The 57,145-nt window shown below is 63.2% G+C and carries 55 protein-coding genes and 1 pseudogene (2 of these 56 only partly in view); 11 read left to right on the forward strand and 45 right to left on the reverse strand.

The annotated features are described in order from the left end of the window. The 9 genes and pseudogenes from FMM79_RS18465 to FMM79_RS18505 form a co-directional block, all read right to left on the reverse strand. A pseudogene (locus FMM79_RS18465) lies at positions 1-10 on the reverse strand (NAD-dependent epimerase/dehydratase family protein); its annotated part reaches 785 nt to the left of the window's first position; the annotation flags it as partial. 203 nt (positions 11-213) lie between these two features. After that, the gene (locus FMM79_RS18470; RefSeq protein ID WP_148628903.1) at positions 214-708 is read right to left on the reverse strand and encodes an NUDIX domain-containing protein; all 495 of its coding nucleotides are present in this window, start codon (positions 706-708) and stop codon (positions 214-216) included. Next, positions 696-1,313, reverse strand: coding sequence for a 6-phosphogluconolactonase (locus FMM79_RS18475; RefSeq protein ID WP_148628904.1), 618 nt, complete (start codon positions 1,311-1,313; stop codon positions 696-698). Before FMM79_RS18475 ends, FMM79_RS18470 begins: the two co-directional genes overlap by 13 nt. A gap of 153 nt (positions 1,314-1,466) precedes the next feature. Then, a complete protein-coding gene (locus FMM79_RS18480; RefSeq protein ID WP_148628905.1) occupies positions 1,467-1,925 on the reverse strand; it encodes a Dps family protein in 459 nt (152 codons plus the stop codon). Between the two features lie 98 nt (positions 1,926-2,023). Then, positions 2,024-2,581 carry a hypothetical protein gene (locus FMM79_RS18485; RefSeq protein WP_148628906.1) on the reverse strand — a complete coding sequence of 186 codons (558 nt, stop codon included), beginning with the start codon at positions 2,579-2,581 and terminating at the stop codon, positions 2,024-2,026. 47 nt (positions 2,582-2,628) lie between these two features. After that, the gene (locus tag FMM79_RS18490; RefSeq protein ID WP_148628907.1) at positions 2,629-3,381 is read right to left on the reverse strand and encodes an HAD-IIB family hydrolase; all 753 of its coding nucleotides are present in this window, start codon (positions 3,379-3,381) and stop codon (positions 2,629-2,631) included. A 76-nt stretch (positions 3,382-3,457) separates the two neighbouring features. Next, on the reverse strand, positions 3,458-4,267 hold the full coding sequence (locus FMM79_RS18495) for a class I mannose-6-phosphate isomerase (protein ID WP_148628908.1): 810 nt from the start codon (positions 4,265-4,267) through the stop codon (positions 3,458-3,460). Positions 4,268-4,276: 9 nt separating this feature from the next. Then, complete coding sequence (locus FMM79_RS18500; RefSeq protein ID WP_148628909.1) at positions 4,277-5,332, reverse strand: mannose-1-phosphate guanylyltransferase; 1,056 nt, start codon at positions 5,330-5,332, stop codon at positions 4,277-4,279. A 117-nt stretch (positions 5,333-5,449) separates the two neighbouring features. Further along, positions 5,450-6,760 carry a mechanosensitive ion channel family protein gene (locus FMM79_RS18505; RefSeq protein WP_148628910.1) on the reverse strand — a complete coding sequence of 437 codons (1,311 nt, stop codon included), beginning with the start codon at positions 6,758-6,760 and terminating at the stop codon, positions 5,450-5,452. A 215-nt stretch (positions 6,761-6,975) separates the two neighbouring features. Between FMM79_RS18505 and otsB the strand changes: the two genes are divergently transcribed. The 3 genes from otsB to otsA are packed head-to-tail and all read left to right on the forward strand — an operon-like array spanning position 6,976 to position 11,162. Next, positions 6,976-7,785 (forward strand): trehalose-phosphatase, encoded by an 810-nt coding sequence (gene otsB / locus FMM79_RS18510; protein WP_148628911.1) that lies wholly within the window; start codon positions 6,976-6,978, stop codon positions 7,783-7,785. Between the two features lie 7 nt (positions 7,786-7,792). Continuing rightward, positions 7,793-9,709, forward strand: coding sequence for a glycoside hydrolase family 15 protein (locus tag FMM79_RS18515; RefSeq protein ID WP_148628912.1), 1,917 nt, complete (start codon positions 7,793-7,795; stop codon positions 9,707-9,709). Between the two features lie 40 nt (positions 9,710-9,749). Further along, a complete protein-coding gene (gene otsA, locus FMM79_RS18520; protein WP_148628913.1) occupies positions 9,750-11,162 on the forward strand; it encodes an alpha,alpha-trehalose-phosphate synthase (UDP-forming) in 1,413 nt (470 codons plus the stop codon). A gap of 47 nt (positions 11,163-11,209) precedes the next feature. Here the strand turns inward: otsA and galE are convergent, their stop codons facing one another. Then, positions 11,210-12,220 carry a UDP-glucose 4-epimerase GalE gene (gene galE, locus FMM79_RS18525; protein WP_148628914.1) on the reverse strand — a complete coding sequence of 337 codons (1,011 nt, stop codon included), beginning with the start codon at positions 12,218-12,220 and terminating at the stop codon, positions 11,210-11,212. A gap of 427 nt (positions 12,221-12,647) precedes the next feature. Here galE and FMM79_RS18530 point away from each other — a divergent pair, with 427 nt between their 5' ends. Together FMM79_RS18530 and FMM79_RS18535 are read left to right on the forward strand one after the other, a co-directional pair. Next, positions 12,648-13,814, forward strand: a complete 1,167-nt coding sequence (locus FMM79_RS18530) for a nucleotide sugar dehydrogenase (RefSeq protein WP_148628915.1) — start codon at positions 12,648-12,650, stop codon at positions 13,812-13,814. 83 nt (positions 13,815-13,897) lie between these two features. Further along, positions 13,898-15,055, forward strand: a complete 1,158-nt coding sequence (locus FMM79_RS18535; protein WP_148628916.1) for an acyltransferase — start codon at positions 13,898-13,900, stop codon at positions 15,053-15,055. A 190-nt stretch (positions 15,056-15,245) separates the two neighbouring features. Here the strand turns inward: FMM79_RS18535 and FMM79_RS18540 are convergent, their stop codons facing one another. The 12 genes from FMM79_RS18540 to FMM79_RS18595 form a co-directional block, all read right to left on the reverse strand. Next, a complete protein-coding gene (locus tag FMM79_RS18540) occupies positions 15,246-16,265 on the reverse strand; it encodes an NAD-dependent epimerase/dehydratase family protein (RefSeq protein WP_148628917.1) in 1,020 nt (339 codons plus the stop codon). Positions 16,266-16,328: 63 nt separating this feature from the next. Further along, complete coding sequence (locus FMM79_RS18545; RefSeq protein ID WP_148628918.1) at positions 16,329-17,900, reverse strand: lipopolysaccharide biosynthesis protein; 1,572 nt, start codon at positions 17,898-17,900, stop codon at positions 16,329-16,331. A gap of 176 nt (positions 17,901-18,076) precedes the next feature. Further along, a complete protein-coding gene (locus FMM79_RS18550; RefSeq protein ID WP_162528548.1) occupies positions 18,077-19,171 on the reverse strand; it encodes a polysaccharide pyruvyl transferase family protein in 1,095 nt (364 codons plus the stop codon). A gap of 349 nt (positions 19,172-19,520) precedes the next feature. Beyond that, the gene (locus FMM79_RS18555) at positions 19,521-20,774 is read right to left on the reverse strand and encodes a glycosyltransferase family 4 protein (protein WP_148628920.1); all 1,254 of its coding nucleotides are present in this window, start codon (positions 20,772-20,774) and stop codon (positions 19,521-19,523) included. Positions 20,775-20,784: 10 nt separating this feature from the next. Beyond that, positions 20,785-22,050 carry a nucleotide sugar dehydrogenase gene (locus FMM79_RS18560; RefSeq protein ID WP_148628921.1) on the reverse strand — a complete coding sequence of 422 codons (1,266 nt, stop codon included), beginning with the start codon at positions 22,048-22,050 and terminating at the stop codon, positions 20,785-20,787. A gap of 518 nt (positions 22,051-22,568) precedes the next feature. Then, on the reverse strand, positions 22,569-23,687 hold the full coding sequence (locus tag FMM79_RS18565; protein ID WP_148628922.1) for a glycosyltransferase family 4 protein: 1,119 nt from the start codon (positions 23,685-23,687) through the stop codon (positions 22,569-22,571). 68 nt (positions 23,688-23,755) lie between these two features. Continuing rightward, entirely contained in the window at positions 23,756-24,715 is a 960-nt protein-coding gene (locus FMM79_RS18570) for a sulfotransferase (RefSeq protein ID WP_162528549.1), read from the reverse strand. Between the two features lie 84 nt (positions 24,716-24,799). Then, positions 24,800-26,203 carry an O-antigen ligase gene (locus tag FMM79_RS18575; RefSeq protein ID WP_148628924.1) on the reverse strand — a complete coding sequence of 468 codons (1,404 nt, stop codon included), beginning with the start codon at positions 26,201-26,203 and terminating at the stop codon, positions 24,800-24,802. 95 nt (positions 26,204-26,298) lie between these two features. Further along, complete coding sequence (locus tag FMM79_RS18580; protein WP_148628925.1) at positions 26,299-27,384, reverse strand: hypothetical protein; 1,086 nt, start codon at positions 27,382-27,384, stop codon at positions 26,299-26,301. Positions 27,385-27,527: 143 nt separating this feature from the next. After that, positions 27,528-29,699: a polysaccharide biosynthesis tyrosine autokinase gene (locus tag FMM79_RS18585; RefSeq protein WP_148628926.1), complete on the reverse strand. Its 2,172-nt coding sequence runs from the start codon at positions 29,697-29,699 to the stop codon at positions 27,528-27,530. Positions 29,700-29,825: 126 nt separating this feature from the next. Then, positions 29,826-31,169 carry an O-antigen ligase gene (locus tag FMM79_RS18590; RefSeq protein ID WP_148628927.1) on the reverse strand — a complete coding sequence of 448 codons (1,344 nt, stop codon included), beginning with the start codon at positions 31,167-31,169 and terminating at the stop codon, positions 29,826-29,828. Positions 31,170-31,288: 119 nt separating this feature from the next. Then, positions 31,289-31,561, reverse strand: coding sequence for a hypothetical protein (locus FMM79_RS18595; protein ID WP_148628928.1), 273 nt, complete (start codon positions 31,559-31,561; stop codon positions 31,289-31,291). Between the two features lie 120 nt (positions 31,562-31,681). Here FMM79_RS18595 and FMM79_RS18600 point away from each other — a divergent pair, with 120 nt between their 5' ends. From FMM79_RS18600 to FMM79_RS18615, 4 genes are all read left to right on the forward strand, one after another. Further along, positions 31,682-32,593 (forward strand): M48 family metallopeptidase, encoded by a 912-nt coding sequence (locus FMM79_RS18600; protein ID WP_162528550.1) that lies wholly within the window; start codon positions 31,682-31,684, stop codon positions 32,591-32,593. A 144-nt stretch (positions 32,594-32,737) separates the two neighbouring features. Beyond that, a complete protein-coding gene (locus FMM79_RS18605) occupies positions 32,738-33,394 on the forward strand; it encodes a polysaccharide biosynthesis/export family protein (protein ID WP_256376821.1) in 657 nt (218 codons plus the stop codon). Positions 33,395-33,659: 265 nt separating this feature from the next. Beyond that, the gene (locus tag FMM79_RS18610; RefSeq protein WP_162528552.1) at positions 33,660-34,409 is read left to right on the forward strand and encodes a heparin lyase I family protein; all 750 of its coding nucleotides are present in this window, start codon (positions 33,660-33,662) and stop codon (positions 34,407-34,409) included. Between the two features lie 323 nt (positions 34,410-34,732). Next, complete coding sequence (locus FMM79_RS18615; protein ID WP_148628932.1) at positions 34,733-35,386, forward strand: Crp/Fnr family transcriptional regulator; 654 nt, start codon at positions 34,733-34,735, stop codon at positions 35,384-35,386. A gap of 22 nt (positions 35,387-35,408) precedes the next feature. Here the strand turns inward: FMM79_RS18615 and FMM79_RS18620 are convergent, their stop codons facing one another. The 15 genes from FMM79_RS18620 to FMM79_RS18690 all read right to left on the reverse strand — a co-directional run bounded on the left by FMM79_RS18620 (position 35,409) and on the right by FMM79_RS18690 (position 51,542). After that, complete coding sequence (locus FMM79_RS18620; RefSeq protein ID WP_148628933.1) at positions 35,409-36,884, reverse strand: TRAFs-binding domain-containing protein; 1,476 nt, start codon at positions 36,882-36,884, stop codon at positions 35,409-35,411. 15 nt (positions 36,885-36,899) lie between these two features. Continuing rightward, the gene (locus FMM79_RS18625) at positions 36,900-37,382 is read right to left on the reverse strand and encodes a nucleotide synthetase (protein ID WP_148628934.1); all 483 of its coding nucleotides are present in this window, start codon (positions 37,380-37,382) and stop codon (positions 36,900-36,902) included. Positions 37,383-37,442: 60 nt separating this feature from the next. After that, positions 37,443-39,035 carry a toll/interleukin-1 receptor domain-containing protein gene (locus FMM79_RS18630; RefSeq protein WP_148628935.1) on the reverse strand — a complete coding sequence of 531 codons (1,593 nt, stop codon included), beginning with the start codon at positions 39,033-39,035 and terminating at the stop codon, positions 37,443-37,445. A gap of 200 nt (positions 39,036-39,235) precedes the next feature. Beyond that, a complete protein-coding gene (locus FMM79_RS18635) occupies positions 39,236-40,993 on the reverse strand; it encodes a diguanylate cyclase domain-containing protein (RefSeq protein WP_162528553.1) in 1,758 nt (585 codons plus the stop codon). 115 nt (positions 40,994-41,108) lie between these two features. After that, entirely contained in the window at positions 41,109-42,908 is a 1,800-nt protein-coding gene (gene nifA / locus FMM79_RS18640; RefSeq protein ID WP_148628937.1) for a nif-specific transcriptional activator NifA, read from the reverse strand. A 209-nt stretch (positions 42,909-43,117) separates the two neighbouring features. Then, positions 43,118-43,417 carry a ferredoxin family protein gene (locus FMM79_RS18645; protein ID WP_148628938.1) on the reverse strand — a complete coding sequence of 100 codons (300 nt, stop codon included), beginning with the start codon at positions 43,415-43,417 and terminating at the stop codon, positions 43,118-43,120. A 41-nt stretch (positions 43,418-43,458) separates the two neighbouring features. After that, positions 43,459-44,772: an FAD-dependent oxidoreductase gene (locus tag FMM79_RS18650; protein ID WP_148628939.1), complete on the reverse strand. Its 1,314-nt coding sequence runs from the start codon at positions 44,770-44,772 to the stop codon at positions 43,459-43,461. 14 nt (positions 44,773-44,786) lie between these two features. Further along, on the reverse strand, positions 44,787-45,884 hold the full coding sequence (locus FMM79_RS18655) for an electron transfer flavoprotein subunit alpha/FixB family protein (RefSeq protein ID WP_148628940.1): 1,098 nt from the start codon (positions 45,882-45,884) through the stop codon (positions 44,787-44,789). A gap of 17 nt (positions 45,885-45,901) precedes the next feature. Next, positions 45,902-46,759: an electron transfer flavoprotein subunit beta/FixA family protein gene (locus FMM79_RS18660; protein ID WP_148628941.1), complete on the reverse strand. Its 858-nt coding sequence runs from the start codon at positions 46,757-46,759 to the stop codon at positions 45,902-45,904. A 4-nt stretch (positions 46,760-46,763) separates the two neighbouring features. Further along, positions 46,764-47,105 carry a nitrogenase stabilizing/protective protein NifW gene (gene nifW / locus FMM79_RS18665; RefSeq protein WP_148628942.1) on the reverse strand — a complete coding sequence of 114 codons (342 nt, stop codon included), beginning with the start codon at positions 47,103-47,105 and terminating at the stop codon, positions 46,764-46,766. Beyond that, the gene (gene cysE, locus FMM79_RS18670; protein WP_148628943.1) at positions 47,092-47,865 is read right to left on the reverse strand and encodes a serine O-acetyltransferase; all 774 of its coding nucleotides are present in this window, start codon (positions 47,863-47,865) and stop codon (positions 47,092-47,094) included. The genes nifW and cysE overlap by 14 nt, the downstream gene beginning before the upstream one ends. Then, positions 47,865-49,019: a homocitrate synthase gene (gene nifV, locus FMM79_RS18675; protein WP_148628944.1), complete on the reverse strand. Its 1,155-nt coding sequence runs from the start codon at positions 49,017-49,019 to the stop codon at positions 47,865-47,867. Before nifV ends, cysE begins: the two co-directional genes overlap by 1 nt. A gap of 34 nt (positions 49,020-49,053) precedes the next feature. After that, positions 49,054-50,259, reverse strand: a complete 1,206-nt coding sequence (gene nifS / locus FMM79_RS18680; RefSeq protein ID WP_148628945.1) for a cysteine desulfurase NifS — start codon at positions 50,257-50,259, stop codon at positions 49,054-49,056. 28 nt (positions 50,260-50,287) lie between these two features. Continuing rightward, positions 50,288-51,208, reverse strand: a complete 921-nt coding sequence (gene nifU / locus FMM79_RS18685) for a Fe-S cluster assembly protein NifU (protein WP_148628946.1) — start codon at positions 51,206-51,208, stop codon at positions 50,288-50,290. Positions 51,209-51,221: 13 nt separating this feature from the next. Further along, positions 51,222-51,542 (reverse strand): iron-sulfur cluster assembly accessory protein, encoded by a 321-nt coding sequence (locus tag FMM79_RS18690; RefSeq protein ID WP_148628947.1) that lies wholly within the window; start codon positions 51,540-51,542, stop codon positions 51,222-51,224. A 254-nt stretch (positions 51,543-51,796) separates the two neighbouring features. Between FMM79_RS18690 and FMM79_RS18695 the strand changes: the two genes are divergently transcribed. Beyond that, positions 51,797-52,405: a hypothetical protein gene (locus tag FMM79_RS18695; RefSeq protein WP_148628948.1), complete on the forward strand. Its 609-nt coding sequence runs from the start codon at positions 51,797-51,799 to the stop codon at positions 52,403-52,405. A 109-nt stretch (positions 52,406-52,514) separates the two neighbouring features. Continuing rightward, entirely contained in the window at positions 52,515-53,579 is a 1,065-nt protein-coding gene (locus tag FMM79_RS18700) for a hypothetical protein (protein ID WP_148628949.1), read from the forward strand. Between the two features lie 16 nt (positions 53,580-53,595). Here FMM79_RS18700 and FMM79_RS18705 read toward each other — a convergent pair whose 3' ends face one another. The 8 genes from FMM79_RS18705 to nifN form a co-directional block, all read right to left on the reverse strand. Then, positions 53,596-54,003 carry a Rieske 2Fe-2S domain-containing protein gene (locus tag FMM79_RS18705; protein ID WP_148628950.1) on the reverse strand — a complete coding sequence of 136 codons (408 nt, stop codon included), beginning with the start codon at positions 54,001-54,003 and terminating at the stop codon, positions 53,596-53,598. 16 nt (positions 54,004-54,019) lie between these two features. Further along, positions 54,020-54,442, reverse strand: coding sequence for a group III truncated hemoglobin (locus tag FMM79_RS18710; protein ID WP_148628951.1), 423 nt, complete (start codon positions 54,440-54,442; stop codon positions 54,020-54,022). Continuing rightward, positions 54,439-55,062, reverse strand: a complete 624-nt coding sequence (locus FMM79_RS18715) for a nitrogen fixation protein NifQ (protein WP_148628952.1) — start codon at positions 55,060-55,062, stop codon at positions 54,439-54,441. Before FMM79_RS18715 ends, FMM79_RS18710 begins: the two co-directional genes overlap by 4 nt. An 85-nt stretch (positions 55,063-55,147) precedes the next feature. Beyond that, positions 55,148-55,441 carry a ferredoxin III, nif-specific gene (gene fdxB, locus FMM79_RS18720; RefSeq protein WP_148628953.1) on the reverse strand — a complete coding sequence of 98 codons (294 nt, stop codon included), beginning with the start codon at positions 55,439-55,441 and terminating at the stop codon, positions 55,148-55,150. Next, the gene (locus FMM79_RS18725; RefSeq protein WP_148628954.1) at positions 55,438-55,641 is read right to left on the reverse strand and encodes a CCE_0567 family metalloprotein; all 204 of its coding nucleotides are present in this window, start codon (positions 55,639-55,641) and stop codon (positions 55,438-55,440) included. Before FMM79_RS18725 ends, fdxB begins: the two co-directional genes overlap by 4 nt. 17 nt (positions 55,642-55,658) lie before the next feature. Further along, positions 55,659-56,117 (reverse strand): NifX-associated nitrogen fixation protein, encoded by a 459-nt coding sequence (locus tag FMM79_RS18730; protein ID WP_148628955.1) that lies wholly within the window; start codon positions 56,115-56,117, stop codon positions 55,659-55,661. Positions 56,118-56,120: 3 nt separating this feature from the next. Continuing rightward, the gene (gene nifX / locus FMM79_RS18735) at positions 56,121-56,537 is read right to left on the reverse strand and encodes a nitrogen fixation protein NifX (protein ID WP_148628956.1); all 417 of its coding nucleotides are present in this window, start codon (positions 56,535-56,537) and stop codon (positions 56,121-56,123) included. Then, on the reverse strand, positions 56,534-57,145 hold the 3' end of the coding sequence (gene nifN, locus FMM79_RS18740; protein ID WP_148628957.1) for a nitrogenase iron-molybdenum cofactor biosynthesis protein NifN. 774 nt of this gene lie beyond the right edge of the window; only the last 612 of its 1,386 coding nucleotides appear in the window; its start codon lies beyond the right edge, outside the window; it ends in the stop codon at positions 56,534-56,536. The genes nifX and nifN overlap by 4 nt, the downstream gene beginning before the upstream one ends.

Raw genomic sequence — 57,145 nt, forward strand, 5'->3', positions numbered from 1 at the left:
GATGAATGACGACCTCGGGCGCAGCCTAGGCAAAGACCGCCTCGACCGCGGCGAAGTCCTCCAGCCGCCGCTGCACCACATGGTATCCGATGAAACCTGCCGTACCGGTAATATTCACCCCCAGAGCCACGCGCATGTGGGGTCCCTTGCACGAAAGTATCCCTCCCCTTCCACATGGGGAGATTTCATCCAGAATACACGCTTACCACTTTTTTATCCGCACTCATCCTCCTGCGCCCAGGAACGTATCCGCGTGGCCAATCCCCGCGGCATGGCCTCGGGAAGGCGGTCCAAGGCAAAGAAGCGGGTCTCCACGATCTCGCGTGCGTCGGGCACTGGATGGTCGCTGGTCGTGCCCAGAACGATGTGTACGCGGTTGGTCGCGCCGTGCAGGTTCTCCTGCGTGACGACGTGGTGGCGCGCCGTCTCCAGGCGGCACGCTGTCTCTTCGCGCAGCTCGCGGCGGGCGGCTTCCAGCACGTCTTCCCCCGGTGTCACGCCCCCGCCCGGCGGCATCCACGCATCCGAGCCATAGCTGTGCCGGACCAGCAGGACCGCACCGGATGGATCGAACACGAGCACCCGTACACCCTCGACAACCGGACGTTGCACCTTCCAGATGAGGCGGCGAACCGCATGCGCCGCGCGCAGCCCCAAACGGTGGAGCGGGGCGGGCAGCGCCTGTACCAGCGATGTCAGCAGAAGCATGTCACCCGGCGCGGGAACGCCGAGAGGAAACGCGCCACGGGCAGGTCGTTTTCGCCCGCACGGGCGGCATCGAAGACAAGCCGCTTGTCCTCGCCGCGAATCACGAACATCACTTCGTCCGAAGCCACGAGCGAGGGAATCGTGAGGCTCACCCGGTCAAACGGCGCTTCGGGCGGCAATGGATCGGGGGTCAGGCGGCGCACCGGCGAAGGATCGTCGACCTGCGGGTCGGTGTTGGGAAAGAGCGAGGCGATGTGGCCGTCGCCGCCCATGCCCAGCCAGGCCAGCGCAAAATGCGGCGGACGCGCGGTCTCGGTCAGCGGCACGATCTTCGCGCCAACAGGCTCGAGCAGCGCCCGGATCTTGCCTACGTTGCTGGCCGCATGGTCCTCGGCCACGATGCGGTCATCGCCCGGCCAGACGCTGATGCGGGGCCAAGGCAGGTCCGACTGGGCCAGGATCTCGAAGATCGGGAACGGCGTTGACCCACCCGGTACCGTGATCGCGACCTCGGCCGAAACGGCCAGCGCGGCGTGGAGACGTTCCGCTACAAAGGCGGCAATCGCGCCGTTCTCGGCGCCAGCGATGATTTCGATCTGCGACATGCACGAGGGTCTATCATCTGCCCTTCGCACTGCAAGAGCTATGTGTGCGGCGCAGCACAGAACGCACAGGGCCCGGAAAGCACCACGTGCTTCCCGGGCCCTGTGATATCACCGCGAGGCGCCTTAGGCAGCCTGCGCGGTATTCCGACAGGTTCAGGCGAGGATCTCGCGCAGGAACCAGGCGCGTTCCTCGGCCTGATCGGTCCAGTCGTCGACGATGCCATCGGTGGCGTTGTCGCCCGCTTCGTTGGCCGCCGCCTTCACTTCGCGCAGACGCGCGACGTAGGAGAGGTTATCCTCCATAAGCTCCTTGACCATCGCCATGGCATCGATCGAGGTCGCGTCCTGCGGGGCGATCTTGGTCTTGGCAACGATCGAATCCGGGCTCGTCAGCGTGGTACCACCCTGCTTGCGCACGCGCTCGGCGATGTCGTCGATGAGAGCCTGTACCTGGCCTGCCTGCTCGTCGAACAGCAGGTGCAAGTCCCGGAACTGCGGGCCCTTGACGTGCCAGTGGAAGCTCTTGGTCTTGATGTAGAGCGCAAACGTGTCCGCGAGAAGCCCGTTCAGGCTGTCGATCAGCGCACCGTGTGCATTGTCGTTATTTGCCATTGAAAAACCCTCCTAACTGTCATGCTGCCATCATCCGGCAGCTTCGATATATGATAGGAAACTCAGATTATAAGGGTTCGTTCAATCGGAATTGGCGATTACAGAATACGCATTTGCACAATAAGCAGATAGAGCGCGACAAGCAGCAGGGCCCCGCCCGCGCCTCGCCGTAAAAGGCGCAAGCGCGGCCGCGATGCCTCCTGCGGGAAGGCCCAGGCAAAACCGAGCAGGACCGCTCCGCCAACAAAGCCAGCCAGCCCCGAAGCCAGTGGCGCGGCCATGCCCACGCCAAGCCCCAAGATCACGAAACGCGCCGCATCGCCGATCTGGTGGGCCAGCAACACCAACCCCAGCGCGCCCAGCGAATGGGTCGGCTCCTTCCAGGCCCGCACAGGTCCGAGCAGAAGCGACTCCGCGCCTGCAAGGCCCAGCGCAATCCCTGCGAAGATCATCCGCGCGGGCGGGGGAAGGCTCTGCAGCAGGGTGTGCGCGGCAAAGGCCGCGACGGCAGCGCACACCAGCGATGTCCCGAGTGCCGTGACCAGGATCGCCGGACGCCGTTGCTGCCGCAACGACAGCGTGGCGACCACGCCCTGATCACGCGCGCCGATGCCCGACAGCAGGACGGCCAGCAGGGTCAGGTAGAAGGCAGGCACGTCATTCGCCTCCCGCGCGCCTGCTCACCTGCCCTGCGCACGCACGTTCAGGCCGACTTCTGGCAGGCGATGACCGCGGTCACGACATTGATGGTGTCGGCCGGATCACGCACGCACACGGTGTCGAGGCCCATGGCCTTGGCCGGGTAGTCATTGCCGCCCGGAAAGATCGCATCACCGATGAAGAGCATCTTGTCCTCGGCCACGCCCGAATGCTCGGCGAGGCGCTTGAGGCCCCAGGCCTTGTCGACACCGGGCTGGGTAATGTCGACCGAGGTCGCCCCGCCCAGATTCACCGACACCCCGGGCAGACGCTTCACCAGATCCGCCTGAATCACCTTGCGCTTGGCGAAGTCGGGGTCCCAGACTTCCTTGGCCTCGAGCGGGGCCTGCTGGCCAAGCGCCGAGAAGGTGATCTGGCTTCCCCGGTCCTCGATCCGCTCGCCCCAGGTCTGCTCAGGCACGAAACCGGTGGCTTCAAGCGCGGCGTCGAAGGCCTCCAGGATCTCGGCCTTCTGCGCCTCGGTGAACAGTTCGGCATAGACCGGGGTCCAGTCGCCATCGCGATGGACGAAGAGCTTCGCGCCGCTGGTCGGCATCATCCACAGGCGCGAGAGGTCCGCATGGGCGGGCATGCGCGAGGCGACCTGCTTTTCGAACTGCGGCCAGTCCCCACCCGAGATCACCGCCACTTGCGCGACCTCCAGGAGGCCAGCGAGAAGTTCGGCCATCTCGTCGGTCAGGGGCTGCTTGCTCAGTGCCAGCGTACCATCGAGATCGAACGCAACAATTTCCTTCATTCCCAGCCTCTAGCCTTCCGTTTCCATGTTCATGTGGCCGCTGCGCGAAAAGCGCATCCAAAGCGGCAAAGTGCCCTCAACCGGCGCGCGCAAGCAGGCAGACGCCCGCCGGATCAAACTCAATATCCTGCAGGCTCGGCGCCAGGGCGCAGCCTCCGGGTGCCACGCGCTCGCCGTTCACACCGACGTCTCCTGCGCGCGGGATCACCAGGAGCGCCCCGGGATAGTGCGCCACCATCTCCTCAGCCGGCAATCCCGCGATCTGATCAAGGCGGAAGAGCGGCCCCTCGACCAGGGTCTGCGACGCCCCCGGAGGCACCTTGCAGGCCCAGCGCGCCAGATCGTAGATACCGCCTTCGGCCACGGCCATACCGTCCTCGAGATGAAGTTCGCGCGGGCGGCCGTAATCGTAGAGGCGATAGGTGATGTCGCTGTTCTGCTGCACCTCGATCAGGCTCACGCCCGCGCCGATGGCGTGGACGGTATTAGCCGGGATGTAGAAGAAATCACCCGGCGCCACCTCGTGCCAGGTCATCCTGTGCTCGATCGACCCGTCGCGCGCGGCAGCTCGCATCGCGTCGGCATCGAGCGGCTCGTCAAAGCCGATGCCCAGACACGCCCCCGGCTCCGCATCGACGATCAGCCAGCATTCCTCCTTGCCCTGCCGCCCAATACCCTTGGTGAGCGTCTGGGCATCGCTGGGATGGACCTGGACCGAGAGGTTCTCGCTGGCGAAGATGTACTTGACCAGAAGATCGGGCAGCGCCGCGGGGGGCTCGAACCAGATCTCGCCGATGCGCGCGCCCTCGGGCGCGGCAAACGGCGCGGGCAGGACGTCCCGGCCCCACGGCTTCTCGACCTGACGCAAGGGAAGTGAAGCGCGCATACGAGCCCTTTACTGGTTCTTGGCGCCGAAGAGTTTGCCCACTTTCTGGGCCCCCTCCAGAGTGGTCACCATCACGTCGCCGCCGTCGACCACGACCACGACATTCTCAAGCCCGATTACCGAGACGCGCGGCCCGTCGCTGTCGACCAGGACGTTCTTACAATCCACGAGCTCGACATCGCCCGCGGCGGAATGTGCGTTGCCCGCATCGTCGCGTTCGCGCGCGACGAGCAAGGCATGCCAGTTGCCGATATCCGACCAGTCCATGGCGACCGGGACCATGGCGGCATGCTGCGTGTTCTCCATCACGGCGTAGTCGACCGAATCGCTTTGCGCCGAGGCGAAGGTTTCCGCATCGGGATGGAAGCGACGTCCATCCGTACGCCCCTTCTCGACCGCGGCGCGCACGGTCTCGGCGATCTGGGGGCGGTGCTGCTCGAGCTCCTTGCGGAAATCCTTGACCCGGAATGCGAAAATACCACCATTCCAGCTATAATCGCCGCTTTCGAGAAAGGCCTTTGCCTTCGCGAGGTCAGGCTTCTCGACGAACTTTGCGGTCCGAAAGCCCTTGGCTCCATCCGCCGATGTGATCGCTTCACCGCACAGCAGATAGCCAAAGCCGGTTTCCGGGGCGGTCGCCTCGATCCCGAAAGAAACGAGCCAGCCCTCGCTCGCCAGCGAAGCGGCGTCCCTCGCCGCGGCCGCAAACACAGCCGGTCGCCCGATGTGGTGGTCGCTCGGGCACACCAGCATCACATCGTCCTCGTCCAGACTATACGCGGCAAGCGCGATCGCGGCAGCGGTGTTGCGCGCGCAGGGCTCGACAATGATGCGGGCGCCCGGCTCTTGGCCGAGCTGCTCCTCCACATGATCGACATGCAAGGTGCCGGTCACCACGACGGGTGAGGCGAAACCAAGTTCCGCTGGACAGCGGCTAACCGCCTCTTCAAACAAAGTCTGCTGCCCGATCAACGGAAGAAAAGGTTTCGGCTTTGAGACCCGACTGCGCGGCCACAGGCGCGTACCGCTACCACCTGAAAGGACTACCGGTACCATTTTTGCCATAACCACTTCCGCATCTAAGAAACTTTACAAGTTATAGGCCGTAGATACTGCATTTATGCTGCAATGCAACGCCACAAGTGCAATCGCCAGGCAGCGTTCCAGACAACCTATGGCAAATCAGGGTTGGCCCGCCACTCCGACCTCCTGGGCGGCATCCACGCCGCGCAGCCCATGGCCCGCAAACGCCGCAGCAAGATCGCTCCCGCCCGGGGACTGGAACAGTCGCAAGCCGAAACGGGGTAAAATAGCGATCAGGTGATCGAAGATATCCCCCTGAATTGCTTCGTACTGCTCCCACTCGGTCGTCGTGGTAAAACAATAGATCTCAAGCGGGAGCCCCTTCTCGGTCGGATCGAGTTGCCGCACCAGCAAGGTACCGCGCTCGGCAACCTTGGGATGGGCGTTGAGATAGGCCTCGACATAGGCGCGGAATGTTCCAAGATTGGTCGGCAGGCGCCGGTTCACGGCCCCCTCACCCTCGGCGGCTTCGTCGGGGGCATGCTGCGCGTTCCAGATGCACAATTCCTCGTCCTTGGCCGCCATGTAGGGGCGCAGGATGGTAAATTCCCGCAGGGCCTCCCACTGCGCGGGCGACAGGAAGCTGGCCGTCGTCTGGTCGAGCAGCAACGCGCGCTTGATCCGACGTCCGCCCCACTCGCGCATGTGGCGCCAATTGCGGAAGGATTCGGTGATGAGCTTGGCGGTCGGAACCGATGTCACCGTCTTGTCGAAATTCTGCACCTTGATCGTGTGCAGCGCGATGTCGATGACATCGCCATCGGCGTTGAGCTGGGGCATCTCGATCCAGTCGCCCACCCGCACCATGTCGTTCGAGCGCAGCTGCACCGAGGCGACGAGCGAGAGGATCGTGTCGCGAAACACCAGCATGAGGACCGCCGCCGCCGCCCCAAGACCCGAGAGCAGGATGATCGGGGACTGTCCGATCAGGATGGCAACGATGAGCAGCGCCGCGGCCGCAAACACCCCGATCTTGCCGATCTGGACATAGCCCTTGATCGGACGGCTCGCGGCCTCAGGCTTTAACTCGTAGGCATCGTTGCCCAGTTCCAGCAGGTCCCCCAGCGCCCGGGCCAAGGTCAGGACGATGAAGGCCCGGGCAATCGCCTGCACCACCGTCACCAGTTCGTCGGGAAGATGGGTGATCACAGCGATGCCCTGAAGCACGATCACCGCAGGCACGACATTGGAAAGATGGCGCACCAACGCCTTCACGTCGCCCGCCTCATTGCGCAACGGCGTGCGCGCGATGAGCCGCTCGACCGGATGCACCGTCAGGCGCTTGGTCAGCCAATTGGCCGCGCCCGCGAGCAGGAACAGGCCGATCAGGGTCGCCAGCGCCTCAACCCAGGCCTTGTCGAAAACGCCCAGCTCCGCCACGGCGATACCCCATCGTTTCACTACTGACATACCGGCCTCCTGTGCGCGCCGCCTATTTCAAGTTCCCGCCTTCGGTCAACGCCCGGAACCCTCCCCGATGCCGATTGTTCTGCATAACGCACACCGCGATCATGCCTCGTCCATGCGCCCTTACAGGGATCGGAGAGGCGGATTGCGCCCCGCCTCGCTTCTTCGCCGACCTTAAGGCTGGCCTAATCCCATTCGATGGTGCAAGACTGAACACAATGACCGATCCAAGCGACAGTCTTTCGCTGGCGGAAAAGGGCTCTGGCCCAATTGATCTTCCGCCGCCCGCCCCGCTGCGCATCGCCTCGCAGACGGCACTTTTCCTTGATTTCGACGGCACTCTGGTGAACATCGCCGATCACCCTGACGAGGTGATCGTACCCGACACCCTGCCCGGCGTCATTGCCGAGCTGGCAGAGGCCCTCGAAGGACGCCTCGCGCTCGTCAGCGGACGCTCGATTGCGGCGCTCGAAGCGCTGCTCGGCCCGCTCGACGTTGCGATTGCCGGCTCGCACGGCGGTGAATTCCGCCCCGCCGGCACGGGCGAGATCACCCCGCTCGCCGACCCGCTGCCCGATCGGGTGGTGTCCCACCTCAGCGATTTTGCGAGGGCCAACGGCAACATGCTGGTAGAACCCAAGCCGTACAGCGTAGCGGTTCACTATCGCCGCCACCCCGAAGCTCTGAACGACCTCCTCGCCCGGGCCGAGACGCTTGCGCGCGAGGAGGATCTCAAGCTCAAGCACGGCAAGCAGGTGGTGGAACTGGTCATGCCCGGGTCCGACAAGGGCTCGGCGCTGACCGCATTCATGCAGCGCCCCGAATTCGCCGGCACCCAGCCGCTGTTCCTGGGCGACGACGTCACCGATGAAGATGCCTTCCACGTCCTTGAGGGCCTGGGCGGACACGGCGTTCTGGTTGGCCCGATGCGCTCCACTGCGGCACACCAGCGCCTGCCCGACGTTGCCGCCGTCCACGACTGGCTGGCCGCAGCGCTTCGTACACACGATCAATCCGAGGGAAATTGAAACAGGCATGACCGTGACCGGATCGACCACGCCCGACACTACCGACACCGCCGAACCTCCGGTGCGCTCGCCCAGGGGTCGGAACGACGCTCCCGACGCTTCGGCGCGCCAGAGCTCGCTCGAACTCTGGCCGATCGGCAACTGCCAGGTGAACGGCCTCATCGACGAAAAGGCCGCGCTGGTCTGGGGCTGCGTCCCCCGTGTTGATGGCGACCCAGCGTTTTGCGCGCTGATGCGGGGCGATGATGGGCAGGACGCGGGCACCTGGCGTTTCGAACTGGAGAACCAGGTTTCGGTCACCCAGCGCTACGTGCGCAACACTCCAATCCTCATCTCGCGGCTGGAGGATAACAACGGTAGCGCGGTCGAGGTCATCGACTTCTGCCCCCGGTTCGAACGCTCAGGACGCATGTACCGGCCGGTTGCCTACGCTCGCATCGTTCGCCCCGTGAAGGGCAGCCCGCGGATCCGCTGCGTGCTTACGCCTATGAGCGGCTACGGTGCGCAGCTCGCGCCAATCACGCGCGGGTCCAACCACATCCGCTATCTGGTAGAGAGGAACGCGCTGCGCCTCACCACCGATGCGCCGGTGGGCTACATCCTCGACGAGCGCTACTTCCGCCTCGAGAGCCCGATGCACTTCTTCCTCGGCCCCGACGAGCCCTTCAACGGCAATGTCGAGCACGAACTGGAGATGATGCACCAGCTGACCGATGCCTACTGGGGCAACTGGGTGCGCAGCCTCGCCACCCCGCTCGACTGGCAGGAGGCGGTGATCCGCGCGGCGATCACGCTCAAGCTGTGCCAGCACGAAGAGACCGGCGCGATTGTCGCTGCGCTGACCACCTCGATCCCCGAAGCGCCCCATTCGCAGCGCAACTGGGACTACCGCTACTGCTGGATCCGCGACGCCTACTACACCGTTCAGGCGCTCAACCACCTGGGCGCACTCGACGTGCTCGAAAAGTACCTCGGGTACTTGCGCAACATCATCGACGATGCCGAAGGCGGCTTCATCCAGCCGCTCTACGCGGTGAGCGGCGCCAAGGAAATCATCGAGTGGGTGGCCGATGACCTCGTCGGCTATCGCGGCATGGGCCCGGTGCGCGTGGGCAATGCGGCCTATTATCAGGTCCAGAACGATTGCTATGGCCAGATCGTCCTGCCCGCGATCCAGGCTTTTTCGGACATGCGCCTCATCCGCATGGCCAACCACGACGATTTTGAGAGCCTCGAGAAAGTCGGCGAGATGGCCTGGAAGACCCACGACCAGCCCGATGCTGGCCTGTGGGAACTGCGCACGCGCACGGCCGTCCATACTTATTCCAGCGTGATGAACTGGGCCGCCTGCGACCGTCTGGCCAATGCGGCCGAATATCTCGGGCTCTCCGACCGCCAGACCTACTGGCGGGAACGTGCGGACATCATCCAGTCGACTATCGAAGAGCAGGCCTGGCACAAGATCGAAGGGCCCGACTTCGATGACGGCGGCGCAGGCGGCCATTACGCCGCGAGCTTTGGCGGCGACCAGCTCGATGCGAGCCTGCTGCAGATGGTCGAATTGCGCTTTGTGGAGGCCAGCGACCCGCGCTTTCAGGCGACGCTCGCGGCGGTACAGAAGACGCTGCGGCGCGGCGAGCACATGCTGCGCTACGCCAACGAGGACGACTTCGGCCTGCCCGAGACCGCCTTCAACATCTGCACTTTCTGGTTGATCGAGGCATTGCACCGTTCGGGCCAGGACGAAGAGGCCCGCCGTCTGTTCGAGGCCATGCTCGCGCACCGCACGAAATCGGGCCTCCTCTCGGAAGATATGGACTTCGAGACGAGCGAGCTGTGGGGGAACTTCCCCCAGACTTATTCGCTTGTCGGGATAATCAACTGCGCCGGGCAACTGTCGCGCTCCTGGCGCGACTGGCGATAGAATTTTCAGGCGTTTTCAAGCGCCTTACAGGGGACTAAGCATGAGCCGACTGATCGTGATTTCCAACCGCGTCTCGGTGCCCAAGGCCGCCGGGGCTGCGGGTGCGCAAGGAGGTCTCGCCGTCGCGCTCAACTCCGCGCTGCGCGAGAACCGCGGGATCTGGTTCGGCTGGTCGGGACAGGAAACCGAGGAGTTCACCGGCCACCTCGACATGCAGCGCAACGACGGGGTCACGACCGCCACCATCGACCTCGAGCCTCAGGACATCGAGGAATACTACAACGGCTACGCCAACCGCACGCTCTGGCCGCTGTTCCACTACCGCATCGATCTCACCGAGTACGACCGCAACTTCGGTGAGGGCTACGAGCGTGTGAACCGCCGCTTCGCCGATTCGGTGCGCCCGCTGATCGACCAGGACGACCTTGTCTGGGTCCACGACTACCACCTGCTCCCTCTCGGCTCGATGCTGCGCACGCAGGGCATGAAGAACCGCATGGGGCTGTTCCTGCACACCCCCTGGCCGCCCACTCGCCTGCTGGTCTCGCTGCCCTTCCACGAGCGCCTCGTGGAATCGATGCTCGCCTATGACGTGATCGGCTTCCAGACAGAGGAATGGCTCGGCAGTTTCCTGCACTATCTCGAAAAGGAGATGGGCCTCGAAATTGGTGCCGACGGCTGCGTCGAATACCAGGGGCGGCGTATCGTGGCTCGCGCCTTTCCGATCGGGATCGACTTTGCCGAATTCACAGAAGGCGCGAACAGCCCTGAAGCCGCCGAGGCCCACGACAAACTCAAGGCCAGCGTACGTGGACGCAAGATCCTGATCGGGGTCGATCGCCTCGATTACTCAAAGGGCTTGGGCGAACGCTTCGAAAGTTTCAGCCGCTTTCTCGCCGACAATCCCGAGGAAGCCTCCAAGGCGGTCCTCCTCCAGATCGCGCCGCCCTCACGCGGGGACGTGGCCAGCTACCAGCAGATCCGCGAAGACTTGGAACGCAAGACCGGCCATATCAACGGTGCCCACGCCGATGTCGCCTTCGTCCCCATCCGCTACGTCAACAGGGGCTACCCGCGCCGTCAGCTCGCTGGCTTCTACCGCGCCGCCGAGGTCGGCTTGGTTACCCCCCTGCGCGATGGCATGAATCTTGTCGCCAAGGAATATGTCGCGGCCCAGAAGCCCGACAACCCCGGAGTCCTGATCCTGTCCCAGTTCGCCGGCGCGGCGCTGCAGATGGAAGATGCGCTTCTGGTCAACCCGCATTCGCTCGAGCATGTGAGCGAAACGATTAAGCTGGCCCTGAACATGCCGATCGCAGAACGTCGCGCCCGGCACGAGAAACTGCTGGCCTCCGTACGCGACGAGGACGTCGTCCACTGGCGCGAACAATTCGTCAAGGCGCTGTTTGGCTCACCTTGCGGCACCGACCATGGCGAGGACGCGCTCGCCTGACGGCCCATCCGGCCAGCAAGGCGCACAAGACGCGTCACATGTCCTGATCAGACAAGCTCCTCGCGGATCTGGCCAAGGCGCCGCTCCCAGGCCAGCGCATGTTCGACGATCGTTCCCAGGTCATCGTAGAGCGGCGTCCAGGGCAGCGTCGCCTTGATCCGCGAATTGTCCGAGATCAGCGAGGCGGGATCCCCCGCCCGGCGCCCCTCCATCGTGCGAACGATTGTCTGATTGGTCACCCGGTCAACCGCATCGAGCACATCGAGCACCGAGAACCCGCGACCGTACCCGCAGTTCATGGTCAGCGAGCGACCAGGCTCAGCAATCAACGCCTCCAGAGCCAGCACGTGCGCATTGGCAAGATCGGAAACATGGATGTAATCGCGCACTCCTGTTCCATCGGGCGTATCGAAATCCGTCCCGAACACCCCCACGCCCGCGCGCTTTCCCAGCGCCGCCTCGACAGCGACCTTGATGAGGTGCGTGGCCCCGGCGGTGGACTGCCCGGTACGTGCCTGCGGATCGGCCCCGGCCACGTTGAAGTAGCGCAGCGCACAGTAGTTGAAAGCGTGGGCAGCGCTCACGTCCGCGAGCATGCGCTCGGTCATCAGCTTGGACATGCCATAAGGGTTGATCGGGAGCTTGGGGGCATCTTCGCGCACGGGCGATTCCTCGGGCACCCCGTAGGTCGCCGCAGTGGAACTGAACACGAAGTGGGCCACTCCAGCTGCAATACATGCTTCCAGCAGGGCTTCGCTGCGCGCCGTGTTGTTGCGGTAGTACTTCAGGGGATTTTCGACGGATTCGGGCACGATGATCGAACCAGCAAAATGCATTACCGCGCCAATCTTCTGCTCCTCGAAGATCCGTGCCAGCAGCTCGCCATCATCGATATTGCCTTCGTAGAAAGGTACATCCTGCGGGATCGCGAACGCGAAGCCAGTTGAAAGATTGTCGATCACCGCGACCGGCCAACCGGTGTCCTTGAGCGCAAGGACGACATGGCTTCCGATATATCCGGCACCACCGGTAACCAGCACGGCCAGCTTCTCCGACATAGTCTTCCCCCTGTAAAAAAGCATGGCAGCAACGCACACGTGCATCCACGCTGCCCCAAGTTATGCCCGTGCGCCCCACGGCGAACTGTCGGGCCGCAGGATTGGCATAAGGAGGCCATCGGGCCAAGCCCGAAAACAGCAAGTTCCGAGGCAATTGCCAAACCGCCACAGACCCGTCACAAATCAAGACACCCGATGAATTTCACCGCACAAACAGAACGTCTCAAGTTGTCGATGGGCGCTCCCTCGTGAAATACTTGGACATATCGAGCGGCAACGCACTGTGCAAATGCAGCATAAATTCATTGACCCGCCACGCAATACACCTGATTAGGACCTACACGTGGAGGGAAGCGGCGAGCGGCTGAACCCGTCGTATTGACCCTCCCATATGATCTTGAAGCTGATCCAGGTAGGTAACATTCCGATGAAAATTGCTGTATTTGGATTGGGTTACGTTGGGCTCTCCAATGCGGTTCTGCTGGCCGCCCACCACGAGGTTGTCGCGGTGGATGTCTCTGCGCAGCGGGTCGACCTGATCAACGAACGCAAGTCGCCGATCATCGACACCGAACTGGAAGACTATCTCGCGACCCGACCTCTGAACCTCACCGCCACGACCGATCCGGTTGTCGCACTAACCGGCGCGGACTACGTGATCGTAGCCACGCCGACGAACTACGATGTTCAGACCAACAAGTTCGACACGTCCTCGGTTGAGGCGGTAATCGCCCAGGCAATCGAGATCAACGACACCGCAACAATCGTCATCAAGTCGACCATTCCGGTCGGCTTCGTCGAAGACGTGAGCGCGCGTCTGGGCACCTCGCAGGTCATCTTCAGCCCCGAGTTCCTACGCGAAGGCCGGGCCCTCTACGACAATCTCAATCCCTCACGGATCATTGTTGGCGAACGTTCGGAGCGTGCCCGCATCTTTGCCGATCTGCTTGTCGAAGGTGCCGAAAAGGACGACATTCCGGTCCTGTTCACCAACGCTTCGGAAGCCGAGGCAATCAAGCTATTCGCCAATACCTATCTCGCGATGCGTGTCGCCTTCTTCAACGAACTGGACAGCTACGCCATCGCAGGCGACATGGATGCACGCCAGATCATCGAGGGTATCGGCCTCGATCCACGCATCGGCCAGCACTACAACAATCCCAGCTTCGGCTATGGCGGCTACTGCCTGCCCAAGGACACCAAGCAGCTGCTGGCAAACTACTCCGAGGTTCCGCAAAACCTGATCCGTGCGATCGTCGATGCCAACCGCACGCGCAAGGACTTCCTTGCCGACCAGATCATCGCGCTTGCGCCCCGAAAAGTCGGGGTCTTCCGCCTCGTGATGAAGGCCGGATCGGACAACTTCCGCCAGTCCTCGATCCAGGGCATCATGAAGCGCATCAAGGCCAAGGGTATCGAGGTCATTATCTATGAGCCCGCCATGGAGGAGGACTCCTTCTTCGGCTCGCGGGTCGTGCGCGATCTCGACAGCTTCAAGCGGGAAAGTGACGTGATCATTGCCAACCGCATGATGGACCCGATCAAGGACGTTGCCGACAAGGTCTTCACGCGCGACATCTTCGGCGGCGACTGAGACTATCCCAGACCGAGAGCATCCGGGTACGCATGCTCTGGGCATCCACTGCTGGTGTATCGAGAGGCGAGAGTAGGTAAGCCGTGAACATTCCAACTGTTTTCCAGCGATCCGTTGCGGCGCCCTCCAGCGAGGCCGCCTTCGGATACATTCCGCTGCTCGATGGTGCCCGTCTCGTGGCGGTGTCGCTGGTGGTCATGGCGCATTTCAACGTCTCGAAGCTCATTCCGGGCGGACTCGGCGTCACGATCTTCTTCTTCATCAGTGGCTTCCTGATTTCACGGCTGCTCATGGCCGAAAGTCGCAAGAAGATCGACATTCCCAAGTTCTACATTCGCCGTTTCATCCGCCTCACGCCTCCGCTGATCATCATGGGCGTGCCGACGCTGGCACTTTACGCATACTTCATCCCCGAGCAACTTTACTGGCCGCGCATTGCCGCGGCATTCCTCTACCTCGGCAATTTCTACAACATCGGGCGCGACCTCCTGAACTGGACCGAGACCGTACCCGGCTACAGCCTGTTGTGGTCACTTGCGATCGAGGAACATTTCTACCTCATCGTACCCTTCCTCCTCACGGCCATCCGTGATGCAGGCAAGCGCTCGGCTCTTTTCGTCGTGATCATCGTCCTCTCCCTCGCCATCCGCGCGATCGCTTTCACCACGATCGAGAATCACGAGGACTTCAATTATTACTTCACATTGACGCGCTTTGATTCCTTGGCCTGGGGCTGCCTGCTCTCCTCCATGTGCGACGATCCGCGTGCGCTCGGTATCGTGAAGTCCCTGCGCACGTACCTCGCCGCAATTGCCGGGATCATCCTGCTCTTGCTGAGCCTCGCCCTGCGCCAGCCCTTGATGCAAAGCGTGCTCGGCTACACGCTGCAGGGCGCCGGCCTGTTCCTGACGATCAATTTCGTGCTTTTCGACGAACGCATGGATTTCGTCCGCTGGATCAGCGAATGGCGCCCGTTCCGATTCCTCGGACGGATCAGCTACGAGATCTATCTCTGGCACCTCCACGCCCGCACGCTCGTCACGCTCTTCCTGCTGCCGCCGGCGCTGACCCTGGTTCTCTCCGTGCTCGCCACCATCGCACTAAGCTCGGCGGCCTACTTCATCGCCACCAGCTTCAGCCGCAAATGGCGCCGCAAGTTCGGCGGGCACCCGGTCGATCCCAAGACCGGCCCCCACGCCGCAAGTGAGACCACCGGGGCCACAATCGGCGGGACAGCCTGAGCGCCCCCCCCCATGTCCTGCTGAGCGGCACACTCCCTAGGCCCTTTTGGAACACCTCCCGGGCAAGACCAGGATACAGCGACTGCCTGCAAAAAAGGCCCAGGTGCCGTTGCACCCGGGCCCTTTTTCCTACTCCTACCTCCCGGATCGGCAGGAACGCGTCCTGCCCGGCCGCGGACGCAAAGCCCGCTCAGACTTCGTAATAGTCGCGATACCAGGCCACGAAATTGGCCACCCCTTCAGGAACACGGGTGCGCGGCGTATAGCCGGTCAGGTTCTTGAGCAACTCGGCATTGGCCCAGGTCGCCGGGACATCGCCTGCCTGCATCGGCATGAGATTGCGCTCGGCCTTGGTGCCTACAGCCTGCTCGATCGCCTCGATGAAGTCGGTAAGCTGGACCGCCTCGGAATTGCCGATGTTGACGACACGCCAAGGCGCCACGGGCGACAGGCTGTCGCCCTCGATGGCAGGCGTCTCGGCATCCTCAACCGGGCGCTCGGGAGCGGCGTCGATGAGCAGGCGGATCGCTTCAACCAGATCCTCCACATATGTGAAGTCGCGCATCATGTCGCCGTAGTTGTAGACGTCGATCGGGCGCCCCTCGAGAATGGCCTTGGTGAACTTGAACAAGGCCATGTCCGGCCGCCCCCAGGGGCCATAGACGGTAAAGAAGCGGAACATCGTGATCGGCAGATTGAACAGGTGCGCGTAGCTGTGCGCCATGTTCTCGGTCGACTTCTTGGTGGCCGCGTAGAACGACATCTGGTGATCGGCGCGGTCGGTCTCGGTATAGGGCATTTCGGTGTTGGCACCGAAGGCCGACGACGTCGATGCCAGCAGCATGTGCTGCGGAGGATGCGCACGCGCGGCCTCAAGCAGCTCGAATGTGCCGATAATATTGCTATCCAGATAGGAGCGCGGGTTTTCGATCGAATAGCGCACGCCCGCCTGCGCAGCGAGATGGATGACGACATCCGGCTTCTCCCGGGCGAAGATGTCCATCAGCAGGCCCGGCGTTTCGACGTAGTCCTCGACCGCGGTGAAATGCTCGTCCTGAAGAAGGGCCCCAAGGCGCCGCTGCTTGAGCGTGACGTCGTAGTAGTCCGTCATCGCATCAAGGCCAATGACACGGAAACCATCCTGAAGCAGCCTGCGGCAGACGAAGGATCCGATAAATCCGGCAGATCCGGTTACTAGGCATGTACGCATTCGACACCTCGGTTTCACGTTTTCAGGTTCGCCGCAACCTGGCCGGCCCGGCAAAGAGCGGCGCTAGGAGCGAGCCGGCCGCTTGGCGAATTTCTTGAACACCTTGCCCAGCAGCTTCTCCTTGATCCAGCGGCCTTCGGCGCCAAAGGGCCGTTCGGTCGTGAGAAACAGGAGGACACCGCTGGCTCCAGTCAGCAAGCCCCCTGCCATCAGGATCAGCACGGGATGCACCCCGTGGGCGCGCATGAACAGGACCGCGACGACCGCAGGCGCCAGGATCGGCACGAGATTGAAGATGTGCCGCAGGTGCAGGAAAACGATCCCCCGCCACGATCCGGACACGACACTCATGCTCAGCTGGATCATCATCACATAGTTGAGCGTGATCGCCAGCGAGACACCCGCCGCAACGCCAACAAGCCCCCAGCGCGTCCCCACATAGGCGCCGACAAAGACGGCCACAGCATAAATACAGAGGCGGAACGCACGGTTGTAGACACTGCCGCGCGCACGGGTGAGGGAATCGCAGATCTTGTATCCCGTGCGGAAGCACAGCGCGACGCACAGCAACTGGAAGGGAAGTGTCATGTCATCCCAATTCGCACCCAGTACGACCGAGACAAATTCGGGTGCCAGCAGAACGAGAAGGCCACTGGTAGGAATGGTGATCATCGCGATCACGCCCAGCGCGCTTTCAAAGGCTTTCCACAGCCGCTCCGCATCGTGCTGGATCGAGGACATCGCGGGAAACAGCACGCGGTCCGAGACCTTGCCGAACAGCGTACTCGGCACAGTCAGGAACTGATAGGCGCGCCCGTAGAGGCCGAGCGGGACCGGCCCCATGACCACGCCGACCACCGTGTTGTCGATCTGCAGCGCCACGTAGCTCGCCAGGTTGCTCATCGACTGGCCAAGGCTGAAGTGCATGAGATCGCGCAGCGAGCGCAGTTCCATTCGGAACGAGACCGGTGGAAAATAGCGAAACCACAGCTGGCCGGTGCGCATCACGGCCTGCGCGATCAGCGCCCCCACCAGTGACCAGACCCCAAAGCCCAACCAGGCCAGACCGATGCCGACCGCCGCATAGCCGATTGCGAAGCTCAGGAACTCGGTACGCCCCAGCCACTTGAACTGCAGGTCGCGCAGCAGCATCGATTCCGAAACGATGCCCAGGTTCGCGAAAGGCAGGTAGATCGACAGCACCCGGATAACCCCGACAAGTTCGGGGATCTGGAAGGCAGCCGCGATGAACGGCGCCAGAAAGAACAGCGCAGCCACCACGATGAGGCTCGTGTAGAACGAAAAGGCGAACGAAGACGTGAGGTGGCGGTGTTCGAGCTCGTAACGCTGCACGAGCGCGGGTCCCATTCCCAGCTGGCTGACGATGCGGGTAAAACCCACGACGATCTGCGCGGCCATGACGACACCGAACTCGACCGGCGTGAGCAGGCGCACCAGGACAATCAGGACAACGATACGCGCGCCCGACTCCGAGAAGGTGCCCAGGAACTGCCACATGATGCCGTGGATCGTTCGCTCGGTGAGCGAAGCCTTGGCCTTGGCCTTAGTCTTGGCCAGCCCGTCCTCGGGGCCTTTACCGGTGACGGGCTCGGAGCCGTTCGCGTTCAAGGACATGGAGCGCTGTGATCCCTTAAGAAATTCGAAGCTTGATGCACCACGGGCCGCATCGCCGACCTGCCCCGGCCAGTGCCACCGAGCCGGGCGCGGTTGCCCCCGGCCGGGTTACCCCGGCGCCGTACGTTCCCCACTTGTCGCCCCTTCAACAATGGAGAAGCTGCGCCGCGCACGTTTCAGGCTCCGGCCGGAGCCAGGTTCGCCTTCAGCCTGTCGCGGTAGTAGCCGACCGAGCGCACTGCGTTGAAATGGGTGAAATCGGCTTCGAGGCCCGCATTCCAGTCCGCAAGCCGGGTCAGCACCTTTTGCTGCCAGCCCTCCTCGTTCGTCGAGAGGCACCAGTCCTCGAGCTGCATCTGGCGATAGAAGCGCGGCGTCTTGGCGTGGCGCGGGATCGAGATGACCGGCTTGTTGAGCGCGCAGCGCACGATGCCGACGTGCAGCTTGGTAGTAATCACGATGTCGACGGCGTTGAGCACGGCGATCAGGCTTTGCGGATCGCCGTCGTACTTGAGCTTGACGACACGCTTCTTCGCCTCTTCAGGCACATTGACCTGGTCGTGCCAGGCGCTGTCGCCGAAAGTACGACGCCCATCCGTGACGAGTACGATGTTGTGGTTGGTCTCGGCGATGAGACGCGCCACCATATCCTTGGCAATGTCGAGATCGCGGCCGCTGGCGTGGACTTCGGTATGCACCGCCACGGTCTTCGCCTCGCTGTTCGCGAAGCGCAGCATGGAGAGGTCCTTGCCCTCGATATCCTTTTTCAGATCGCTCTCGGTCGCCGTCACGACCGCATCCGGGCTGATCTGAAGGTCGCGCGTAACGCCCCATTCCTTGAGGAAATTCGCCGACTCCTGATCGCGCACCACGGCCACTTCGGCGCGCTGGAAAAGCGCAATGAGATCACGGCGCATCCGCGGATTGGTAACCGGGCCCACGCCCGTGCCGAAAATGTAGACCGGCATACGTTCCGCCGCCCAGTTCGCCAGCAGCATATGCCGGGTGTAGGCACGCGCGGTCCAGCGCGTGATGCCCGACTTTGGCTCGCCGAAATAGCCACCGCCGCACAGAACAAGCGCCTCGCCCTTGCGTGCGGCAAGCAGCCCCCGCTCGTCGGAGCCGATCAGCTTCAGGTTGCGGGCATCCGCACGGGGCAGGATCACCCGGCTATTGGCGTCGGCGGCGTGGATCCAGTCGCTGAAAAGGCGGCACAGCAGCGTGTCGCCGAAATTAAGACCGAAATAGGATCCGTGGAGCAAAACGTTCAAGGTACAATCTCCAAGATCGGCTGTTTGCCAGCGCGCAGCTGGCGGCAGGTTTGAAAAGCGCGAATTCCAGAAAGCTCGCTCAGGATTTCGTCGTTCGATATTCTGGCTTCGGAGCCGGTGCAAGGCGACGCACCGCCGCCCTGTCGATTTATCCGCGGGGCCCCTCGCGATCCATGGAAGCGCCCTTCCCGCGGGTCATCCATGGCTGCGCAAGGAAAGGCCTGCCCGCCGCCATCACGCCGAACTGGCCCCCCGGTGAGGGCGCGGGCGTCTGGCGTGCAGGGCGGCGGCGATCCGGCTGGCCCGGACCTTCGACCGATCCCGAGCAGGCCGGTCACCGCCCTTCCCCCTAGCGCGCGATATCCAGGATCTTGCAGTAGGCGTCCATGAGCGGTTCGACCTGATGGTTCCAGCTCAGTTCGTTCTCCACGCGCTTGCGCCCGTAGGCACCCATCTCTTCGCGCCGAGCAGGATCTGCCAGCAGTTCGAGGATCTTGTCCGCCAGATCGACCGCATCGTTGGCCTTGGCATAGAGGGAAGCATCCTGAGCCGAGAAACGTCCCTCGACCACATCGAACTGCACCATGGGCTTACCCAGCGCCATGTATTCCATGATCTTGTTCATCGTCGACTTGTCGTTCATCGCGTTGACACGATCCGGGTTCACCCCCACGTCCATCGTCGAAAGAACTTCGAACAGGTCCTTGTCCGGCGCACGCCCGGTAAAGGTAACGTAGTCCGAGAGGCCTTTCTGTTCGGCCATCTCCTTGAGGCCGGCAAGGCTCGGCCCGCCACCGACGAGACAGAACTGCACGTCCTCGCGCCCCAGTGTATGGACGATATGCTCCGCCGCATCGAGAAGCAGGTCGATACCTTCCTGGTCCCCCATGACGCCGACGTAGCCGACCATGTACTGGCGGCCATTCTTCCAGGCGGCCACCGGAGCCACTTGCTTGAGGCGGCTGAGATCAGGTCCCGAACGCACGACGAAGACCCGGTCGGGATCCATGCCGCCACGCTCGACCGCGATCTTGCGGTAGCTCTGGTTGGTCGCCATCGAGACCGAGGCCGTCTTGAACGTCCAGCGCTCAAGCTTGACCATGAGCTTCCAGAAGAAGTTGCGCTTGTTGAACTTGGCTTCGTAGAGCTCGGGATTGATGTCGTGATGATCGAACATGAACTTCACGCCGAGCGCCCGGAAGGGCAGCGCAACCAGGAAGATCAGGTCCGGCGGATTGCATCCCTGAATGACATCGAAGCGCTTCTTCGCGAAGATCTTCCACGCCAGCGCGGTTTCCCAGAACAGCGCCGCGCCATACTCGAGCAGGTAGCCCCAGGCCCCCGCGGCATCGAGGGGGAGCGGATGGCGATAGATGTGAACGCCATCGATCTCCTCGTACCGCTTGGTATAGTCCTTCCCCGTGGGACAGATCACCGAGACCTGCGCGCCCGCCGCCTTGAGCGTGCGCGCTTCCTGCCACACGCGCCGATCAAACGGCAGCGGCAGGTTCTCGACCACGATCAGGACATGCCGCCCCTTCAGCGGCTGGCCTTCAATGTGCGTGGGGAATTCGTGCGATGCCTCGAGGGATGCAGTCGCCATATCTACGTCCTTACGCGATCGAGCTAATGTCGACGACGTTGCTGCTCTTGAGCGACAGCGTCTTGATCAGGCGATTGGTCGAGATCACCACCGCATAATCACCCTTCTCCGCCTTGTCCTTGTCCACCAGCAGCGTGCTGATCGTGGGCAGGTAGGCATACGCATAGCCCAGGTTCTGGCCGATCAGACTGTCGGTGGTGAGCGCGGGATCATAGACGTCGAGTTCGTAGCCACTTTCGAGCAGCTTGCGTGCCAGATCGACTGCGGGGCTCTCACGCACATCATCGGTATCCGCCTTGAAGGCAAGACCCACGAGCAGCACCTTGGCGCCAGGCTCGAGACCCTGCGTGACGAACGAGAACTGGTGATGCTTGTGCGCATCATTCGAGCGCATCAGCGAATCGAACAGGTGTGCATTGGCGCCGACATCGGCCGCGATATGCTGCAGCGCCCGGACATCCTTGGGCAGGCACGAACCACCGAACGCGCCGCCGGGACGGGTATAGTACGGCGAGATGTTGAGCTTGGTGTCCGAGACGAAGATCTCGTGAACCTTCTTCGCGGAGATCTCCAGCTGCTGGCACACGCGCCCGACTTCGTTCGCGAACGCCACCTTCACCGCGTGCCAGGTGTTGTCGACGAACTTCGTGATCTCGGCCTCACGGATACCCGCGTGGAAAATCGGGGCCTCGATACCTTCGTGAAGCGCCTCCATGTTCGCCGAAGGCTCCCCCGAGAGCGTACCGAGCACGATCTTGGGCGGGTGGAAGTAGTCCTCGATAGCCGTGGCTTCGCGCAGGAACTCGGGATTGTAGACAAGCTCGACCACATCTTCGGCCGCTGCACCCAGCGCCGACTGGAAGATCGGGAGGATGATCTGGTCGGTCGTACCCGGCCGCATCGTCGATCGAAATGCGACCGTAAGAGGCTTGGTGCGATCCGGCTTGATCGCCGCGGCGATCGCCCGCGTGACCTGCACGATGTAGGTCATGTTGTGCGCGCCGTCGGCGCCGCTCGGCGTGCCTACGCACACGATCGCGATATCGGCATCGTCGAGTTCGTCTCCGATCTCGGTCACGGCCGTCAGGCGACCTTCAGCATGCGCGCTCGCAATAAGTTCGTCGATACCGGGCTCATGAATAGGTGAACGCCCTGCCTTGATAGCCTCGACTTTCTGCACGCTGACGTCGACGCCAACGACAGTATGCCCCTGGCTCGAAATACATGCTGCGGCCGTGCAACCAACATAACCCATGCCGAAGATCGCTATTTTCAAGATCACACTCTCTATATGTATAGTGATTGCGGGACAGATGAATTGAAATAATAGTTCAATTCACAATGCAATAATTAGTGACGAGGCCGTCATACTGAAACAAATGACACCCTATTGCTCAATATCGGATGTAGCAACAGATATTGCATCGCACAAGATGGTTCGTGACCACTGTCGCCAGCCCAAGCGTGCAAAGCCAATACGCTCGGGCCACAGTCCTTTTGCGCTGCCTATGAACACGGACAGAATCCCGCGAAAAATGGCCTAAATCACTATTAAAATATAAAACTTACAAAAAGAAGACACAGGCGTCGCCAGAAAGCCGAAGTCTACTAAAGCCTCCCTGAATGATGTCGCTGCACCGCAGCAAGCTCAGTTACAGCCACACCTCATGTATACAAACCTGAACTGACTTGGAACCGTTATGAACCGAATTTGTCGGATCAAAGCGGCGACATGGTACGGATGGAGTGCATTCTCGAGGTCTGACAGCGCCAGCGCACGGCGTAAAAAAAGCCTCAGCCTTGCGCAATTACGGCATCGTAGTGATCCGCCATCCGGTCAGACACAATGTCCGATTCCCAGCTTTGCCAAGCCAGCTCCCTGTTCCTCTCACCCGTCGCGCAGCGCGCCTCAGGATCGGGCAGATAGTGACGCAGCGCCGCCTCGACATCGTCGGTGGAGCTCGACTTCAGGATTATGCCATTCTCACCATCTGTCAGGATATCGGCCAGTCCGCCAACCGGCGTCGTAACGATGACCGCACCAGCCGCCATCCCCTCCAGTACCGCATTCGGCATGCCTTCGGGATGCTCCGAGGGGAGCAGGAAAATCGACGTATCGAGCAACAAACGCGCCTTGCGAGCACTGGCGATGTAGCCGGTGAACTCAACGCGGTCCACTATGCCCAGATCTCTGGCCTGCTTTTGCAGCGCATCGTATTCCGGCCCATCGCCAGCCATCACGACCTTCCAGTCCGGGTAGTCCCCTGCGAGCCGGGCGAACGCCTCGAGAATTTGCGCGCCCCCCTTGGCCGGCAGGAAGCGCGACAAGAACAGGATCGTACGACGATCCTCAAGCGGCGTAGCAGGAAGGTTCGCGAACATGTCCTTCTCGAACATCGTACTGCCCAGGAAGATGCGGTTGCCATCGATGCCCATCTCCATCAAGGCATGCTTGAAGCTGGAGGCCAGCACGAGAATGCGATCCGCCTTTCGGTTCGTCGCGACAAAAAGCCGGGACTTCCATCCCGACTTCTTGATCGCGTCGAGCGCAGTCCAGTCCCAGCCACGGTAGAACAGCAGGAGCTTGGTCTTCGGGCGAAAGGCGCGCGCGATCCACAGGAAGGCGAGTTCGCGTGGAAGCGACGCATAATCGAGCGAGGGATTGACGTGGACAATCTCGAACTGCCGCTTCGCCTGCAGCCCGGCGAAACGGGCATAGTCCTTGATGAGCCGCGCAAGCTTTGCCCCCTTGCTCGGCTCGTCGAGACGCGCCCCGTTGATGAAGCGCAGCGCTGCCACGCGATCACGATAGCACTTGCGCATGATGCGCAGGAAGTTGTTGACCCCTCCGGTGACATGTGCCGCGTGCGCGACAATGAGGACGGAGCGTCGTTGCGGATTGGATGAAGGCATGGTTTCCTCGTTCTTGGCACCAGGGTGTCGAAGCCGGCCACGCCTTCTGGCGAGGCGGCCGAAATTCCCTAGCGACGTGTTCCGTTGCCGCGCTTCCAGAGGTAGCGAAGCCCGTCGCGCCACCCGAACTGATCGATATGGAACTTGGCGACGCCACGAAGATCACCGATCCTGCGCAGCTTCATCTCGAGCGGCCCCAGGACGCGCTCCCGTGTGATCTGGGTTTTGAACGCATAGCCGAACTGGCGCGCGGCGGGCGCAAACACCTCCTCCATACGCTGCAACTTGGCGGGCGGCACGTCGTCAGTGCGGTCAGGAAGGTTAAGCACCTTGGCCTGCCCCTTCGCACGCCCCAGGCCTTCCGCGCTCCCCTTCAGCTGCGCCATCGCCGAATCATAGGAAACTCCGAGGAAGCCGCAGGCACGTTCGAGCACCGCGCCCGGATCGCTCTTGAGATCCTCGAAACGAACCTCGAGGAAGCGCTCGGAATGACGGCTGCCGGCATTGTGCGCGGTCATCACACTGTTGGTCCACTGCTGGATTGCCCTGAGCGGGTCCTTGCTCCAGGCATCAACCGCTGACAGCGCCACTTCGCGACCATCGCGCACGATATGAATCATCCGGGCATTGGGAAAGTCGCGCATGAGCTCGGTCACGCAACGCACATGCAACGGGGACTTATCTCCCAGGATCACCCCTGGCCCCGCCTCAGGCGTGGCGGCCTTGATCAGCGCAGCGAAGACATCGGGCGCAGAAGCACTGGAGCAGAGCGACTTCCACAAGGCCGGATCCAGCGGATGCCCATCAGCCTCGCGCCGCAGAACGAACTTGGCGTCCTTGACCTCGCCCCAGAGCTCCTCGAACCACTCCTCGCCGCGATCCAGAGCGAAGAACTCGAGCAGGTAAGGATAGATATCAGTTTCGTTCCGGAGAAGCGAAATGCCGGGATGATTATTCAGGAGGTTGCGGAGCAGCTTGGTACCGGACCGCGGGAGGCCGACAATAAAGAGAAATTTCTCAGGGCTCACGCCCTTTCCATCCGACAATTCGCTAGTCATTCAAATCTCCAAATCGCTTGGCCGCGTCGCCAGAGGCACCATTCGCAGATGCCCTCACGCGGGTGCTGCCGCTTTCACCTGCAACGCCCCGAACGCGGATCTCCATTCCGACTTCAACTTTGGAACAACCCCGACCACGAACCAGAAAAAGATCTCATTCTGATAGAAAGGGCCTGAGTTGTGGAACAGGATATGGGTTATATAGGCCGCAAAAGTTATATAAATCAGCACGTTCTTCCGAAAGATACCAATTACCTTGAAAAGCACCGGCAAAGCCAGAACGCCATATATATTGGCCACACTCATTACATAATTGTGCAGAGGGTAACGATAAATGTATGATTTCGTCGGATCACCCCAGAAATATCCAAGGTATTGCAAGGCATAGTCGCGTGGCTCAAATGTAGCGCCGTAGCCGAAGGGATTATCCACAAAGAGCATGACGCCGTACTTGATCAACGTCAGGCGCCCAAGCGACGAGTTGTCCCCGGTCTGAAGGATACGTGAATCCGTCGCGCTCTGGAGCTCGGCCAGGATCGAATTTGCTACCAGGATAACGGGAAAGCACAGGACCATGGCGAGAACGAACAGGCGCGGCCTCGTTCGCAGCAGGAATAGCACGAGGACCACCGCTCCGCCCAGCAGCGGGGACCGATTTCCCCCGGCAATGGCCACGAAAGCCAGCACCAGCAGGCCATAGCCCAGATGGGTGAGAGACATGTCGATACGTATGCTGCGCAGGCGCTTCACCACCTGCAGTCGCATAAGGAGGTAGGCTGCAAACGCGAGGCAGATCTGGCCCGCCAGAATGGTCTTGGAATAGGAAAGACCGATCGAGCGCACTTCGCCACCGTCCAGAGCCTCGGAGAAGCGGCCCTCCACGACGTCGCCCTGCACACCGGAAAGGGCATCACGCACGTTCCAGGCAACGCCCACGCCGATGAACTGAAGGACCGCGACCAACGAGGTCACGCCAATCAGGATAACGAAGATCTTCAGTGTAGGACGCGCGCCGCAACATTCCGCAACAATCGCGGCAAGCAGCGTCTGCACCACGGCCTGCCCACTAATCTGCACCGTGGCCAACAGGGCTGCGCCAATGTCACCGCCTGAAAAAAGCGAAAGGACGAAACCCAGCACACTGAGATAAAGAGCAATCAGGCAAAATCCACTGAGGCGCTTCATCGCCATGATCGCGTCGGACGGGCGCAGCAGGATCAAGGCGCCAAGCAGCCCCATTGCCACCAGTGAACGCACTGGCAAACCCAGACGCCAGTTTGTCGCAATGATCGATATAAAGATGACCAAACCATAGGCCGCCAACATGGACAGGCGGAAAAACTGCTCCCATCTGTCCACTTTGGGACGGCGCGGCGGCGCGGTCCGAGACGCCTGCGGCATGGCGCTCGAGGCGGCACTATCTCTGCCTGGAAAAGTGAGCGTTTCGTGCCCTGACATCTAGTTCACCATCACTCGACTGCTCCACCACCGTACTGCGGTACTGCGCCACCAGACACGCCTGAATACCTCCCGGGATTTCCCTCAAGAAGGTCTCAGCCCTCCCGGCCCTTCGATGCCGATTGCGCCTCTGGAACCCTAGCACTGCCATCAAGCTCCAACGCGTGCACATACCCCGATCCGAAGCCCGCCATCAAAACGAGCTCCTGACCCGGGCACGAATCCTCCGGAACCTCGAACTGTACGGTTCCATGTCGCAGTGAAATCGGCGCGGTATCTTGGCGCTCACCTGCAGCGGAATAGCACCTGACCTGCAAGGTCAGCGCGGCCGGGATCTGTGCATCACGTCCTTCGGCCCTGACCCGAACCGTGTGCTTCCCCGGCGCGAGAGCGACCACGCGCCTCGCCAAGATCGCGCGCACGTGCTCGGCATTTTCGTACCTCAAGGATACGCCTTCCCCGCTCTGCACAGGCTCGACTTCCAGGCGCGGCGCGCCCGGATAACTCCAGTCAAACGGCCCTTCCGGATCCGACTTGCTGCGAAAGGCGAGATCGGAACTTCGGCTGGCGTCATTATCGCCACATAGCATCGCCCAAACGCCCGACGCGGAACGAAAATGTCCACCCCGGCCATAGCCGCGAACCGAGCTGAGCAACGCCCCACAATCGACCCCCGCTTGGGACCGTGCGACTTTCTCGCCAAGGGGGACGAGCACCGCCCCGGGCAGGCCCTTATCCAGCGCCCAACGGAAAAAATCATTGCGCACCTTGTCATCCGCCTCGACCAACCCTTCGACGAAAGCCTCCGAACCACCGGGTAGCTGCAACATCTGGCTGGTCAGCGACATAGTGAGATCATCGCGCATACCCGCACGCCACAACGCGATCAGGCGCTGACTCGCCGTCACGCCATCGCCCACGCCTATGGAGCTCTGCACCATGAGGATCTGAGTGTAGAAATCCCGCCAACCACGCGTCGCCGCCACGATCAGCGCCTCGATCGCCGCTTCGCTCTGGCCATCCATGGCCAAGCCCTGGGTAAGCAGCGCCGGGCCGGCAGATGGATAGGGCCTCCGCGCGACGAGCTTGCGCGCATAGGCAAGGCCGAGCTGCGCATCACCTTGCATATACGCTTCGTGCGCGAGGTTCTCATAGGCATAGGCCCGGAAAACGTCGGGCACGCGATGCGAAAGCTGCGCATCGCGCCGCGCCTGACGATCCAGCTGCGTGCCTGCAAGGCCGAGCCCGAACAGGGCAAGCACCAAGGCCCACAGGACCTTCCCACCTGTGCCTATTTGCCCGGACTTAACCATTTGGAACCGTTCTACTCCGAGCCATAGCTATAATAGTTGTAGGAGTAGTCCTCCGACCCAAGCTTGGGCGAGAAGCGGTTCAGAACGGCGCCAAGAACGCGGACGTTGATCAGGTCCAGACGACGGATCGCGGCCTTGATAGCGCCACGGTGGAAGCTCGAGCCATCAATGACGAAGAGCACACCATCGGCATTCTGGGCGATGAGAGGCACATCCGAGAGGCCAAGCAGCGGCGGACAGTCGAGCACGACCACATCGTAGCGAGCGCGCGCTTCCTCGACCACCTTCTGCAGCCGCTCACCTGCGAGCAGGAAGCTCGGCTCAGGCGCCATCGGCATTGCCGTGAGGAAATCGAGATTGTCATGGACCGGCGACTTCAACACGATCTCGTCGAACGTCTTCTGCCCTGTCAGATAATCGGTGAGGCCGAACTTGCCACCCTTTCCGAACGCACGGTGGAGCGTGGGGCGACGCAAGTCGGCATCAACGATGATCGCACGCTTGCCAAGCTGCGCGATATCCGTGGCAATCGCACGAGCCGTCATCGACTTGCCCTCACCCTCGCGCGAGCTTGTCACGACCAGGACCTTCGGAAGCCCATCGGCCGTGGAATAGCTCAGGTTCGTCACAAGGCTGCGATAGGCTTCGTTCACATCCGAACGGCGACCCTTGCCACCATCGGCAATCTGTTCGTCGTCCGCGTTGGGGACAAGCCCCAACAGACGCATGCCCAGCTTGCGTTCCACGTCTTCAGGCGAGCGAACCGCATCGTCGAGGAGTTCCTTGAGCGCAACCACGCCAGCTGCAGCCAGAAGACCCAGGACGAACGACAAGGCCACATTGAGCGGAAGGTTCGGCGAACTGGGCTTGTGCGGCGTAATCGCGCGATCAACGATCGTGACGTTATTCGACGAAGCGCCAGCCGATGCGTTCAGCTGGTTGTACCGCGAGAGCAGGCTCTCGTAGAGAGCACGGTTGGTATCTGCGACACGCTTGAGGACGGAATATTGCACGCCGCGATCCTGCTCGTTCAGCGCTTCGTCCTGAAGACTGCCGACCTGATCGAGCAACGAGCGTTCCTTCTCGGCAGTCGCTTCGTACTCGGTACGCGCGGAGCCTTTGATCATCTCGCCGATTTCACCGATACGACGATTGAGCTCGGCAACCTCCCGGCGCTTGGCCTTTACGGTGGAATAGCCATCCTTGTGCTGCGCCAGTTCTTCCGCCAACTCGCTCTCCGCGACCGCCTTGGCCGCCACGAGCTGAGTAATGGCACTGTTCGAATTGACTTCGGAAATCGACATCGCCGACTTGTTGGCCAAGGTCTTCCAGCGATCCTCGGCGGCAATGCGCTCGGCCGTGGCCGCCGCGGCTGCAGCGTTCAGCTGGACAAGCTTGCCATTGGTCACCGAGAGCACCGACTCGCGGCTGGAGCCATCGCTGCCGTCCGAGTTCACGCGGATCAGACCTGCCGCGCGGGCATACTGGTTCAGTTCCCGCTCGGATTCGGTCAACTTCGTGCGCGTTTCCTGGAGCTGGTTCGCGAGAAACTTACGCGCATAGCTTGAACTGTCGTACTTCTGGTTGAGATTGTAGGCGCTGAAACGCTCCGCGTACTTGTTCGCAAGTTCTGCTGAGAGAGCAGCATTGCGGCTGACGACCTTGATCGTAGCGATACGACTATCGACAGGAATCGAGACAGACAGCCCTTCAAGAAGCAGATCGACCGCCTTCTCGCGGCGCGCATCCTCCAGGCTCTCGCCAGGCGCCTTCGGCTCGGTCGGCATCTCATCACCGAAGGCCGTGAAGAACGAGGCATCACTGCCCAACTTGCCGTCCTGCACGATCGTACGCGCCAGCGAACGCCCCTGGATGATCCCAAGCTGGGTCTGCAGGAAACGCTCGGTATCCTTCGACGTGATCGCCTGCTGCAGCTCACCGCCTTCAATGATCTGGTCCGCCTGATCCTCAATGAGAATCTGCGATGCCGCCTCATATTTGGGGGTGATGAGCAGAGTGATGATGACACCGAGTGCCACCACGCCGAGCACAACACCGGCTATAAGAAGGATGTTGGCACGAACAAGAGCTATGGCCAGCTTCAGAAGTCCATGAAGATCGAATTCCGGCTGTTCAGGATCAGAACCGATCTCTTGCGTCGGATAACTGTTGATGTCTTTCAAGTTCTCTCTGCCATCTTTCACGACACCCTCATGAGTATCGAATAAGCCAAAAATACGACTTAATCACCGCACGAATAGTTAAGACAGACTCACTCGCAAAAATGACCCTCACTCGCAACTTTCGAGTCATTCCCTAGCCACAGCAACTTCACGACGCGCCCCTGCAGACTGCATTCGCCGCCCCCTCGAAACAACGAGCGCCATGGCTAACCCTGCAATGCACAATAATGTTTGGCTCCGCAATGGATAGTCCGAAATTGATTGCAGCATGACAACTGCGAAGGCAGCAATTCCCACTTGCCCGAGACCTCCGGCGCGCAGGCACTGCAGACCACGCAGCGCCCAAAATACGCACCACGCTCCCAGCAATGCAAGACCGACCACGCCAGATTCAAGCGCGACCTCCAGATACTCGTCATGTGCACGGCCAGCGCGGCCGGGCCCTATGTTTTCCAGCGATTCGTCGACCTGGAAAACCTCATCGAAGGTCCCGACACCACTCCCCACCGGCCAGAAGCGACCGATGGACGTCAGCGTATCTGCCCAGATGACGGGACGACGATCCTCCAGGTCCGAGAAGCGCTCGAGGCTCGCACGCACCCGGTCGTTGTCGCTCGCCAGCATGGTCACACCACCGGCCAGAATGACGCCAACCAGTGCCAATCCCGAGCCGATCCAGATGCGCGAACGCGCAGATCCCTGAAGGCGCAGCCACCGAAATGCTGCAAGCGCGAAGGGAATGACCAGAAGCCCCATGCTCGACCGTGAACGGGTCAGCACGAGACCGAGCACGAGAATTGCCGCCACCGCGCAAAGTCCAACAAGAACCTTTGTGTCGCGAGGCTTCTCAGGCACCAACCCGACAACAAAGCACAGCGACAGCACAAAGAAGAGACCCATCGAATTGCGATTGGCGAAGGTGCCCTGCAAATCACTGGAGCCAAGCGCCTCGTCGAAGAAGATCAGACTGCGATTGCCCGACGCAAGTTGCTGCGCCCCCAGCAAGACTTCGAGCACGGCCACCAGGACAACAAGCATGAGCAACGTGCGCTTCTCTTCGCGCGGGCGATCCCACGAAAAAACAAGAATGGCCAGAGGCGGGAGCAGAGACGCGAACGCCACAAGGGTTCGCCCAGGCTCAACCGACATGGGGAGCCAGCTATCTTGCTGGCCGACCAGAGCAAGGGCCTCCTGAGCGAGAGAGCGCCCAGGCAAAGCCTGCCAGAGAATGGGAGGCAAAGGCACCAGTTGCAACAGCGGCAAGAGCAGCGCGCTGGCCACAAGCACCGCAGGGAAGCGCGCGACCCTTGTGAAGAAATTCAGAACCGCCTGCGGCTCAACCGCCAGCAGCACAAGCGCTGTCAACTGAACGGCAAGGTTTGCAAGGCCCGCGCCGCCGCCGCCGCCGCCAAAAACCATGCCAACCAACAGGACAATAGCGGCAAAAATTGACTTGCGACCCAGGATCATCTGCCATCCGAAACGATATTAAACAAATTCCCGGACACAGATCCCGAAGTCCATGCCGTCAGACAAAAAATTCGCTCCATCCACGAGGGATGGAGCGAATTCTTTTCATTTCCGAACGATCAGACGCCGTTGGAAACCGAGTCGTCGTCGCCATCGTCAACGAGCTCGACGATGCCGTAAACGGCGGCCGCACCAGCGAGCACGCCAAGGACGATCACGCCAGCTTCAGCCTGACGCTTCTTTTCCACAGGCGCCGACTGACGGACACCAACGCCCGAAAGGCTCGAAACCTTGCCGACCGAAGCCGACGCGGAAGTTCCAGCCTGAGCGGCCATCGGAGCAACAAGTGCGGTAGCCGCACCCAGCGCCAAAATTGCGGTCTTAAGCTTCATAAGCTCTCCTAAGTGCAGTTGAGTAAGTGTCTTCGATTACAGTACCGTACTGCAATGCACAATCCCAAGCAAAGCAAAAGCCACTCGGATCACCTCATATGGCCGACAATGAGGCTCGGCTTGTCCGTAGTCTCCCTGAGTCTCACGATTCTGGGTTCACCAGCAGCCCGCGCCGAAGCCGAGCCCGCCCCTCCCTGGCCCGTCACTCTTCGCACACAACTTGTGCGCCTCAACGAGACCGCATACCGAATCAACAAGACGGCGGCCTCCGAGTGCCCCCGAATCGTCTCAGGGACTGGAATTTCGTTCGATTATCTTGGCGCCTACGAAGCCGATGATCGCCCCGCGATCGCCGTCCTGCTGAACATGAACGAGACACCGCAGGTTGCCGCGATCGCCAGCGACAGTCCGGCAGCCCGCAGCGGATTGAAAGTTGGCGACAACGTCTTGGCGATCAATGGCACTACGACCGAGCAGATGCTCGAAGAGAGCAACTCCCCTGCGTTCTTTGCCGACGAACTCAATGGTTTCATCGCCTCGCTCCCCATCGACAGCCCCATCAAACTTTCCGTTGAGCGCGACGGGTCCCGCCTTCAGATCACCGTCGCGCCAGAACCGGCCTGCTCGGCGCGCCCTGTCCTCAAGACGGGGGAGGGTATTTCCGCCTACACCGATGGCGAGGACGTGGGCGTGAGCGCAAAGCTCATCGGCTATACGAAGAACGACGATGAATTGGCGATCATCGTAGCCCACGAAATCGGGCACGTGATCAACCGCGACGGCAAGCCCGCTGGCCTTTTCGAGCAGCGGCGCATGGAGGATGCTGCAGACCTCGTCGGCGCCAGGCTCATGCAATGCGCGGGCTATGACCTGGAGAGCGGCCTGCACTATTTCCTGAGGCGCGAGGACCACGACCTGCTGCGCTGGTTCCGCAGCCCATCCCACCGCGGACGCAAGGGCAGGGTCAAGCGGATGCGCGCCCAAGGTGAGCCAACGACCTGCCCCGAAGTGAGCTCACTTGATGCGAAATGAACGACAAAATGATCGCTGCAGTTGCGAATGTCATTGCTTGTCCGGCATTGTTTTTCTAACTACAGCCAACCTGTTTTACCCCTGCCCGGAGATCAAGCGGTAGTGCGATATCTCAAACCTCACCTGATGTTCGGAACGCTTGCGATGAGCGCGCTCCTCGCAGGTTGCAGTCACACCACCCGCAACCCGCAGTTGCCGGTCGGAGACGCTGCTCACACGATTTTCCCGGCGGAAACAGCGCCGCGGACCACCTACCGGGTACGACCGCTGGATGTGTTGAACGTGAAGGTTCTCAACGAACCCCAGCTCTCCTCCGAGGAACTCATGGTCAGCGAAGTCGGCGACATCCAGATGCTGCTGATCGGCTCGGTTCCTGTCGCGGGTCTCAGCCCGCAGGATATCTCCCGGGAGATCGAACAGCGCCTGGGCAAGGACTACCTCGTCGACCCGCAGGTCTCCGTCTCCGTCCAGACGCTGGCCCCTCGCTACGCATCGGTCGAAGGCGAAGTGGAGAAGCCCGGTGTCTACGAGATCAACACCGACGCCACCCTGCTGTCGACAATCGCCCGGGCCGAAAGCCCGACGTCGACCGCAAAGCTGGACGAGATCGTGATTTTCCGCACCATCGAGGGTCAGCGCATGGTGGCGCGCTTCAACCTCAAGGATATCCGAACCGGTATCTCGCCAGACCCACGTATTCTCGATGGCGACGTGGTCATGGTCGGATTCTCGGCGACACGCGGCCTTGTCGAGGACATTCTCGAAGCGGCCCCGCTATTCAACGCCTGGGCGCGTTTCTGATATAGCCTCCACCGGATCTGAGAAAGAGAACCGCAGCCGCCCAAACGGCTGCGGTTTTTTTATGGCGATTTCAGAGTGCTTCCGTGCGGTAGCCCTGACCGCCCCCCTCATGTTCAGCGCCCAGTCAGCGGCCATATTCTTAAGTCGCAGGCCACAAGTCAAACTGCCGCGCCTGCCCCTGAGGTCGCCTTTTTCACCGGGACAGCAACGCAATTTCCGGCCACGCATTCTGTCCGCAAGTACCTCCGCAAAAATGAGTTCAGCCATGTTACGCAAAGTCCTAAGCCTTGCATCACCTGCAGCCGTCCTCTTGCTTGCCCCTCAAGCCCATGCCCAGGACAGCGCCGCGACGGCCCTGGAGGCAGGAACAACCCAGACGATCGCTGGCTGGCGAGCCAGGGTGCAGACCGCTGCGCAAAATCCGGTCGTCGTTTCGGGCCCGGCAGATGACCCGCAGTTCCGCTTTTCCGTGCAGCCCGGCATGCGCCGCAAGAACGACACCAAATCCGAGCGCTCGGAGCTGAGCTTTCAGCACGAAGTGCCCTTTGGCTCCGACATCCACCAGAGCTTTTCCGTCATGATCGAGGATCTGCCGAAATCCTCGCCACGGACCATAGTCGGCCAATGGCATGCCGAAGTCTCGAACGGAGGGGGGCCTTGGCTTGCTCTAGTCGTGACCAACAAGCAGAGGCTGGAACTGGAATTGAATATTGCCGATGACCAGATCGAGCGCCGCCGCAAATCGCGCCAACTGGTGCTTCATTCGGAAAAGCTGGAGCCTGGACGCTGGTACGAGGTGCGCCTGCACATGATCCCGGGAGACCGGGAGCAGGGTTATCTGAGCGCGTGGCTGAATGGTCGCCAGGTTGCAAGCTACGAAGGCGAACTCGGCTACACCGCCCAGGATCTGGCCGGGTACTTCAAGTTCGGCGGCTACCGTTCGGTTCCCAGCGATGAGACCACCAATGTCTTCTATCGCGACGTCATGCTGGATATCGCCCCGCCTGCGTCCTGATTATGCGGGGCACAAACTGCGCGGGCGGCCTCGGCACCGCGTCTCACGGGTCGCGCAGTCTCGCTACGCCATCCTTCCTGTCCCAAGGCGCGAGCAAAAAAATGGCCCGACAGCGCAAGCGCTGCCGGGCCAGTTAAAAAGGTTGCTCAAGCAGAGCCACCTTCGGGTCGCAGGAGTGGTTTAGGAGAGCTGTTACGCAAAGTCTGTGACGCACATCACACTCGGCCTCTTTCCTACGCGATAGTTGAAATTTCTGGAATTTCAGGACAGGTCAGGACAAGGAAATCGGTGAGCGAGATTTTGCCGGACAGGAACCTGTACGCGTGAGCGAAGATGAGATGGAGGAAGCCGTCAGCGCGGTATTCCGCTGCCGCGCCGAAGCAGCGCGCAAACTCCTGACCGTCTTCTCCTGGAAGAACCTGCGCGCCAAGGACGTCCTCACCAGCCAGGGGGCGTTGGCCCACCAGTGCTGGATTGTCATCAACGGCACGATCCGCGTCGATGCCATCGGCGTGAACGGACAGTTGCAGCAGCTTGCGCAATACGGGCCAGGCGAATTCTTCGGCTCCTATCCCGACACGAGCCAACACCGCGCCGAGATCACCGCCGCGAGCCGCTCCCGCCTGCTCGTGGCCGAATCGCATCGCCTGGCTGCCGAGATCGAGACCGACGTACAACTGGCCGCCGGAATGGCCCGGCTGCTTGCCCGTCAACTTGATCGTTCGCTCGACAGGATGGTCATGCGCTCGACGTACAGCGCTGCGGGACGGGTCTACGCCGAACTGCTCGCGTTGGCAGGGCCGGACTTCGTCATCGCCCCCCCACCGCGTGTCACATCTCTGGCCTTGGCCGCCAACACCACGCGCGAAACCGCCTCGCGCGCGATCGGTGCCTTGGCCCGGCGCGGCATCATCTCGCGCGAGGAGGACAGGCTCGTGATCCATTCACCACGCATGATCGAAGAACTTATCTGCTGAGCCGCGCCCACCCGGCGAAGGCCTAGCCGGTGTTCGGCAAAGGCGTATAGAGCGCGACCGGGAGATCCCCGATCGGACTGACCACTTCGCCCGCCTCCTCGAAGCGAACGCGCGGCTCAAGCAGGTCGGTCACACACACGTGGGGCCATCCCCCACAAATCTCGGAACGCTGCGCCGAACGGGCAAAGCAGATCGCCCGCTCGGCACTGGCCATCAGGGGCCGGCCCACCTCGAGCACCGAGATATCGAGCCCAAGTTGCAGGTCGGGCTGACTGGCCAGTGCATCGCATGCACAGCGCACCGCCGCGACCGGGTCCGCAAACCGCATCAGCCAGATCCCGTCCTCGGCCTGGACCACCTCGGCGGCATCTTGCGGTTCCTCCCCAAGCGTTCGCTCACAAGCCAGTATCGCTTGGCCATATCCTGTGGCCAGAAGCTCTGTCCCGCCGCGCGGCGGCCAGTCCCGGCGAATTTCATGGAGCGCCAGCCCCCGGGCCTTCCAGCTTGCGAGCACCGGGGCAAGCTCTTCCTCCACCCGCCCCACGTGCATCGCGACCGCCTCGCTCCCCAGTTGCCTCGCCCGCCGGATCGCCAGCCCCATGGCGACCTGCGTCGCTTGCGCGATTCCCGCGCGTGTCACATCGCCCTGTTCGGGAAATTCGACAAGACTGTGCGCGGCCTCCAGCAGCGCCTCGAAGCGCGGCCCCCAGCGGCTCCCGAAGGCATCGACCGACACCTCGCGAAAGCGTTCAAGTGGCCCCGGCAGGACGACATGCAGCTGCGCGCCGCGCTCCAGCGCCAGTTCCGCGACCAGAATGTCCGTGCCCGCAGCAAGCGCCCCGTAGACTGACCCGGGACAGACCTCATCAAAGAGTTCGCCAAGACGCAGGAGAACTTCATCCTCGTGCCCAGCAAGGTCCATGATCCCCCCGAAGTGCAGGCAGGGCGGCGGCGCGAACCCTGCGAGGATCTCTACGCTTTCCTCGCGCACCTGAAGAATCTCGCGCAATTGCCGCAGCGTCGCGGCCCGATCCTCCCAGGCCTGCGGAGCCGCGTCGACCGCAGCGGACAGCGCCTCCCGCGCGCCCTCGTGATCCCCCAGGAGGAGACACGCTTCGGCAACCGTCGCATGGAGCCAGTAGGCAGTTTCCGGTTCGTGATCTCCGCTGGCGATAATCTCGAGGATGCGCGCAGCATCCGCGCGTGCCTCGGCGACGTCTCCGCACAGATAGGCGATCGTCGCGGCGTTGATCAGCGGATAGGTCGCCCGGCGCGATCCTGCAGAGGCCCTGTAGGCCTCCACCGCCTGGCGCGCCATCGCGACCCTGTCCGCGCCTTCGAGATGCAGCGCCCGATCCTTGAGCAAACGCCCCTTGAGAGCCAGCACATCGGGTGCCTGTGACGCGGCGAGCCCTGCCTGCTCATACATCTGCCACGCCCGGTTCGTGTCGCCGTTGCGGGCAACCTGGCGGATACGTGTAAGCGTGGAGAGGATCATAGCATTCCAGCCGGTTCAGCCATCAATCGGGGGCGGGTTGGTGATGTCCGGGTCAATCGAGATGCCGGTCCAGCGACGGTTCCCCTTCTCATCCTCCTGGAGGAGATCGACATTGATGTTGAAGGGATGAACCGTGCCGTACTTGCCGCCCGCGTTGAAGCGCGCCTTGAACTGGACCGTCTTGTAGCGCCCGTAGGCCTTGTCGTAGTCCGCGTAGACCAGTCCGCCATAATAGGACGACAGTTCCTCCTTGGTGGTGATCGCTTCGTAGGCATCGGAAAAGAAAAGCTGATCGCCGTCCAGCTGGATCGTCACGAAGCAGTCTTCGCTGATCTCGATGTAGTCCTTTCCGGTGTCGGCGTCGCGGCAAGACAGGACGACCTGTCCCTCACGGACCGCAAGCGTGACCTTGTACACGACAGAGCGCGCGCTCTGCTCAAGGCTCAGGCTGTCGAAGAATGGGGCTAGCCCATATTGCTTGTAGTTTATCGTCGACATCGCAGCTCTTCCTTTCTCTCCTGCGACGGCCTCTCGCAAGGCCTTCCAATCCTAACCATTCTAGTCCGAGCCGGCCTGTGGCCAGGGTTCGGAAAAGCGCTTCTTCCAGACCTTCCAGTCATGATTTTCCGGGTCCGAGGCGATCAACCGGTCAAGTTCCTCCTGAGCGCGATCCCGCATGCGCTGGGCCATCGCGCGAAATCCCATCGCATGGCGCAGCCGCGAGGTGGAATTCATCGCGAGCATCCAGGCCTGGCGATAAGTCGCATTCTTGGGATCGGTATCGAGCAGGTCCCGGGAGATCTCCAATTGCTTCTGGCGCTGGGCCAGCGCTTCTTCCTCGCGCCCCTGCCGAACCAGCGCATCGGCATACCACGCGTAGCGATTGGCCAGATCGCGCGTGACCTCCGCATTGTCCGGCTCCATCGCATGCACGCGCAGCAATGTCTCCAGAGCCTCATGACATTCCGGCAGGAGATCGGGATTTCCCGCCTCGTCCAGGCCGACCGAACACAGGTTCCCTTGCGCGTAGGCCAGCTCATGGCGGTATTCGGGATTGTTCGGCTCACGCTGCACCAGCTTTTGCGAGAGGGCCTTGTATGCCTGAAAGTGCGGCAAGGCCTGAAGCGGCTTCTTGCGCATGAAGATCGCATAGCCCACCCAGAACTCGCTCTGCGCCTGGCCGTAGATCCGCACCGGATCGTCCGGTGCCGCCGCCAGCAGCGCGGCCGTAGCGCGGCTGGCTTCCTGGAACTTGGCAACGGCACCCGCGACGTCGCCGCGGCGATGATCGTCCTCGCCCATGGCGTGCAGGATACGGGCCCTGCGCTCGAGCGATTCCACGGACAGGGCATCGAGATCGGCCTGCTCGGCGTAATAGTCGAGCGCGCGCGCGTTCACCGTCTCCAACACGTCGAGCCTGCCCACACCCTTCAACCTCTCGCGCAGATCCGTCAGCATGAATTCGATCAGCCCCTCGGCCTGTCTGCGTTGCTCGTCCGCTTCGCGCTGCGCCCTTATGGCGAACACCAGCATGAGGCCCATCACTAGGGCAAGAACGATGGCCAGCGCCGTGATAGAGATCACATGACGCATCCGGCGCTGTGCATCGCGCTGAATGATTTCATCGAGGGCGAGGCCCGACAGCCCCGCCAGGATCTTGAGGCGGGCGAGCTGGCGCCCATCCTTGTCGGGCCGGAAGTCGGCGGCGATGGGCTCGCGCACCTTGCCGTCGCTTCCCGGCATGACGAGCGCGGCCGGGAAACTCTCCGAGGGTTCTCCGCGCAGCAGCGCAGCAATCACCGGACGTTCGGGATGGAGACGCCGGAACAGGGCAATCTCGGCGTTGACCCAGCGCGAGGCCGCCGCCTCGGGCGAACACAGCACAAGCAGCGCGCCCGATCCGGCCAGAGCCTTTTCGACCTCGGAATCAAGGCTGCTCGCCGCCGGCAGCTCGGCCCGGTCGCGGAAGATCGGCGCAAGACGCCGGGGCACGCGCCCGCGCGGCGTTTCAGAGCCGACAAGGCGCGCAGGAATGCGGTAATTCTCGAGCCAGCGGTGCAGGCGCCCCGCCTCCCGCTCGTCGGCGTGGCTGTAGCTCAGGAAGGCGCGGTAGCGATCCTGCGGCGCGGCAATGGCATCCTCTTGCCTCATGGCTGTGGCGCATTCATCCCAAGCGGCCTCATGACCCGTCCAGATACCGCCTCGGCCGCATGTGCGGTATCCCCCATTTCGCCAGGCGACAGCACGTAAACGGCTGTTTTCCCGGGATGGTCCTCATACCTTGGAATATCACACCGGGGCCCGGACGCAAGCGCCCTGCGCCCTGTCCCGGCACCTGCAGGTCCTAGCCGTCAGGCCGCGACCCGCACCCCGTTGCGCCCGGACTGCTTCATGTCCTTTAGGGCGGTGTCGGCAATGCCCTGCGCGTCCTCGGGCGTCATGCCCGAACGCAGCTGCACCACGCCGCAGCTCACCGAGGACAGGACGGCGACATCGCCTGCCCGGCAGACCGGGCTTTGCCGCACGGCCTCGGCAATACGCTCGCAGATGCTGCGCGCGGTCAGGATGTCGCAGCGCAGCAACAAGGCGAACTGGTCGGCCCCGAGGCGCGCGACGACATCGGTGTCGCGCGCGTTGCGCTTGATGCGCCGCGCCACTTCGACAAGCGCAGCATCGCCCACGACCAGGCCGTGCTTGTCGTTGATCGTGTGGAAACTGTCGAGATCGACGAGCGCCAGCGAAATCGGACGCCCCACGTCCTCCATTGCCCGGTCGAGGTGAACGAGGAAACTCTCGCGCGCGCAGACGCCTGTCAGACGGTCCGTCTCGGAACGGCCGATCAGCGCCAGGTCAAGCGCACGGCGTTCGGTCACATCGCGCAAGGTCACCACCCACCCTGAGTGCGCACGCCCCTGACGCAGAAGGCCAATGGTCCCCTCCAGGACAAGCGCGGGACGGCGCATCGGGGAGAACTCGATCAGCCGGGTCGCGCCCTGCGGCCCGAAATCCTGACTGCCAAAGGCCTTGCCCAGCTCTTCCATGAGATCGTGGATCTGCAGCGAGACCGTCTCGCAGGACCGCCCGATCATCTCCTCGGCCGAAATTCCCAGAAGCGCCTGTACAGGGCCCGTCGCCCATTTGCACTGGCCCGAACTGTCAAAGCCCAGGCAGGCGGTGACCGCGCTCTCCAGCACCTGGCGCAAGGCTTCCTCGCGTTCGGCCAGACGGATCGCCATATGCCGCCGCGACGTCACCAGCGAGGCGACCGGAAGGCAGGTCAGGAGCAGCGCGCCCAGGTAGAGCTGAAAGAACAGCGTCTGAAGCTGCGCAGATACGGGCATGCCCGCAACCGGCCCCTGGCCCACAAGCGTCGCCCCGAGACCCGTGAAGGCCACCAGCATGACACCCAGCTTGGTGCCAAGACGACCAAGCCGGAACGACAGGTAGATCACCAGGCACATCGGCAGGAACAGGAGCGGCACGAAGGACTGGGCGAAGACCGCGGCTGTGGTCACAAGCAGCAGCGCGTAGCCGCCGAGCGCGCTCCACATCTCGCGCCGGTTGGCAATGCGCAGCCAGCGCACATAGCTGCCATCGAACAGCGCACACAGGAACGGGGTGAGGACCAGCAGGCCAAGGGCATTGCTGAAATACCAGTTGCCGACCGAGATCAGGAACGGCTCACCAAACGTCAGAGCCGTCACTGTAGCACCGATGAGCGCGGCGATCAGCACAGCCACCCCGCCAGCGTAGAAGACAAAGCGCCAGATGGCCCGATTGGTGGCAAAAACGTCCGCCTGCGGCGTGCGGCGCAGCACCAGCCAGGCCGCGAGCAAGGTTTGCCCCATGTTGATCACGCCGTAGGTGACGAGAACGGGCGACCATCCGCGCGCAACGGTATTCGCCGCGAGGTTTGCCGCCCAGCCGGCCGCCAGCACCCACCCCCAGTTGGAGCGCGGTTCGCGCAGCAGAAGAGTGAGGATGATGGCATCGGCGGGCCAGATCGTGGCGATGTCGTAGCCAGTGCTGGTCAGTTGGATGGCGATCATGGCGAGCACGAAATACCCCACCGCCGCAATGATCGCGGCGTCGGCACGTCGCTCGAGCACTGCACGCGATTCGGAGCCTGGGTTCACCATCGTCGCCCCGATAGTCCGGCAAGGGTTAACCCAATGTATACCTGTCCAACAAAACCGGCAAAAACCCCGGCAAACCGAAGCATTATCAGAACTTGCGCACCTCGATATCGTACTTGCGGATGGCATAGCCGATCTGGCGCGGGGTCAGTCCCAGGAGCCGTGCCGCCTTGGCCTGGACCCAACCCGCCCCTTCCAGGGCATCGAGCAATTCGGCCCGGCTGACCTTGACGTTGTCGAGCGGCATGTCCCGGTCCGGTTCGCGCCGGTGAAGGGGAATGGCCGGGGCATCGCCGCGACTTCCCTGCTCGCGCTCTGGTGCCACGCCCCCCTGTTCCTCGCGCGGGCCCGGCTGGACGATGGGGAAAGGATCGGAAACCGCGGTCTTCCAGAGCATCGCGGACAGACACTCGTCGTTGCGGCAGGCAAAGTCGCGCGCGTCGATCCGGTCATCGAGCGAGAGCGTGGCGGTGCGCCGAATACAATTCTCCAACTCGCGCACATTGCCGGGAAAGTAGCAGCTTTCGAGGACATCGAGCGCGGAGGGGCTCAGTTCATGCTTGGTGTGATGTTCCTGATCGAAGCGGCGCAGGAATTCGCGCGCGAGCTGGGGGATGTCCTCACGCCGGTCACGCAGCGCGGGCAGACGTACCGAGACCACATTGATGCGGTAATAGAGATCGGCCCGGAACTCGCCCTTGGCCACCGCCTCTTCCAGATTGCGGTTGGTCGCGCAGACAAGCCGCACGTCGACCTTGATCGTCTGGGTGCCCCCGACACGCTCGAACTCGCCTTCCTGCAGCACGCGCAGGAGCTTGACCTGGAAGGCCTGCGAGGTGTCGCCGATCTCGTCGAGGAAGAGCGTTCCGCCATCGGCGAGTTCAAAGCGGCCCTTGCGCTGGGCAACCGCGCCCGTGAAGGCGCCCTTCTCGTGGCCGAAGAGTTCCGATTCCAGGACGGATTCGGGAAGCGCAGCGCAGTTGAGCTTGATGAAGGGCTTCTTCGCGCGTGGGCTGAAATCGTGAGTCGCGCGGGCGAACAACTCCTTGCCCGTGCCCGATTCCCCGCGCAGCAGCACCGCCGAGTGGCTACGCGCGACACGGCGGATGCGCTGCAAGGCCTCGCGCAGCGCCTGGCTGGAGCCGACGATATCCCCCTGCTCGTCAGCGCCCTCCTCCCCGGCGCCGGCGCTGCGATTTCTGCGGGGCTCGGCGCTGCGTGCGCGGCGGGCAGAGCCGTCCTCGAATCCTTTCTCAAGCAGGCGATGCTGGTCCATCAGTCGCTCGCGGTCACGCTGAACCAGTTTGAGGAGCCGCACCGTCTGGCCGATCAGGTTCGCGACCATGGTCAGGAAGCGCACGTCCTCATCCGCCGCGTGGTAGGTCGTCGTCTCGTCCCAGATCTGTTCGATGGTGAGCGTGCCCACCACCTTCATGCGGTCCTTGATCGGCACCCCGATGAAGGAGACCCGTGCGCCGGGCGGCAGCGGCCCATCGAAGGCCCAGTCGGGAAACAGCGCGCTGCGCTCCATGTTGTGGACTACCACCGGCATCCCGGTGTCGTAGATCTGGGCGACCGCACGTTCGGGCTGGCGGCCCATCCACAAGTGCGCGCGCTCCTCGCTCCAGCCGATCCCCACGACGCTGGTGGGCGCCCCCTCTTCGTCGAGCAGGGTGACGAGACCGTGGCGCATGTCGAGAAAGCTGGAGAGAAGCGTCAGCACGTTGGTGAGCGTTGCTTCCAGCCGTCCCGGCACGGCGAGAACCTTGGAAATTTCATAGACGCCGCGCAGCGCGATATCCGCGCGCGTATGGCTGGGGCCGCAGCTGTAGCTGCTCACGGTGTAACCGGCCGTGCCGGGAGCGACTGTCGATGCATGCGTACCCATGACGGAAGCCTTTCTGCCGTCAGCCCATTCCTCTCCATTTCCCGGTTCCGGCACCGCTCCCTTGCAGAGTCGGGCCCGCGTCTCTTCGTGGTTCGACGCGTCTTGATTTGAACAAACGTCTCAAACCCCAAGCGATTCGACAAGAGAATAAGCACCCTCCCCCAGGACTTCCTTGCAGTAATCTGACAAAGTCACGCACCTGCATGACTTTATCCAAACTTGTAGAGCACCCCGAAACCACCGCGCGGATAGTTCCACTCGACCTCGCCTGTCTTGCGGGTCAGGATGCGACAGGTCCCGCATTCGAGGCATCCATCGGCCGCCACTTCGACCTGCCCGGTTTCGGTGACGGCATAGCATCCCGCCGGGCACAGGCGGGTCATCGCCAAAAGGCTGGCGGAGGGGACCTCGTGCTCGCGCACGCGGATATGAGGCTTTCCGGCATCGACGAGATAGCGGTTCTGAAACAGCTTCTCCTCTACCTTGGTAGCGGTGGCGATTTCGGTCATTGCGCGTCTCCTTTCATGGTTGGGCGGAATGTGCGGTCCCCTTAGCGCCAGGCGCGGGCCACGCGCCAGGCATCGCCCAGCAGGCCCCGCAGGCTCCGGCTGTCGCGAAAGCTCTTGAGGATGGCCTTTTCCTTGGTCTTCTTGTCGACCCCGTCGACCCGGAACCAGGTCTGCATGGCTTGGCTGAAGAGGCGCGGATAGGTGCCAAAGAAGGTGGCCTTGTTGGCGTCGAGCAGCCCGGGGATTCCCTTGTACTTCTTGAGGTCCTTCATCACGAAGGTGGCTTCGAGGCGCCGCTCGTACTCCTTGAGAGTATAGCCATCCATCGCCTCACCCTTTCGGTGGAGCGCAACCACGGTCTCGGCCGCGATGCGCCCCGTCGTCATGGCCAGGTTTGAGCCCTCGCGGTGAACCGCGTTCACGAACTGCCCGGCATCGCCGACCACGATCCAGCCATCGCCGGTAAGCTGCGGGATCGCCTTGTAGCCCCCTTCGGGGATCAGGTGGGCGGCGTATTCCTTGACTTCCGAGCCTTCCAGCAGCGGCGCGATCGAGGGGTGCGCCTTGAAGGCTTCCAACAGTTCGGCGGGCGTCACTTCGCCTTGCGCAAAGTCGGAGACGATGCAGCCGATGCCGACCGAGATCGATTCCTCGTTGGTATAGAGGAAGCCGGTGCCAGTCATGCCGCGCGTGATCGTGCCCATGGCCTCGATCACCACGCCCTCGTTGCCCTTCAGGTTGAAGCGCGCCTCGATGGTTTCGCGGGGCAGGAAGTGCATTTCCTTGACCGCCAGCGCGACGCTTTCGGGCGCGATCTCGGGCCGCAGCCCCGAACGCTGGCCAACAAGGCCGTTGACCCCTTCGGCAAGGATCACCACGGGCGCGAAGATCGGGTTGCCCTGGCGGTCGGTGCGTACGCCGATGACCCGGCCGGTGAGATCCTTGACCAGTTCGGTCACGGTCGTCTCGCACAGGACCAGCGCGCCCGCTTCCTTGACCTTGGCGGAGAACCACTTGTCGAACTGCGCGCGCAGGATGGTGTAGCGGTTGGGCTTCTCTTCGTTGAAGTCGCCCGAGCGGTAATGCATGCCGGTGTGTGAGGTATCGTCCATCGACCACATGCGCTGCTCGATTACATGGCGTTCAAGCGGCGCTTCCTCGCGAAATTCCGGGATGATCTTCTCGAGCGCATCGGAATAGAGGATCGCGCCCTGCACGTTCTTCGAGCCCGCGTACTCGCCGCGCTCGATCTGGAGGACGCTGAGCCCCTCCTTCGCCAGGGTATAGGCCGCCGCGTTGCCCGAAGGCCCGGCCCCCACAACAATCGCATCGAACGCGTCCTCCATCTCGGCCATGGTCTCTCTCCTTCTCAGCTGGCCATCCGGGTGACGCGCAGGCGCCGTGCGAAGGCCTGTGTCAATGCGGGCAACAGCGTGACCGCATCGGCGACGATGCCCAGGTGCGCGAACTCGAAGATCGGCGCCCTGGGGTCTGTATTGATAGCCAGGATCAGGTCAGCGCCTTCCACGCCGACACGGTGCTGGATCGCGCCCGAAATCCCGGCGGCGATATAGAGCCGGGGCCGGATGGTCTTGCCGGTCTGGCCGATCTGGCGATCCGAGGTGATCCAGCCCTTCTGCACCAGCGGACGCGAGCCTCCGTACTCGGCGCCGAGCACCTGCGCCAATTCCTTCACCAGCTGGAAATTCTCGACCGAGCCCAGCCCCCGGCCACCGGCCACGACGACATCGGCATAGGGCAGCGCGGCGGTGTCGCTGTCCCGGTCGGCAATGAAGTCGAGCACCTTGGTGACGACGTCGTCCTCGGCGATATTCGGCGTAAACTCGACGATGCGCCCGGTGCGCCCTTCTTCGCGCTCGGGCATGGCCATAACGCGCGGGCGCACGGTCGCCATCTGCGGGCGGAAGTTGAGCGTGAAGATCGTGCACAGGAGCGAGCCGCCGAAAGTGGGCCGCGTCGCGGCGAGCGAGCCGTCCTCGTCGATGGCAAGCTCGGTCGAATCCGCCGTGAGGCCGGTCTTGAGCGTGGTCGCCACCGAGCCCGCCAGGTCGCGGCCAAGGTTGGTCGCACCCAGCAGCAGGATCTCGGGCTGGTAGGTGTTGACGATGTCGGTCAGGACCTGCGTCGAGGTTTCGTTGCGGTAGTGCTTCAAGGCCGGATCGCAGGCGATGTAAACACAGTCCGCGCCGTATTCGAAGCAGTCCTGCGCCGCCTTGCCCAGCGCCTCGCGGTCATCGCCCATGACGACCGCGGCGAGGTCCACGCCGCGCTTGTCGGCGAGCTTGCGCCCTTCGCCCAGCAGTTCAAAGGAGACCGAGTGGACGGCCCCGTGCTCGATCTCCACCGCCACCCAGACGTGCTTGTACGCCTTGAAATGCTCGGGCAGTTCCCTCTTCGTGTTGGCACGACCTCCCTTGGCGGGAGCGGGCTTTGCTGCATCGGCCATCGGTCCAGCTCCTTTTCTCAGACGTAGTGATGGAGGGCCCGGGCGGTGAGGTCATCCTCGACGCCCGGCGCCCTTCCGAAGATTGCGTCGACCACGGCGCGCGCCTTTGCGTCCATGGTGCCTTCGGCCGCGATCATCTCGGCGGCCTCCGAGCGCGCGGTGGGAGCAAAGACCTTCTTCACGATGGTCGGCGAGCCGCGCAAGCCGCACCTGGTAAGGTCCTCGATGCCCACGTCAGCCGCGTTCCAGGTGATGATTTCGGCGCGCGCGGCCTCCAGCGCCTGCGCGATCGTGCCGCGCCGCATCTCGTTGGTCGCCTCAAGCATGGTGATCAGCACCGGCAGTTTCGTCGCCAGCACCTGCGTGCCCGTCTCGGCGCGGCGCTCCACGGTGATCCGGCCTGCCTCAAGGTCGGTCACTACGATCTTGGAGATGTAGGTCAGCTGGTTGAGCTTCAAGCGGCTGGCGATGCCCGGCCCGACCTGCGCGGTGTCCCCGTCGATGGTCTGCTTGCCGGTGAAGACGATCTCGGGCGTGCCGAATTCCTCGCCGATTTTCGTCAGCGCCATCGAGAGCGCGTAGCTCGTCGCCAGCGTATCGGATCCGGCGAAGTAGCGGTCGGTCAGAAGCACCGCGCGGTCTGCCCCGAAGGTCAGCGCCTTGCGCAGCGATTCCGAAGCCGTGGGCGGGCCCATGCACAGCGCCGTCACGCTCGCGCCAAGGCGATCCTTCAGGCGCAGCGCCTCCTCCAGCGCGAAGAGGTCGTAGGGGTTGATGATCGTCGGCACGCCCTGGCGCATGATCGTGTTCGTGACCGGGTGAACACGGATCTGCGCACTGTCGGGCACCTGCTTGATGCACACCACGATATGCATTGTCTCAGCCTCCTGTCAGGGCATCGAGCGGCACGAAGGGCCGGTTGGGTTCGGGTTTGGGCGCAACGGCCTCCTTGTGGACCTTGAACAGGCGCTCCGCGATCGGCGAGGAGGCCACGAAGTCGGCGTAGGCCTGCGCGAGGTGTTCAGCGCAAAGCGCATAAAGCTCGGTATCGTCGGCGCTTTCCAGCGCGCCCTCGACCTCGCTGCCGCGCAGGTACTGGCCCATGCGGCGAAGGATGTGGAGCCGTGCGACCTGGACCACCTGCGGGTCGTATTCGACGCCGAGCAGCTCGAAGAAGTCCTCCGCGCTCGAGAGCTGTTGCAGTTCGTCAAGCAGGCTCATGGCTGTCCTCCTGACGATCGAAATCGGGGCAGACCGGCGCGTGCCCATCTCTATGGGCGTCCCTGTAGGCCAAGCGCGCCTCGAGGAACTCGATACGGTCGAGCAGCTCGGACACCGCCTCGCCCACCGGATCGGGCATGAGATGATGGTCGAGGTCGATCCGGCCTGACACGCGGCGCCGCTCGGTAGCCCCGCGCACCACGCGCCCCGGGATGCCGACCACCGTCATCGCAGGCGGAACGGGATCGACGACCACGCTGTTGGCGCCCACGCGCGCGCCCTTGCCCACCGTGATCGGCCCCAGGATCTTGGCGCCGCAGCCCACCAGCACGCCGTCTTCGAGCGTGGGGTGGCGCTTGCCCGGCGCCCAGCTTGTCCCGCCCAGTGTCACCCCGTGATAGAGCGTGACATCATCGCCGATCTCGGCAGTCTCGCCGATGACGACGCCCGCGCCATGGTCGATGAAGAAGCGCCGGCCGATACTCGCGGCGGGGTGGATGTCGACATTGGTCACAAGACGCGCGAACCAACCCAGGAAGCGGGCCGGGACGCGCAGGCCCTGCTGCCACAGGGCGTGGGCCAGCCGGTGCCAGATGATCGCGTGGACGCCCGGATACGTCAGCAGGACCTCCAGCGCCCCGTTCGCCGCCGGATCGCGCGCGGCCACGCAAGCCACGTCCTCGCGCAGGAGAACGAAGAGCGAGGGCCGAGCCCTGACAGGACGTGCGCCAAGCGTATCGAAGGGCGTCGCGACGGGCATCACAGCGCCCTTTCGGCCATGCCGGTGCGGCAATAGATCAGGGCTAGGTCGGCCAGTTCGACGCCCTTCTTGGTGTCGAGCGCCTTGGCGCGCACGTCGGCCAGAATGCGGCCCAGTCGCTCCTGGTCGGCCTCAAGACCAATCGAGCGCAGGCTGGAGGTGATCGCCGCGCGGCCCGAATGGCGCCCCAGCATGATCCGTCGCTCGCGTCCGAAACGGGCCGGATCGAGCGCCTCGTATGTCTCCGCATCGCGCAAGAGGCCCGAGACATGGATGCCGCTCTCATGCGTGAACACCATCGAGCCGACAATGGGCTTGTTCTCCGGGATCGGACGCCCGGCGGCGAGCGCCACAGTTTCGGCAAGGCGCGCGAGCTGGAGAAAGTCGATGCGCGTGGTGCGCCCGAGCGTTTCGCCCAGCGCCGTCACCACTTCCTCGAGCGGCGCGTTGCCCGCCCGCTCGCCCAGCCCCAGCACGCAGACCGAAACGTGGGTCGCGCCGCCGCGCACGGCCGCCAGAGTGTTCGCCGTGGCAAGGCCCAGGTCGTCGTGGCCGTGGAATTCCAGCTCGATGTCGGTCTCGCGCGCAAGCTCGCGGAAGATCTCGTGGGTGCCGAACGGGTCGAGTACGCCCAGCGTGTCGGCGTAGCGGAAGCGGTGCCCGCCTGCCTCCTCGATGGCGACGACCACGCGCTTCAGGAAATCGAGGTCGGCGCGGCTGGCATCCTCGCCGCCGATGGAGACGCGCAAGCCCCGGTCGAGCGCGTAGCCCACGACCTCCTCGATACGCGCCAGCACATCGGCGCGGCCGGTGCCGAACTTGGCGCGGATCTGACGGTCGGAGACGGGCACCGAAAGATGCACCCGCTCCACGCCGGTGCGCGCGGCCGCGTCCACGTCGCTGCGCGTGGCGCGGCACCAGGGGATGATCTGCGCGGTCCTGGCCTGTTCCACCATAGTGCGGATCGCGGCCTCGTCCTCCATCCCCATGGCCGGGGTTCCCGCCTCGATTTCGTCGACGCCCGCGGCTTCCAGAGCCGCGGCAATTGCCAGTTTCTCGGCAAAGCTGAAGGCAACGCCCGGAGACTGCTCGCCATCACGCAAAGTGCTGTCATTGACGACGACAGGCGGGAAATAGGGCAAGAAACCGGACATGGCAGTCAACTCCAATAAGGGGGAATGGACAAGATCAGGCGTAGGTCGGGTTGAAGGCGCCTTCCTTCTCGCGTTCACGCCAGAAGGGGCTCATCTCGCGCAGGCGCGCGATGATCTGGGGCATCACCTCCAGCACACGATCGACATCAGCCTCGGTGTTCTCGCGGCTGAAGGAGAAACGGATCGCGCCATGGGCGGCGGTGTAGGGCACGTTCATCGCGCGCAGCACGTGACTGGGCTCAAGCGAGCCGGACGTGCAGGCCGAACCGGAGCTTGCCGCGATGCCTTCCCGGTTCATCAGCAGCAGGATCGCCTCGCCCTCGATGTACTCGAAGGCGACATTGGCAGTGTTGGGCAGGCGGCTTTCGACATCGCCGGTCGCAAAGGAATGGCTGATCGCGCCGAGCAGCCATTCCTCCAGCCGGTCGCGCAGCGCGGCGACGCGAGTCTGCTCCTCGGCCATGTATTCGCCCGCAAGCTGAGCCGCGCGGCCCAGGCCGATGATGCCCGGCGCATTCTCGGTCCCTGCACGCCGGCCGCGCTCCTGGTGGCCGCCGCGCACGAGCGGACGCAAACGCACGCCCTTGCGTACGTAGAGCGCGCCCACGCCCTTGGGCCCGTGCAGCTTGTGGCCCGAGAGCGAGAGCATGTCGATCTCGGTTGCCTTCAAATCCATCGGGATCTTGCCGACCGCCTGCACCGCATCGGTGTGGAACAGCGCGCCGGCCTCGTGCGCCATCTCGGCCAGCTTCGCGACGGGGAAGATCGTGCCCGTTTCGTTGTTGGCCCACATGATCGAGACGATCGCGGTGCGCGGCCCCAGCGCCTTGCGGTAGGCCTCCATGTCGAGGCGGCCCTTGGCATCGACCGGGATGATGTGGACCTTGGCCTGCCCGGTCTTTTCGAGATGGGCGACAAGGCTGAGGACGGCCGGGTGTTCGACCGCCGAGGTGATGATCTCGTCACGCCCTTTCTGGGTTTCGAGCGCGGAGAGAATTGCCATGTTGTCCGCCTCGGTCCCGCCCGAGGTGTAGACGATCTCGTGGTCGAACTCGGCGCCGAGCAACTCCTGGAGCTGCTTGCGCGCCGTGGCGAGCGCCCCGCCCACTTCCGAGCCGAAGGCGTGCATCGAGGAGGCATTGCCGAACTGCTCGCAGAAGTAGGGCATCATCGCCTCGACCACACGCGGATCGCAGCGGGTGGTAGCGTTGTTGTCGACGTAGACCGGGTCGTTGGCCATGGTGGGGGCTCCTTCGCGTGCGTTCGGGTCAGTGGACAGGGGCGGCAGGGATGACGAGGAGCGGCACGCCAACCGCCTCGACCAGCCGTGCCTGCACCCCTTCGATGGTCGCGCCGGAGAGGTGGCAGCCCACGCACGCGCCCGTCAGCTTGACGATGACGCGGTTGCCCTCGACATCGATGAGTTCGCAGTCCCCGCCATCGCGTTGGAGCGAGGGGCGGATGTCCGCGATGGTCTCCTCGATCAGTTTGATCTTCTGGAGCGTGGTCAGCGGCGCCGTGCTTTCCGGCGGCTTGACGACGACCTTCTTCGGCTTGGCGAATACCGGCACGGCGCCAGGCACGAAGGCTTCGTGCGCGATGAGGATGCCTTCCTCGACCATTTGCGCGTTCACGCGTTCAAGCACCGCCTCAATGCCTTCGACGCAGGTCGCGCACGAACCGCCCGCCTTCGTAAAGTTGGTGATCTCCTCGACCGCGGTCAGGGTGTTGGCGCGGATCGTACGCTCGATCATGCCTTCATCGACCCCGAAGCACTTGCAGATGAGCGCGCCTTCCTCGTGGTCGTCGACCCATTCCACGCCGCGGTAGTTGGCGACGGCCGCCTGCAGCGCCTCATAACCCATGACCGAGCAGTGCATCTTTTCGGGCGGCAGGCCGCCCAGGAAATCGGCAATGTCCTGATTGGAGATCTGCATGGCCTGCTCGATGGTCTTGCCGATGATGAGTTCGGTCAGCGCCGAGGAGCTGGCGATTGCCGAGCCACAGCCGAAGGTCTGGAACTTGGCCTCGGTGATGACCTGGCTGACCGGCTCGACCTTGATCATCAAGCGCAGCGCGTCGCCGCAGCTGATCGCGCCGACATCGCCCACGCCGTCCGCGTCCTCCAGAACCCCGCTGTTCTTGGGGTTGAAGAAGTAATCTTTGACCTTCTCACTGTATTCCCACATGTGCCGGTCTCCCTCAGCCGAATGACTTGCCGCACGAGCAATTGTTCGATGCGTTCGGATTTTCGAAGGTGAAGCCCGATCCCTCGAGCGCCACGACGAAGTCGATGGTGGTGCCTGCAAGCAGCGGCTGGCTGACAGGATCGATGAAGACCTTGAGGTCCTCCTTCTCGACCACGGCATCGTCGGCCTTGGGCTCGGCGACGAGCCCCATCATGTACTTGTATCCCGCGCATCCCCCGGCCTCGACCTGGATGCGAAGCCCGGCCGGTGCGGTGTCGGCCTTGGCCATGGCGCTGCGGACGGCCTCCTGGGCACTGTCGGTGAGAACGATCACAAGGCTTCTCCTCGCAGATGTTGCGAAGGACCATCAGCAAGGCGCGTGCCAGTTGCTCAAAAGCCCGAAATTGCAGGCAGGAGCGCGCACGCGCGCGTCTTCAGGAGCCCGTTCCTGTCGGTTTCGTCACATTTCGGACAGCGCCGGTGTTGCATTGCACACAAAGGGGGCCGGGCGCGCGCCTTCGCGCACACGAAACGGCAAACGGCCCGCTTCGTGCATGACGCGAGCGCCCCCTTTCAAGGAGTGAAGTCATGTCGACGCTTACGGCCCCTGTGATCAGCGATACCCCTTTCGGCGCGCTTGCCGCGCAGCACCGTCTCCACAACGCCGTCCTCAAGGAGCCGCTGCCCGCGCCCGGCACCTTCGGGTTTCGCGGGGACATTGCCCTCGCCTTCCAGGACCAGGTCGCCGACGAGGCGCGCCCTCCCGCCTATTCGCTCGAACAGGTGCTGGCGGTTGGCGATGCGGCGAGCGCAAAGATCCCGGTGCTCGCAGGCTATCTCCACAACTTCGCGTGGCTCAAGGATGCAGGCGAAGTGCTGGCCGACTATCTCGTGCCCGAGGGCACGTACGTCTTCTTCGTCAACAACATCGACTTCCTGAAGACCTACAGCGTGGCCCTGCCGGGCGGCGCCACGGCCAAGGTCCTCCCCCTCGACGAATCGACGGTGTGGAAGGAAGTGCTGGAACTGGCCGGTGTCGAGAAGACCAACGTCAAGAAGCTGAGCGGGCCGGAAAAGCTCGAATACGTGCTCGCCCAGCTGGCGGCCACGAAGATGGACTACCCCGAGATCTCCTATGTGGACGGGGTCGCCGCGATGGAGCCGGTGCGCAACCGCAACGAGAACCGCCCCGTCTGACGCGCGCACCGGATCGGGCGGGCCCCTCGGACCGGATGCGGTGTCCCCCTTATCGCATCCGGCCCCAATCGTGGTAGCCTGCGCAGGCGAATCGCAAGGGAGAGAGGCGATGGCATCCACGGTATCCCAGCTCGTCACGGCCGAGCAGGCCGAACTGCAAAGCGCGCCCGCCAAGGCGCTGCGCGCGCCGATGACCGCCTCGCTCCTGGGCCTGGAATGGCGCAACGCCGCGCTCGATGCGCTGTTCTATGATATCGAGGGACTGGAGAGCGAGGACGTCGCCAGGCTCGCGGCCTGGCATGCGCCCGAGGGCGCGCTGCTGCTCGTACCGCCTGCGGGCAAGGGCGAGGTACAGGTCTTCAGCGAGCTTCAGGATTTCCTCGATGCCGGTGGCGGGGAAGCCAGGGCACTCACCGTCGCGGGTGTGGGCAGCTCGGCCATCGGCTCGGCCGCCTTCGCGCGCGACATTGCCGAGGCTCTGGGCGGTTCGGTAGCGGCGGTCGTGTCGGGCTACGGTCTCTCCGATGCTTTGACCGAGGCGGTGGGCGGCTTCTTCTGGTTCGGCGCGCTCAATTCGCTGCGCCACGCCTTCGAGGGGCTCGACCGCGCGGCCCGCACGCTCTCGGACCGCTCCCCTTCACTCACCTCGATCGAGGCGGACAGTTTCCTCAGGCTGTCCAAGGACACCGCAACGCTGATCGCGCTTCTGGAAAGCCCGCATTGCGCAATCCCGCTGCTGGTCGGGCACTCCAAAGGCAATCTCGTCCTCTCCGAAGCGCTCTACGCGCTGCGCAAGCAGGCGAAACTGGGGCCTGTCGCCACGCGCACGCAGATCGTCACGATCAGCGCCAAGGTGGGTATGCCGCGCGAGTTCATCGGCAAGGTCTTTGACGTGATGGGCCAGTTCGACAGCTTCGGCGCGCTGAATTCGCGCCCGGACATCGAGGCCGATTACCTCGTTCCCGGCGCGTGGCATTCGACCAACCCGAACTTCCCGATGGGCATGGGGATCGATGTCACCAATGTCCTCAAGACCGTGCTGCCGCTGCTGGGCACGCAAAAGCGCCCCACCAACACGAACGCACAGGCCGCGACCGTGCTCGACCTGCCGCAGTGGCTGACCGGCACCTTTGCGACCGCGCCCTGGATGCTGCCCCGGCCGATGACGCTCTGAGGGGTGGGCGCCTGCGCTATTCCAGTCCCCCGCCGCTGTCGAAATCGTCGTCCTCGACAAGGCCCGGTGCACGCAAACAGATGTCCTCGTCCTCATCGATCTCGACGTCGATCGCGGCGAGCCGCTCGCCAAGGCAGGGCCCGGACACGCATTCGCCCGAGCCCAGATCGAACAGCGCGCCGTGCTTGCCGCACTGGATGCGCGTGCCCTCACCATCGAGGAACTCGCCCTCTTCCCAATCGAGGTTGGTGTTCTGGTGCGGGCAGCGGTTTTCAAAGGCGCGCACGTTGCGCCCCCAGCGCAGGACGAAGATCGGCCAGGGCCCGACCCGCCCGTCCTCCTCGCGCCGGGCCAGAACGAAAGGCACCGCGCGGCGGTTGGGAATGTCCGAGATGGCGCAGATCGCGAAAGGCGGGAGGGCCATCACATCCGCTCCCCGCTCATGCGGCACCTGCCGCTTTGGCGACGGGTTTGGGAAGCGGCAGCATGCCCATCTTGAAGCTCTGCGTCATATGCGCGGCGCGCTGCATGGCCGCGCTCGCCAGTTCCTCGGGAAGGCACTCCTCCACCGCCTGCCCGAAGGCGGCCATCCACCGTGTGAAGTCCTCCTCCTCCACGGTCAGCTTGAGGTGATGGCTGTAGGGCGTACCGCGCTGGTAACGGTCGGTGCCAAGCAGCGCGTGCGACCAGAAATCGCGCACGAAGCAATAGTGCTCGCAAAAGTCCGGGATCATCGCTGTGAACATCGGGCCCAGCCGGTCGTCCTCGTTGCACAGCGCGTAGAAGCGGCGGACCATCGCATCGATCGCGATCTCGGCGCTCTCTCCCTCGGCCACGGCAGGTCCGATGTCGCAGCCGCTCATGCGTGCCCCACGTGCGCGGGCGCCGTCTTGCCGTTGGCGATGCGCGCCAGCAGCGCCTCGCCGTCCTCGGGCCCGAAGCAGGCATCGAAGTCGTCGCACTCGGTGCAGACCGGGACCGAACAGAGCCGGTATCCCTCGGACGAGCACATCATGCGGTAGAAGAATTTCTTCCACTTCATGTCGTTCGCGTTCTTCATGGCAAGGCGGGGGAAGTGGAGCTGCATCAGCATCGAAAGCTCGTCCCGGCTGGCGAAACCCAGATCCTGCCAGAGGTGGTTGGGCCGCTGGCAACGCCGCGCGACGAGGCGCGTGAGGAGCAGCTCGAAGACCGAGGCCTCGCCGCAGTTCATCCAGAGGATGTCGCGCAGCGCCTGCTCCTCCTTTGCCACGAGCGGGGTTCCTGCCTCAGGAAGCGTCACGTGGGGGAACGCGATGCGGCACAGCTCGGCCAGTTCCTCACCGTCGAGCCCGGTCGCCTCGGCCAGCGCCACACCCTCGCGCTCCGCCTCGAAGAAGGACAAGGCCAGGATCGAGGCGGCCAGGTGCACGTCCACCGGCGGCACGTCCGAACGTGCGCCCTGCCAGAGCAGTTCGGCATAGATCTCTTCGCCACGTCCCATCGTCTGTGTCTCCTTCGGGTCTGGTTCTCTGGTCCTGCTCCTGTTGTCGCCCCCCTCTCCCGGGCGGTGTGACGCCAGCGTGCTCTCAGGCCGCCTTGGCGTGGGTCTGGCAATTGGTCGGGCATACCCGCGCGCAGGCGCCGCAGCCGATGCATGCGTCTTCATCGTTCATCGCCATGACGCGCTTCTCGATCTCGTCGTCGTCATCGTCCTCGTCGAGCTCAACCACCTCGCCGTCCTCGTTGACGCCCTTCAGCGTCATCACATTGCGCCCGCAGACCTTGAAGCAGCGTCCGCAACCGATGCACAGGTCCGGGTCGATGGAGAGCAGATACTCGGGCACCCACGCGCGCCCACCGCGGGAGAGCGCGGCGCTCACGCGGCGCTCTCCCGCGCCTTCATCTCGGCCTTCTTGGCGGCGAGCGCGGCGTAGCTCTCGCACACGCGCGTCGCCGTCGCCATGACGTTCTCCAGCCCCACGGGCAGCTCTTCGGACAGGTCGTGCAGATCCATCTTGGCCTGCATCGCGCGCGCCGAGAGCTTCTTCACCTCGGCCTTCATCGCTTCGAGATCGGACATGGGCCCTGCGCTCCTTTTCAGTAGTCCGCGACTTCGGGGAACTTGCCGATCATGTCGCTGGCCTGCACGATCAGCTTTTCCGCCTCGGCGTTGAGCGCTTCCAGGCTGTCGAAGCCGAAGCGGTGCACATCGCGCAGCGACTTGTTCACGACGACAAGACGCCCGGCGATGAGCACCATGCGGCCAAAGCCCTCGTGGCTCATCTTCATCATCGGCTGGACCATGCGGCGTGTGCGCCGCTCGATCTCGAGGCACAGCGCGCCATAGTAGAGTTCGAGGCGCCAGAGCGTATCCGGGTCGGGATCGCCGATGATCGGGATGGCGCGGCGCGCCTCCTTGTCGAGTATGTAGGGCGCAAGCAGCTCTCCATCTGCCTTCTTCTCCCAGTGCCCATGCGTGTCCTGCGCGCGCACCTGGCGCACCAGGGCGGCGGCAAAACCGTCAATTGCGGGGGCGTCGATCAGGTCTTCAGGCATCGCTCAGGCCTCCTCTTCCTCGAAATCGTCTTCCAGATCGGCCACGCGTTCACCGCTCCTGGCCATGACCTTGCGCAGCCAGGGTGGGGGCGTACCCTTCAAGACCTCCTGCAGCTTGGCGAGCATGCCTTCGATGGGCTCGGGCTCAGCCATCTTCATGGGGTGGATGTTCTGCGCAACGACACGCGCCGCGCCCGATCCACCGATGGCGGCCACGACGAGGATGGCGACGCCTTCGAGCGCCTTGAGCTTGGGCTCGAGCTTGTCCTCGTTGCCATCCTCGTTGAGTTCACCGGAGAATTCCTCGACCCGATCGAGCGACCAGCCTTCGGGTGTCAGGTCGTAGACTGCGATGTTGCGAGCCCAGCCGAAGTGCGCGTCGATGCGCACAAGGTCCTGCGTGGCGAAGGCGACTTTCATGGCACGAGCTCCTGTGCGGCTTGATGGGAAGTGGCGTGGGGGTCGGGCCAGGCATCACGCCAGTCCTCGGGACCGGGCACGTGGCTCTGGTGGTGGTGCATCAACATGTTGCCAACCGCGAAGAACAGGTCGCGCGTGCCACGGTAGCCCAAGGTCACAAGGTGCGCGGCGCCCAGCGTGTCGAACATGGGAATGCCGATGCGAAAGTGCGGAATGTGCAGCCGCGCGGCCGCTTGCCGGCCATGGCTGTGGGTGATGAGGATGTCGGCACCTTTCGCCCCGGCTTCCAGATCTTCGAGGTCCCCCAGCAGGATCTCCTCGCACGGGGTCTGCGCGTGGATCGGCGAGGTCGTGGTGGTGACCGCGCAGGCGACCTCCCCGCCCACTTCGCCCAGCGCCGAGACGAGCGCGAAGAGAAGGTCCGGCTCGGCCCCGATGGCCAGTTTGCGCCCGCCCATGTGAAAGTGCGCATCGAGCATGGCATCGACAAGCTGGCCGCGCTGGCGGCGGTAGCGCACCGGCACCGGCCGGCCTGAAATCTGGGACAGGAACGCCATCAGCTCATCGCACGGCGCAAGTCCGGTCAGGCGCGCGAACAGGCGAAACGG

The organism is Novosphingobium sp. BW1, assembly GCF_008107685.1.
In the GTDB taxonomy this organism is placed as follows: domain Bacteria; phylum Pseudomonadota; class Alphaproteobacteria; order Sphingomonadales; family Sphingomonadaceae; genus Novosphingobium.

Coding starts and splice junctions, on each gene's coding strand:
- FMM79_RS18470 (WP_148628903.1), bottom strand. CDS start 708: ATGCTTCTGCTGACATCGCTGGTACAGGCGCTGCCCGCCCCGCTCCAC.
- FMM79_RS18475 (WP_148628904.1), bottom strand. CDS start 1,313: ATGTCGCAGATCGAAATCATCGCTGGCGCCGAGAACGGCGCGATTGCC.
- FMM79_RS18480 (WP_148628905.1), bottom strand. CDS start 1,925: ATGGCAAATAACGACAATGCACACGGTGCGCTGATCGACAGCCTGAAC.
- FMM79_RS18490 (WP_148628907.1), bottom strand. CDS start 3,381: ATGAAGGAAATTGTTGCGTTCGATCTCGATGGTACGCTGGCACTGAGC.
- FMM79_RS18495 (WP_148628908.1), bottom strand. CDS start 4,267: ATGCGCGCTTCACTTCCCTTGCGTCAGGTCGAGAAGCCGTGGGGCCGG.
- FMM79_RS18500 (WP_148628909.1), bottom strand. CDS start 5,332: ATGGCAAAAATGGTACCGGTAGTCCTTTCAGGTGGTAGCGGTACGCGC.
- FMM79_RS18505 (WP_148628910.1), bottom strand. CDS start 6,760: ATGTCAGTAGTGAAACGATGGGGTATCGCCGTGGCGGAGCTGGGCGTT.
- otsB (WP_148628911.1), top strand. CDS start 6,976: ATGACCGATCCAAGCGACAGTCTTTCGCTGGCGGAAAAGGGCTCTGGC.
- FMM79_RS18515 (WP_148628912.1), top strand. CDS start 7,793: ATGACCGTGACCGGATCGACCACGCCCGACACTACCGACACCGCCGAA.
- otsA (WP_148628913.1), top strand. CDS start 9,750: ATGAGCCGACTGATCGTGATTTCCAACCGCGTCTCGGTGCCCAAGGCC.
- galE (WP_148628914.1), bottom strand. CDS start 12,220: ATGTCGGAGAAGCTGGCCGTGCTGGTTACCGGTGGTGCCGGATATATC.
- FMM79_RS18530 (WP_148628915.1), top strand. CDS start 12,648: ATGAAAATTGCTGTATTTGGATTGGGTTACGTTGGGCTCTCCAATGCG.
- FMM79_RS18540 (WP_148628917.1), bottom strand. CDS start 16,265: ATGCGTACATGCCTAGTAACCGGATCTGCCGGATTTATCGGATCCTTC.
- FMM79_RS18545 (WP_148628918.1), bottom strand. CDS start 17,900: ATGTCCTTGAACGCGAACGGCTCCGAGCCCGTCACCGGTAAAGGCCCC.
- FMM79_RS18555 (WP_148628920.1), bottom strand. CDS start 20,774: ATGGCGACTGCATCCCTCGAGGCATCGCACGAATTCCCCACGCACATT.
- FMM79_RS18565 (WP_148628922.1), bottom strand. CDS start 23,687: ATGCCTTCATCCAATCCGCAACGACGCTCCGTCCTCATTGTCGCGCAC.
- FMM79_RS18575 (WP_148628924.1), bottom strand. CDS start 26,203: ATGTCAGGGCACGAAACGCTCACTTTTCCAGGCAGAGATAGTGCCGCC.
- FMM79_RS18590 (WP_148628927.1), bottom strand. CDS start 31,169: ATGATCCTGGGTCGCAAGTCAATTTTTGCCGCTATTGTCCTGTTGGTT.
- FMM79_RS18595 (WP_148628928.1), bottom strand. CDS start 31,561: ATGAAGCTTAAGACCGCAATTTTGGCGCTGGGTGCGGCTACCGCACTT.
- FMM79_RS18605 (WP_256376821.1), top strand. CDS start 32,738: ATGAGCGCGCTCCTCGCAGGTTGCAGTCACACCACCCGCAACCCGCAG.
- FMM79_RS18610 (WP_162528552.1), top strand. CDS start 33,660: ATGTTACGCAAAGTCCTAAGCCTTGCATCACCTGCAGCCGTCCTCTTG.
- FMM79_RS18620 (WP_148628933.1), bottom strand. CDS start 36,884: ATGATCCTCTCCACGCTTACACGTATCCGCCAGGTTGCCCGCAACGGC.
- FMM79_RS18625 (WP_148628934.1), bottom strand. CDS start 37,382: ATGTCGACGATAAACTACAAGCAATATGGGCTAGCCCCATTCTTCGAC.
- FMM79_RS18630 (WP_148628935.1), bottom strand. CDS start 39,035: ATGAGGCAAGAGGATGCCATTGCCGCGCCGCAGGATCGCTACCGCGCC.
- nifA (WP_148628937.1), bottom strand. CDS start 42,908: ATGGGTACGCATGCATCGACAGTCGCTCCCGGCACGGCCGGTTACACC.
- FMM79_RS18645 (WP_148628938.1), bottom strand. CDS start 43,417: ATGACCGAAATCGCCACCGCTACCAAGGTAGAGGAGAAGCTGTTTCAG.
- FMM79_RS18650 (WP_148628939.1), bottom strand. CDS start 44,772: ATGGCCGAGATGGAGGACGCGTTCGATGCGATTGTTGTGGGGGCCGGG.
- FMM79_RS18655 (WP_148628940.1), bottom strand. CDS start 45,884: ATGGCCGATGCAGCAAAGCCCGCTCCCGCCAAGGGAGGTCGTGCCAAC.
- FMM79_RS18660 (WP_148628941.1), bottom strand. CDS start 46,759: ATGCATATCGTGGTGTGCATCAAGCAGGTGCCCGACAGTGCGCAGATC.
- nifW (WP_148628942.1), bottom strand. CDS start 47,105: ATGAGCCTGCTTGACGAACTGCAACAGCTCTCGAGCGCGGAGGACTTC.
- cysE (WP_148628943.1), bottom strand. CDS start 47,865: ATGCCCGTCGCGACGCCCTTCGATACGCTTGGCGCACGTCCTGTCAGG.
- nifV (WP_148628944.1), bottom strand. CDS start 49,019: ATGTCCGGTTTCTTGCCCTATTTCCCGCCTGTCGTCGTCAATGACAGC.
- nifS (WP_148628945.1), bottom strand. CDS start 50,259: ATGGCCAACGACCCGGTCTACGTCGACAACAACGCTACCACCCGCTGC.
- nifU (WP_148628946.1), bottom strand. CDS start 51,208: ATGTGGGAATACAGTGAGAAGGTCAAAGATTACTTCTTCAACCCCAAG.
- FMM79_RS18695 (WP_148628948.1), top strand. CDS start 51,797: ATGTCGACGCTTACGGCCCCTGTGATCAGCGATACCCCTTTCGGCGCG.
- FMM79_RS18700 (WP_148628949.1), top strand. CDS start 52,515: ATGGCATCCACGGTATCCCAGCTCGTCACGGCCGAGCAGGCCGAACTG.
- FMM79_RS18705 (WP_148628950.1), bottom strand. CDS start 54,003: ATGGCCCTCCCGCCTTTCGCGATCTGCGCCATCTCGGACATTCCCAAC.
- FMM79_RS18710 (WP_148628951.1), bottom strand. CDS start 54,442: ATGAGCGGCTGCGACATCGGACCTGCCGTGGCCGAGGGAGAGAGCGCC.
- FMM79_RS18715 (WP_148628952.1), bottom strand. CDS start 55,062: ATGGGACGTGGCGAAGAGATCTATGCCGAACTGCTCTGGCAGGGCGCA.
- FMM79_RS18725 (WP_148628954.1), bottom strand. CDS start 55,641: ATGTCCGATCTCGAAGCGATGAAGGCCGAGGTGAAGAAGCTCTCGGCG.
- FMM79_RS18730 (WP_148628955.1), bottom strand. CDS start 56,117: ATGCCTGAAGACCTGATCGACGCCCCCGCAATTGACGGTTTTGCCGCC.
- nifX (WP_148628956.1), bottom strand. CDS start 56,537: ATGAAAGTCGCCTTCGCCACGCAGGACCTTGTGCGCATCGACGCGCAC.